The sequence below is a fragment of the Bradyrhizobium sp. genome (assembly GCF_035652035.1).
Classification (GTDB): Bacteria; Pseudomonadota; Alphaproteobacteria; order Rhizobiales; family Xanthobacteraceae; genus Bradyrhizobium.
Genome location: NZ_DASREO010000054.1, coordinates 1 through 41,601, shown reverse-complemented (window position 1 = coordinate 41,601; position 41,601 = coordinate 1). Strand labels below are relative to the sequence as shown.

Here is a 41,601-nt window from a genome sequence, read left to right as displayed (position 1 = left end):
CGATCAGCTGCTCGCATTCCAGGACGAGGTCGGCACCTTCGGCACGCTGCTCTATGCCGGCAAGGACTGGAAGGACCGCGAGCTCGGCCGCCAGTCGATGATCCTGATGGCGGAAAAAGTGATGCCGCGGGTCAATGCGGGAAAGTAGCGAGGACCCTCCACGCGTCCCGCAGAGCAGCGCTACACCAGCGCCTTCACCGCAATCTTGCGCGCATCTTCCTTTTCGCCAAACACATGCGCAAAACCGGCGAGGAACGCATCGACCGCGTCGCTGATCATCTGCTCCTTGCTCTCCAGCACCGGAGCGTCATAGACGAACTTGCGGACGCCGTAATAGAAAATGCCGGAGTGAAACACCCAGGCCATCTCGAGCTCGGCGGCGCTCGCCTTCGATTGCGCCGGCAAGGCGGCGTGGTGCCGGCATTCCCGGACGATGCGCGTCAGGATCTTGTCGCGGACGATGCCGACATAAGAGCGGTTGAGCTCGAGTCCCTTGAGGCCGGAATAGAAATAGATGCGCAGCCATTTGCGGCTGAAGATTACGCCGGTATAGGCGTCGTAAAATTCCTTGAGCCGTTCGGGAAGCGGCCGCGTGCGATCGCCGAGCAGCTTTTCCCAGCCGTCACCGAACGGCTCGAGATAGACGGTGCGATAGACTTCCTTGATCAGGTCGTCCTTGCTCGGGAAATAGCGATAGAGCAGCGGCTGCGTCACCCCCAGCCGGCGCGCCAGCGCGCGCGTCCCGCCGCCGAAGCCCTCTTCGGCGAAAAACTCCGTGGCCTTTGCGACGAATTCCTTGCGCCGGTCATCCGGCGACAAACGCCGTTGCTTGGTGCGCGCTCGCTTGGTTGGGGTCTTCTTGCTCATGAGCCAGCGGCGACCTGTGGCGTGAAGCGCCCATAACCGCCGCTGGCGAATAGCAACGGCTCTTTCCTGGCATAGCTATAGGCCTCGACGGCGCCGAGAAAGATCACATGGTCGCCGCCATAATAGCGGTTGGCGGCGCGGCACTGAAAATAGGCGACGCAGTCGGCGAGCAGCGGCGCGTTGCCGAGCCCCGGCTTCCACGTCACGCCGGCGAAGCGATCGACCGTGGATTTCGCGAAAGTCGACGCCAGCGCCTGCTGCGAGACCCCGAGCACGTTGACCGCGAAGTGGCTCGCGTTCTGGAAAATCGGCAAGCCTTGCGAATACAACCCGAGACTCCAGAGCACGAGCGGCGGATTGATCGAGACCGAGGCAAAGGAATTGCAGGTCAGCCCGTAAGGCTTGCCGTCGTCCGCCATTGCGGTGACGATGGTGACGCCGGTGGCGAAAGTGCCGAGCGCATTGCGGAAATCCCGGGCATCGAGCGGCGAGCTTCCGCTCGCCAGCTCATTGGCGGTCTCCGGCTCCGGCACATGGGTTGGCTTATCGTTCATTCCGGCTCACAGCGTCAGGTTTTCGGAAGGCAGGCCCAGCGCGACCCGCCCGTAATTAGTGCCCGCCGCATCGAAATTGAAGGCGATATGCGCATTGATGGCATGCGCGTCGCGGAACTGGCGCTGCAGCGCGCTCGCCATGTAAAGGCCGCGCGCGCCGCTCGCGGCGAACAGCAACGAGACCGCATCGGTGCAGAGGTTGACCGAAAAAGCACCGTCGCGCCGCATCTTTGTCTTTGTGGCCATATCGGGAATGCGCCCGCGCCGCGCGTCGGCGAGCGCCTCGATGCAGGCTTGGCGCATGATCAGGCGCGCCGCATCGATCTTGGAAGCGGCCTCCGCTATCTTGATTTGCGTGGTCTGGAAATCGCTGAGCTTGGCGCGGTTATAGGTGGAAGCGCGGTGACGCGCGAGATTGACGTAGTCGTCGAGGCAGGCTTGCGCATTGCCGAGCGCGACGCCCGAGAGCACATAAGGAAACAGCGAGAACACCGGCAGCTTGTAGAGCGCGTTCGGATTGACGGCGCTGCCGGGCGTTGGCCCGCCCGCCAGTTCGTGCACGCCGACTGTCATCGATTGCGGCACGAAGGCATCGCTGACCTCGACGTCGTTGGATCCGGTGCCGCGCAGGCCTGTCGCATCCCAGGTATCCTTGATGCGATAGTCGCTCTTGGGCAGCAGGAAGATGCGATATTCGATTCCGTCGGCTTCATCCTCGGAAGACACCACGCTCGCCAGCATGTTCCATTCGCTGCAATTCACGCCGGACGAAAACGGCCAGCTGCCGCGCAGCACATAGCCACCATCGACCTTGCGGGCGCGGCCGGCGGGAAAAATGAAGGACGAGGCGATCAGCGTGTTCGGATCCTTGCCCCAGACCAGATCCTGGGCGCGGGAATCGAACATCGCGAGCATCCAGTGATGGCTCGCAAGATTGGCGAAGGTCCAGGCCACCGAGGCATCGCCCTGCCCGAGCGCGTCAGCGCAATCGATCAGCGCGACGTAATCGAGCTCGGAGCCGCCGACGCGCTTCGGCTGCACGATGCGAAACAGCCCGCTTTCATGCAGTTCGCGCTCGGCCTCCTCCGGGAGGCAGCGCAGTTGTTCCGAGCGCAGCGCGCCCTCGCGCAAGCGCGGCGCCAGCGCCGCGGCGCGCGCGACCATCCCCGCATAGGCGCGCTCTTCGGTATCCGCACCCGAGGAAACATTCGTTTTCAGACCGGTAGCTGTCATCTCGCGGTCCTCCCGATCGCGCCCGCCATGCCCTGTTTTCTTATACGCTCGATTCTTGCTATAGGCTTGTATCAAGACGGCGATGAATGCCGCTTTACCCTTGTTTATCGCCCGATCACTTATTAAGGCGCGGCGGACCCACCCCGTCAATCGAATTCGGTGAAAGACGAGCCGGCCGGAGGGGCGGATTGTGCAGCGTTGTTAATGGACGCTTGCGCGATCACTGGACCCTGGAGACGTCGCGCCGGCGGCCTTGTCCGGCCCGTCATGCCGGAACGCACGATCGAGACGCATCTCGCTGTCGTGCAGCGCCGCAAGATCCAGCTCGCGTCGCTTCAGCGCCTCCGACGCGCAGTCGAAAGCGCGATAGAATTGCGAACCGTCATAGGCGAAAAGCAGCAGGTCCGCGCCGGCATTCAGCGCCTCGACAACCGCGGTGCAAAGATGGGTATAGACCGCGCCCATCACCAGATCGTCGGTGATGACGACGCCTTGATACTTCCACTGCTGCCGAAGAATTCCGTCGATGACCTTTTTCGAGTGCGAGGCCGGACGATCCGGATCGGCCGCGGTCAATGTCACGTGGCCCACCATCAGCAGCGCGTTCGACGCCGCAAGCACCTCACGAAATGGCCGCCAATCAGTTTGTTCGAGCTCAGCGAGCGCTGTATCGAGGCTGGCAGCGAAATGATGGGTGTCGGAACCGACCCGGCCCAGTCCCGGGAAATGTTTCAACGTCGCCTGGACGCCGGCCGCGTTGAGCCCTTGCACGTAAGCGAGCCCCACTTGCGCGGCTTTTTCAGGATCGTCCGAAATCGCGCGCTTGTTGATCAGCGTGTTGAAGTCGAACTTGTGCCCGGTCGCAGGCTTTAAGTCCAGCACCGGCGCAAAATCGACGGTGACGCCGATCGACGCCAGCTCCTCGCCTTGCGCGCGGCCAATCTGCTCGGCGCTCATCTTTCGTACCTCGGGCGACAAATCGGCGAAGCTTGCGAGCGCCGGCTGCGCGACGAGCGGCGGCGACAGGTGCGAGACGATGCCGCCCTCCTGATCGGCGGCGACGATCAGCGGGGATAAACCCCTCGCGCGCCGACGCGCCTGCAATTCCGATATTTCGGATTTGACCGCCTCAGTGCTGCGGCCCGCGACATTGTGGCGGGTGATATAGACGCCCGCGATCAATCCTTTCTCGGCAAGCGCTGCGACCTCGGCGAACGAGGAATAGCCGACGATGAAGTGTCGTCCGAGGATTTTGGCCTCATCGGCCTTGGTCGTTCGAACCTCGTGCCTCGACAGCCAGAACGAGGCTTGCGCGACCAGCATCGAGGTTGCCGGCAGGCACCACAGCAGGATCAACAATCTTCCGTGGATTCCGCGCCAGTTCCGGTTCCAGACGAGAAGCGCAAGCATGGCCAGGCTTGCGGCGAGCATCGCGGCAGCACCGGTGCGGCCCAGGAAAAACAGATAGGGGTCATGAATCCTGAAACTGGCAAAGGTGAATAGCAGTCCAAGGATCCAGAGCGCGACAGTGACGATTGATTTTTTCATCTTGGGTGCGTTGCGTGATCGTTGCTTCGACACGCGCGCATCTATCACGCCACGCGGCCTCGTTTGATGTCGAAACCCCGCGCGTCTGCGCAATTGCACAATATCTGCAAAAGAATCCCGGAATTCTTCAAAGCCGCACGGCGATCGTCGCGTTGCCGATTGTCTCCTCGCCGATCAATCGCTATTGAAGACAGCTTGCGCCATTTGGGCGCGCATTCTCGGCGGGAACGGTTCATGGACAAAACGGTTGGGATTGTCGGGCTCGGCATCATGGGCGGCGCGATCGCGCGTAACCTCGTCGAGCGCAAGTGGCATGTGGTTGGCTTCGATACCGATCCCGCCAAATGCGCTGAACTCGCGGAAGCCGGCGTTGCCATCGTCGAAAGCGTGGCGCTCGTCGTCCGCAGCGCACCCATCATCATGACCAGCCTGCCGACGCCTGCGGCGGTCGAGAGCGTTGCCAGGCAGATCGCGGAGTCCGGGCAGCCCCAGCGCATCGTGATCGAGCTTTCGACGTTGACGCTCGCCGACAAGCTGCGCTTCGAGACGATCCTGAAAGCGGCCGGCCATATCCCGCTCGATTGTCCTCTGTCGGGCACCGGCGCGCAGGCGAAGATGCGCGACCTCATCGTCTATGCCAGCGGCGACAGCACGGCGATCGCGCGCTGCCTGCCGTTGTTCGCCGATTTCGCCAAGCAAAGCGCCGACCTTGGCGCTTACGGCAATGGCAGCCGGATGAAGTTCGTCGCCAATCACCTGGTTGCGATCCACAATGTCGCAACGGCAGAAGCCATGATCCTGGCCGAGCGCGCCGGACTTGATCCCAAACTGGTCGTCGAGATGGTCGGCCCCGGCGCTGGCGGCTCGCGCATGTTCCAGATGCGGGCGCCGATGATGGTCGAAGGCAAATATGAGCCCGCGACCATGAAGGTCTCGACCTGGAAAAAGGACATGGCGATCATTGCCGAATTCGCCGATGACGTCGGCGTCGAGACCCCACTGTTTACGCTGACGCAGCCGGTCTACAGCCAGGCCATGACCATGGGGCTCGGCGACCAGGACACCGCGTCGGTCTTTGAAGTCCTGAAGAAGACGATCGTTGCCGCCCGCAAAGGCGACGCAAAAAGCTAAGGCCAATCGTCGCACCGCCCTTCCCGTTATCGCACCGCGTCAAAACACGGCAAAAGCGCGCCTTTTCGACTTTAGTGCGTGGAAGATCCTGCCCGGGCCCCGTGGTTATCACTTGATCATTTAGGACTTCCGTCGGATAAATCATCCAACCAATAAAAGATGCGGATAGTCTTGGCTGTTGCCTCGGGAGGGACCATGACGATTTCACGAAGACAGTTTGTATCGACCCTTGCCGGCGCGGGCGCCGCGACCCTGGCCGGCCCGAACCTTTCATTCGCGCAAGGCAGCGGCCCGGTTCGCGTCGGCCTGCTGGCGGCCAAAACCGGCCCGCTCGCTTCCGGCGGCATCGACATGGAACTGGCGCTGACCATGTTCCTCAGGGATCGCGACTACACGCTTGCGGGCCGCAAGGTCGAACTGATCGTCGCCGACACCGCCGGCGTCCCGGCAACCGCCCGCACCAAGACGCAGGAGCTGGTGGAGAAGAATAACGTCCACTGCATCATCGGCCCGCTCGCAGCCTTCGAGGCGCTCGCGATCATCGACTATCTCACCGAAAAGCAGATCCCGACGCTCGGCGTCTCGGCCGCCGAAGACATGACGCAGCGCCACCCCTCGCCCTGGTACGTGCGGCTGACCTCGACCTCGGCGCAATGCACTTATCCGTTGGCCGACTACTCGCTCAAGGAACTGAAGTACAAGAAGATCGTCACCATCGCCGACGACTTCGCCTACGGCCACGAAATGTGCGCCGGCTTCCAGCGCGGCTTCGAGGACGGCGGCGGCAAGATCATCCAGAAGATCTTCACGCCGCTGGCGACGCCGGATTACGGCAGCTATGTCGCGCAGGTGAAGACCGACGCAGATGCGCTGTTCCTCGGCACCGCCGGCTCGAACGGCTTCCGCTTCCTGCGCCAATTCATCGAATACGGTCTGAAGGACAAGATCGCCGTGATCGGCGGCATGACCGCGCTCGACGAATCCGTGCTGCGCAACATGGGCGACGAGGCGCTCGGCATTGTGACCACCAGCTGGTATTCGGCGGAGCTCGACAATCCGCTCAACAAGGCGTTCGCGCCCGCCTTCCGCAAGCAGTTCAAATACGACCCGGGCTACTACGCCGGCAGCACCTACGTCTCGGGCGAAGTGCTGGAGGGCGTGCTGAAGATCATCAAGGGTAACGCCGAAGACAAGAAGGCGTTCATGGCGGCCGTTCGCGGCAACACCTTCGACACCATCCGCGGCAACCTCAAATTCGACGAGTTCGGCAACGCGGTCGGCAACGTCTATATCCGCAAGGTCACGCGCAGCGACGGCCGGCTGGTCAACTCGGTGATCAAGACTTATCCGGATGTCAGCCAGTTCTGGACCTACGACCAGAAGGAGTTTCTGAAGAACCCAGTCTATTCGCGCGACTATCCACCGGCCAAGAATCTGGAGCTCTGATCACAGGGGCAACGTCGCTTCGCAGGCTACCGAACGAGACGGCTGAAGGACCACTCGATGCAGTTTTGGATCATCCAGGGTCTCAACAGCCTGTCGCTCGGTGGCCTGCTGTTCCTGCTGTCGTCCGGCTTCTCGCTGATCTTCGGTCTGATGCGGCTTGCGAACCTCACGCATGGCGCGTTCTTCATGCTCGGCACCTATTTCGGCGCCGTGGCGATGCGTGACTATAGCGGCCTCGATCTCTGGCTGACTGCGATCGGCGCCGGCATCATCGTCGCCGCGCTTGGCGGGTTGTTCGAACGGCTGGTGTTGACACGACTGAAAACCAATCCGCTCGGCCAGGTGCTGGTCACGCTCGGCATGGCCTTCATCATTTCGGATGCGTGCCTTGTGTTGTGGGGCGGCGATTCGATTCCGGTGCCGACGCCGCACAATCTGCAGGCGCCGACACGGATGTTCGGCTTCGTGTTCCCGACCTATCGGCTGGTGCTGGTCGGCATCGCGGTCGCCGCGGCAATCGCGCTCCATATCCTGATCGATCGCACGCGGCTTGGCGCCATGATCCGCGCCGGCGTCGACGACCGCCAGATGGCGCGCGCGGTCGGCATTCCCGTCTCGCGCCTTTTCACCATCGTGTTCTGCCTCGGCGCCGGCATTGCCGGCGCGGCCGGCGTGCTCGGCGGCCCCATTCTGTCCGCCTATCCCGGCCTTGACGCCGACATGTTGCCGCTCGCGCTGATCGTCGTCATTCTCGGCGGCATCGGCAGTCTCTTTGGCGCCTTCGTCGGCAGCTTCATCATCGGCTTCATCTACACCTTCGGCACCGCGCTGTTTCCCGAACTTGCCTACATCATCCTGTTCCTGCCGATGATCTTCGTCATTGCGTTCCGCCCGCAGGGCCTGTTCGGGCGTGTTTCCGCATGAAGTGGATCGGAGGAGCCCTCATCGCCGCGGCATTGCTGCTGCCGCCGTTCGTAGCCGGTGATTTCTACATCAATCTCGCCAGCCAGATCTTCATCGCCGCGATCTTCGCGATGAGCCTTAATCTCCTGGTCGGCTTCGGCGGCATGACCTCGCTCGGTCACGCCTCTTACCTCGGCGTTGCCGCCTATCTCGCTGCATTGCTGACCACCCGCTACGGCTTCGACCACGGCGCGGCCGCCGCGCTCTCGATCCTCGGAACTGTCGCAATGGCGGCATTCTTCGGCGTGATTGCGCTGCGCGCCTCCGGGCTCGGCTTTCTGATGATCACGCTTGCGCTGTCGCAGGTGCTCTGGGGTCTCGCCTACCGGATGTCCGGTATCACCAATGGTGACAACGGCATCACCGGCATGACGCGTCCCGAGCCGTTCGGCATCTCGCTCGAAAGCCCGGTCGCGTTCTACTGGTTTTCGCTGACCGTCACGGTGATCGCGTTTGTGCTGATGGCGGTCTTCGTGTCGTCCTCGTTCGGCTCGTCCCTGAAGGGTGTGCGCGATCAGCCGCGCAGGATGGCTGCGCTCGGTTTCAATCCCTGGATGATCCGATGGATCACCTTCGTCTATGCCGGCTTCTGGGGCGCTGTCTCCGGCCTGCTCTACGTCTATTACAACAAGTACATTCACCCGACCTCGCTCTCGACCACGAGTTCGGCCGAAGCCTTGCTTGGCGTGATCGCCGGCGGCTCCGGCACGCTCGCAGGACCCGCCGTCGGCGCGGCGCTGGTGCTGCTGCTCAAGAACTATGCGTCCGCCTATATCGAGCGCTGGAACATGCTGCTCGGTCTCGTGTTCCTGTTCATCGTGCTGGTGATGCCGACCGGGATCGTTCCCGGCGTGCAGAAGCTGACCTCGCGGTTTCGGGGGCGCTCGTCATGAACGCAGCCTCGCCCGACCTTGCTCTTGAAGTGACCGCGCTGAACAAGGCGTTCGGCGGCCTGAAGGTCACGCAAGGCGTGTCGCTTGCCGTCAGGCCCGGCGAGCGGCGGCTGATCATCGGCCCCAACGGCGCCGGCAAGACCACGCTGTTCAACCAGATCAGCGGCGATCTGCGGCCGAACTCCGGACAGATCAAGCTGTTCGGCGAGGACGTCACCACGCTGGCGCCGCATCGGCGCGCGCATCGCGGCCTCTCGCGCACTTACCAGATCATCACGCTGTTTGCAGGCGACACGCTCGAACACAACGTCACGCTCGGCTTGCTCGGCCTGTTGCCCTCGCGCTGGCAGATGTGGCGGCCGCTGGCGTCCTATCGGCATCTCGCGGAAGAGGCACGGCGTACGCTCGACAGCGTCGGTCTGTTGCATCTGGCGGGTCATCCCGTCTCCGAACTCGCCTATGGCGAGAAGCGCCGGGTCGAACTCGCGATGGCACTGTCGCAAAAGCCGCGCGTGTTGCTGCTTGACGAGCCGCTGGCCGGCCTCTCCGATGGCGAGCGCAAGACGGTGAAGGCACTGATCGCCTCGATCTCGAAGGAGGTGACCGTGGTCATGATCGAGCATGACATGGACACGGCGCTCGACCTCGCCGAAACGGTGACGCTGCTCAACTACGGCCGTGTGATCGTCGACGGCGAGCGCGACCAGGTGATTGCGGACGAGCGAACGCGTGAGGTGTATCTTGGCGCGTGAAGCCCTCAACCTCTCGAATGTGAACGCCTTCTATGGCGACAGCCATATTCTGCACGGCGTCGGGTTTTCGCTTGAAGAGGGCCACGTACTCGCCTTGCTCGGGCGGAACGGCGCCGGCAAGACCACCTGCATTTCGACCATCGTCGGCTTTCTGACGCCGAAAGAAGGCGACATCCGCCTGTTTGGCGAAACAATCGGCGGCCTCAGTCCCGAGCGTATTTCGCGCCTTGGCATCGGCCTCGTGCCGCAGGGCCGCCGGATCTTTCCCTCGCTGACGGTGCGCGAAAATCTCGTCGTCGCCCGGCAACGCGAACGCGACGCGGCAAAGCCGTGGAACGTGAAACGCATCTTCGAGCTGTTCCCGCGCCTTGAGGAACGGCATGCGCAATTTGCCGGCACACTCTCCGGCGGCGAGCAGCAGATGCTGGCAATCGGCCGCGCATTGATGGGTAACCCGCGCGTGTTGCTGCTCGACGAGCCCTCGGAAGGGCTCGCGCCCCTCATCGTGGCCGAGGTCGGCCGCACCATCAAAAAACTGAAGGACGAAGGCCAGTCCATCGTGCTGGTCGAACAGAACCGGCAACTCGCGCTCGACGTCGCGGACGAGGCCGTCATTCTCAACACCGGCCGCTGCGTCTTTGCCGGCGAGGCGCGTGACGTCTTGAACAACGAGGAGCTGATCTCGCAGCACCTTGGCGTCTATCATGCGCATTAACCAAGAAGGAATAAGAACATGAAAGTCGGCGTTTGTGGAACAGGAAGAATGGGCGGATCGATCGCGCAGCGGTTGATCGCGGTCGGACATGACGTGGCGGTGTGGAATCGCGACACGGCCAAGACCAAGCCGCTGGTCGATGCCGGCGCGAAAGCCTATCCCTCGCCGGCTGCGCTCGCCGAAGGATGCGACGTCACCATCGTGATGCTGCTCAATGATGCGGCGACCGAAGCCGTCTATCGCGGCGCGAACGGCCTGCTCTCGGCGAAGCTCAACGGCAAACTCGTGATCGACATGAGCACGATCCAGCCGCAGACGATGAAGTCGGTCGGTGAGGCCGCGACGAAAGCTGGCGCAGCCTTCGTCGAAGCCCCGGTCGGCGGCAGCAAAGTGCCGGCGAAGGAAGGCAAGCTGTTTGGCCTCGTCGGCGGTTCTGACGATGATGTCGCCCGCGCAAAGCCGCTGCTTGAACAGCTCTGCCGCAGGATCGAGCATGTCGGGCCGGTTGGCGCCGGCTCAATGCTCAAGCTCGCGATCAACTTGCCGCTGCTCGTCTACTGGCAGGCGCTCGGCGAGTCCCTGACCATCTGTAAGCCGCTCAATCTGCCGCCCGAACGGCTGATCGATATCCTCGCCGACACCAATGGCGCGACGGCCGCCATGAAAGCCCGCGGTCCCAATATCGCAAAGGTGCTGGGCGGCGCGCCGCTTGGCGAAACCGCTTTCGGCATTACCGCCGCAAAAAAAGACCTCGCCACCGCCGTGCAATTTGCCGCCTCCATCCATGCCGAACTGCCGGTTGCGAAAAGCGCGCTTGCCTGCTTTGAGGAGGCGGAAAAGGACGGGCTTGGCGAGGCCGATGCGACCACCGTTTCCGTCCACTGGACCCGGCGCAAGCCAAAAGCCTGATCGAGAAATAGCCAACGAGTCGTTGCCCAACCCAACAGCAGAGTTTTTCCATGATCGACACCAAAAACCGCTATGGCCGCACCGCCGCACGCAACAACGACGCCGACGGCCTCGCACGGCGTCCATCGTCCGTCACGGTCGACATTCACGCTCATATCGTGGTGCCGCAGGCCGCCAAAATCGCGCAGCCGCATGTCGATCTGAAACGCGTGCCGCTGGCGCATTTTGCCGACGACATCACGAAGGAAATCAACGCGCAGCAGGAAAAGGATGTCGCCGAGGTCATGACGACCATCGACCGCCGCCTGCACGATCTCGACAAGATGGGCATCGATGTCCAGCTCGTCGCGCCCGCGCCGCCGCAGTGCTACTACTCGATCGATCCCAAGATCGCTGAAAAAGCCCATCGCGCCGCCAATGACGGTGTCGCCGAATATTGCGCGCGCAAGCCGGACCGCTTCGTCGGCCTTGGCGTCGTTACCTTGCAGGAGCCGGAGCTTGCGGTGCGCGAGCTCGACTACATCATGAACGAACTGAAACTGAAGGGCGTCGAGATCCTGACCAATGTCGACGGCCAGGAATTATCCGATCCGAAATTCCGTCCCTTCTTCGCGCGCGCCGAGGAACGCGGCGCCTTCATCATGATGCATCCGAACGGCTTCACCCACGGCGAGCGGCTGACGCATTTCTATCTCAACAACGTGCTCGGCAATCCGCTCGACACGGCGCTCGCGCTGCATAACCTGATCTTTTCGGGCACGCTGGCGCGGTTCCCCGACCTGAAGCTCATGGCTGTGCATGGCGGCGGTTATCTGCCGTCCTATTCGGGGCGCATCGATCACGCCTGGGGCGCGCGCAAGGATTCGCATGACGAACTGCCGCTGCCGCCGACGACCTACTTGAGGCAAGTCTATCTCGACACCGTCGTCTTCAGCTATCACCAGCTCGCTTATCTGATCGACGTGTTCGGGCCCGATCGCATCCTGATGGGCACGGACTATCCCTTCGACATGGGCGAATATAATCCCGTCGGCCATGTTGCTGGCGTGGCCGGCATGGACGAAGCGACGCTGGCCCAGATTGCGGGCGGCAACGCCGCGCGCATCCTCGGGCTGGATGTTTAGAGCACAGGCAAGCCAACGCCATTTCACCGTCATCGCGAGGAACGCAAGCGACGAAGCGATCCGGAGTAAGAAGGGACTGGATCGCTTCGCTATCGCTCGCGATGACGGGTGAACTAAACCTTCAATGCTTCCCGCCCGACGCCTTGTAATCAGGCTGCTCGAACGGATGCGAGCTCAAAAATTCCGGCATCGCAAAGCAGCGATCTGAAAGCTCCTTCACAATCGGAAACGCCTCGAGTCCGATCTTGAGATATTGCGCGCCGACCACCTGGCCGGCGATGCAGATATCGGCAAGACCGGCATCCTTGCCAAGCGCAAATGGCGCGGGCTTGCGGCGCGCGAGAAAGCGCTCGTAGGTCGAAAGCCCTTCGATGGTCCAGTGCGCGCCCCATTCCTCGACCGCCTTCGCATCGGCGCCAAAGGTCTTGGCCAGATGCTTGCGCACGCGCGGCACTGTCAGCGGATGGGCATCCGCAATCGTCATCAGCGCCAGCGAGCGGGCATAGGCGCGCTTCTTGATGTCTTCCGGCAGCAGCCGCGGGCTCGGCTTGATGTCGTCGAGGTATTCCATGATCGCCAGCGACTGGTACAGCGAATGGCCGTCATGAATGAAGGTCGGCACCACATGCTCGGGATTCACGGCGTCGTAGCCGGGTTCGAACTGCTTTCCCTGGAGGATGTCGATCGAGACCTCCTCGAAGGCGAGCTGCTTCAGCTTGAGCGCGACACGAATGCGAAAGGAGGCAATCGACCGCCAGAACCCGTAGACCTTGATGCTCATCGAAAATCCTCGTTCAACCAGGCTCGCGCACTCTTAGCATTCGCACTCGAATAGACAAGCGCCTCAATCCGCACGGTTGTGTTGCTGCCAGCGCAACAAATAGCGCTGCAGCCGCTGGATGCCCGCTGCCAGCACGACACCGACCAGCATCAGGACTGTGACCGCCACCATCATGCCGGAAGCTTCTCCACGCGCTTCGGATTCGATGATCAGGCGGCCGATGCCTTGTTCGGCACCGATGAATTCGCCGACGATGACACCGATCAGTGCAAAGGAGACCGCGGGTGTCAGCGAGGCGAACACCCAGGCCATGGTGGATGGAATCACGACCGTGCGCGTGATCTGCCACTCGCTCGCGCCGAGTAGGCGCGCGGAATTGATAAAGCCCTCGTCGATCGAACGGGCGCCTTCGAAGGTGTTGTAGAACACCAGGAACACCACGACGATCCATGACGTCACGATCTTCGAAGTGCCGCCGATGCCGAACGCCAGCACGATGATCGGCGCAAGTGCGATGCGCGGGATCGAGTTCACCGCAGTGATGAACGGCTGAAAGATCGCGCTCAAGCGGTCCGAGCGGCCAAGGATGAGTCCCGCGGCAAAGCCCGATGTGACGCCGGTGACAAAGCCGAAGAACGTATTCTTCAAGGTAACGGCGGTCGCGACCCAGAGATTGTTCTCCGAGTGCGCCATGCATTTGGCGAACTCCCCGTTGAACCAGCCGTTGAAGACGCCGAGCTTGGATTTGAGGCAGCTCAGGATCAGGAATTGCTCGACGATTTCCGAAGGTTTCGAGATGAAATAGGGATCGAGCATATCCGGTACGAGCCAGGGGAAACGGGCGTGGAATTGATAGCCCCATTGCCACACCGACAGCACGACGACGCAGATCGCGACCTGCCAGGCACGGGTACCGAGCGTGCCACTCCGCACCGCCTTCATCGCTCGCGCCCCTTGACGAATTCCTCGCCGAGCGAGTGCCAGATGTGCTGGAACAGCTCAGCGTAACGCGGCGTCTCGCGCACTTTCACAGCGTCGCGCGGCCGCGGGAAATCAACTTCAAACATGTCCTTGATCCGGCCGGGACGGGCCGAGAACAGGATGATGCGGTCGGCGAGCGTCAGTGCCTCGCCAAGATCGTGCGTTACGAACAGCACGGTCTGCTGTTCGCGTTCCCAGATGCGCAGCAGCACCTCATGCATGTCGATCTTGGTGTGGGTATCGAGCGCGCCGAACGGCTCGTCCATCAGCAGGATTTGCGGCTCGACCACCAGCGTCCGCATCAGCGCGGCACGCTGGCGCATGCCCCCCGACAATGCCGAGGGATAGGCATGATCAAAGCCCTTCAAACCAGCCTGGGCGATGCAGGCGGCGACACGCTCCTTGCGTTCGGCCTCGCTCTTTCCGGCGAGCTGCAGGCCATAGCCGATATTGTCGGCGACCGTGCGCCAGGGAAACAGCGTATCGCGCTGGAAAACATAACCGACGTTTGGAGTTGCTTTGCCGGGCGTAATTGGTGTGCCATCGATCAGGATCTGTCCGCTCGAAGGCCTGATCAGGGTCGCGATCATGTTGAGCACAGTGCTCTTGCCGGAGCCTGATGGACCGAGCAGGGCGACGAACTCGCCGCGGCGGACGCGGAAGGACACACCGCGAACGGCCTCGATCGCGGTCCCTGCGAGCTGAAACGTCTTGTTCAGATCGCGGACGTCGATGCGGCTCACATCCTGCGATCGATCAAGCGGCATGGCGTCCCCTGGCTGGTGCGGATTTTAGCGACGCGCCGTCAACCCGGATACGCCTTTTTGGCCGCTTCCACGAAATCGGGAACGACGACTTCGGCAATGGTCAAGGGCTTGATGCCGGTCATCTCCCGGAACCAGACTTTTTCGCCGCGCGCAAAGCTCGCCGCGTCCACGGTCCCGTCGTAATCGGCGACTTTCTTCAGCGCCGTGATCTCGAGGATATTTGCCTTGCGCGAGGTGCTGCCGACATAAGGCTCGATCACGTCGTAGATCTCTTCCGCCGAATGCGCCTTGATCCATTGCGCCGCGCGCCACAGTGCCGTGACGAAGGCCTGCATCTTCAGCCGGTCCTTGTCGATGGTCGATTGCACTGTGAAGTGGCCGGTCACCGGCACCTTCCCGCCGATATATTTGTTCCAGATCGCTTCATCCGTGCCGTCGAACAACAGCGTCCCCCAGCCCTGCTCCTGCGAGTCATCGAGCAGCGAGAGAGAGCTTATGAGCACATCGGCCTGCTTGCTCTTGAGCGTGCCCAGCATGGTGTCGACGTTACCTGTGCCGATCCATCTCACTTTCTCGGCGAGTCCCATCGTCTCCATATAATAAGACGACCAGACGTGATTGGTGCCGCCAAGCGAGGAGACCGAGACGATCGGCTTGCCGCCATCGGGCCGTTTCCACTCGGTCAGCTTTTCCAGCGTCGTAATGCCCTGGTCCCAGAGGTCCTTGCGGATGATGAACATCACCGCGCTGGAGCGGGTATCGGTCGGCATCAGGATGCGTCCAGCACGGCCGTGATTGGCGAGCTGCATCGGATGGGTGACGTCACCGATGCCGACATCGCCTTGCGAGGACGCGATGATCTCGCGCGTCTTCACGCCGCTGCCGCCCTGGATGAGCTTGCAGTCGAGGCCGACGTCCTTGAAGTAACCGAGGCGGTCGGCGACGAATTGCGACTGATAGATCGGCGTCGCGACCGGATAGATAGCCCGGCCGCTCATGCTTTCGGCACGAGCGCGAGACGTCGCGAGGCTGGCGCCGCCAGCAATAACGGTGAGCGCCGAGCGGCGGGTGAAACGCATCACCATCAGACTTTCTCCTTCAGCTCGCTCGCGACCTTGTCGAGCGCCGCCAGCACCGCATCTCCCATTTCCTTGGTCGAAAGCTTGCGCGCGCCGGCCTCCGCGATATCGGCGGTGCGGGCGCCGCTGGCCAGCGCTAGATCGACGGCTTTCTCCAGCAGGTCGGCATCCTCGGAGCGGTTCAGCGTCATGCGCAGCATCATGATCACGCTCTGGATCGAACCGAGCGGATTGGCGATGCCGCGCCCGGCGATATCGGGCGCGCTGCCGTGCACCGGCTCGTAAAGCGCCTTGCGGCGGCCTTTGGCATCGACCGGGCCGAGCGAGGCCGACGGCAGCATGCCGAGCGAGCCCGACGCCATCGCCGCGCAATCAGACAGAATGTCGCCGAAAATATTGCCGGTCACCATCACGTCGAACTGCGCGGGATCGCGCACGATCTGCATCGCGGCATTGTCGACATACATGTGGCTAAGCTCGAGGTCGCGGAATTCTTCCGCATGCAAGGCCGTGACCTCCTCGCGCCACAACACGCTGGTCTCGAGCACATTCGCCTTGTCGACCGAACAGACTTTGCCCCTCCGCGTGCGCGCAAGCTCAAACGCCGATCGGGCGACGCGCCGCACCTGGTTCGTCGTATATTGCTCGGTGTTGAAGCCGCGCCGCTGACCGTCCGGCAATTTCACGATGCCGCGCGGCTCGCCGAAATAGATGCCGCTGGTGAGCTCGCGGATGATGACGAAGTCGACGCCCTTCAGCACGCGCGCCTTCAGCGGCGATGATTCCGACAGCGCCGGATTGGCGCGGATCGGCCGCAAATTGGCGTAGAGATCGTATTTGTGGCGCAGCGACAATAGACCGCCGGCCTTGCGCGCTTCCGCCGGCACCTCCTTGGTCTCAGGTCCGCCGGTGGCGCCCCACAGGATCGCATCGGCCTCGTCCATGGCCTCGGCCGTATCCGGCGGCAAAACCTTTCCGGTCGCAAGATATGGAATGAGACCATACTGCGCTTCGCGCAACACCATGGGTACGTTATGTTTGGCGGTGAACCAGTCGAGAATGCGCCGGGACTGCGCGGTCACCTCGGGCCCGATGCCTTCGCCGCCGACGACGGCGACATTGATCATGTTGGATGAAGCGCTCATGCGTGATCCCTGGCAAAGTCCGTCGCAAAATGAATCCACGGCCGCTCGACTCGATCGGCGGCCTGGAAGGCGCGAATCTCGTTGTCGCGCTGTAGCGTCAGTTCGATTTCATCGAGACCCTTCAGAAGACCAGCGCGGCGGCGCGGGTCGATCTCGAAGCGATGCACCTTTCCGGACGGCGAGGTGATGGTCTGCTCTTCCAGATCGATGCCGACGCGCCCTGCGCCCTGGCTATGTTCGACTTCCATGGCGAGGGTATCGACGATCTCCTTGTCGACGATGATGGGCAGGATGCCGTTCTGGAAGCAGTTGGCGAAAAAGATATCGCCGAAGCCCGAACCTATGATGGCGCGGATGCCCGCCTCCTGAAGCGACCACACCGCACCTTCACGCGACGAGCCGCAGCCGAAATTCGGCCCGGTGATGAGTACCTCCGCATTGCGATAGGGCTCGCGATTAAGAATGAACTCAGGGTTTTCCGATCCGTCCGGCAAATAACGCAGCGAGCCGAACGCCCATTTGCCCAGTGTGCCGCGAATGGAGGTGCCGACCAGACGCTCGATGCGGATGATCACGTCGGTGTCGATATTGCTGCGCATGATCGGCGCGGCAATGGAGCTCAGCTTCGTAAATGGCTTTGGCATCTATCGCTCCAGGGTTCTGACGTCGGCGATCGCGCCCGAGATCGCGGCGGCCGCCGCCATCGCCGGGCTCGCCAGATGCGTGCGGGCGCGCGGTCCCTGCCGGCCGATGAAATTGCGGTTGGACGTCGAGACCGAACGCTGCCCCGGCGCGACCACCTCGCCATTGGCGGCGAGGCACATCGAGCAACCGGGCTCGCGCCATTCGAAGCCGGCCTCGGTGAACAGTCTGTCGAGCCCTTCGGCGACCGCTTCGCGTTTCACCGTCTCCGAGCCCGGCACCACCCACGCCCGCACGTGAGGGGCAACCTTGCGACCACGCGCGATCGCAGCCGCCGCGCGCAAATCGCTCAAGCGGCTGTTGGTGCAGGAACCGATGAAGACCCAATCGACCGGCGTGCCCGCAATCGGCGCGCCGGCTTTAAGGCCCATATAGTCGATCGCGGTTTCGATCGCTGTTCGGCGTCCGGGGTCGGCGATCTCGGCGGGGTCCGGCACGTGCCCGTCGACGCCGACGACATGTTCAGGACTGATGCCCCAGGTGATTTGCGGGATGATCCTGTTGACGTCGATCGTGACTTCGCGGTCGAACACCGCATCTGCATCGCTCGGAAGCTTCCGCCACGCCGCGACCGCGCGGTCCCACATCTCAACCTTCGGCGCATAGCGCCGGCCGCGAATGAACTCGTACGTCTTCTCGTCCGGCGCGATCATGCCCATCTTGGCGCCGAGCTCGATCGACAGATTGCAGATGGTGAGCCGGCCTTCGATCGCCATGTCGCGGATGGCGCTGCCGGCATATTCGACCGCGTAGCCGGTACCGCCCGCAGCACCGACGTGCCCAATCAGCGTGAGAATGAGATCCTTCGGCGTCACGCCCGCGGACATCTTGCCTTCGAATTTTACGCGCATGGTCTTCGGCCTGCGCTGGATCAGCGCTTGCGTCGCGAGCACATGCGCGAGCTCGCTCGAGCCGATGCCGAAGGCGAGCGCACCCAGGCCGCCATGGGTGCAGGTATGGCTGTCACCGCACACGATCAGCGCGCCCGGCAGGCTCAAACCCAGTTCGGGACCGATGACGTGCACGATGCCCTGGCCAGGCTGGTCGACATCGAACATCGTGATGCCGCTTGCCGAGGTTTCGGCGCGCAATCCTTGCAGCAATTCCAGCCCGACTTTCGTTGTCCCTGCCCGGCCGTGCGCGGAGGAAATCGCGTGGTCCGGCGTGGCAAAGGTCAGCTCGGGATTATGGACGGAAAGATTGCGGTTCTTGAGATCGAGCAGGCCGCGCGAACCGCCGAGGTCGTGCAGCAAATGACGATCGATATGGAGAAGGTCTGTATCATCGCTGATGCGCGCGATGACATGCTGGTCCCAGATCTTGGCCAGCATGGTGCGACCAGGCGTAGAGTGACCTCGCGTTTCCAAGTGCGCCTCCCTTTTTGGCCACGGAGTATCACCGTCGTCCGCCGTTATCGGCTTGGTACTGAGGGCCTCTTTGGGCCCCGGCCTTGGAGCGCATCAAAGCACAGGAGGCCGCGCTTCGGCTAGGGTTTGAAATGATGACAGCTAGGACTTCGCCGCCCCATTACATCAGGCTGGCAAAGGCTTTTGCGAAGGTATGGACATCGCCCGGCCACCGCGCCGAAACATAATTGCGGTCCTGCACGACAAAGGCCGGTCGCGCGTCGTCCATCGTGTCGCGCTGCAGGCCGGAGGTCTTCCGACGAAAGTCAGGATCGGTTTTGGGAACATCGAGAAAGTCGCCAGGACTCGCCAGCGCGCGCGTGACCTCCTGCTGCACCGACATGTAGCCATCGGATTCGCCGGCCTTCTCCAGGTACGTACGATAGTAATTCGGATCCCAGAAACGCGTGATGCGAGCGACCTTCCAGGCGCTGTTCTCGAGCGCCCAGGTCAGCGCGGTGGTCTTGTATCCATAAAGCACCGAACGGCCGGTCTTTGCCGAGATGCTGCGCGCGGCGAGCAAGACGCCGTGGCAGATCGCGGCGACAGGCTTTTGCGCCTCGAAGAAATCAGCCACGCAGCGCTGAAGCATCTCACTCTCGAGATACTCGCGCATGCCCCGCGCGCGATGGCCGCCGGGCAATAACAATGCATCGAAAGCGCTGGGGTCGACCGCATCCCAGCGCAGCGGCGCCGCATAGTTACGATCTGTGATCATCGCTGCATAGGCATTGCGCGCGTCGCTATTGGCCCGCATCAGCAGGCCAATCAGCGGCAGCTTCTTGAGGAGCGGAATGCCGCCCCAGAGATCGAGGCCTTCCCCCGAAAGCATCATGTCGTCGGCCGCCGCAGAGCGGCCGTCCGGCGTTGCAAAAGTGACGGTGTGGCCCGCCTTCGACAGCACCTGCCAGCTCACGGCGGCTTCGCTCGGATCGAAGTCCCGCGCCGGCAGGGGAATGAGAACGCGGGCCAAACGCGCCTCACACCAGGAAGACGGTGGAACCGGTGGTCTTGCGCGCCGCCAGATCCGCATGCGCCTTGGCGGCGTCCTTGAGCGGATAGGTCTGGTTGACGTTGATCTTCACTGCGCCCGAACCCACGACCTCGAACAGCTCCTTCGCCATGGCACGAAGGTTTTCAGCCTTGGCGGCGTAGGTGTTGAGCGTCGGACGCGTCACGAAGAGCGAGCCCTTCTGGGCAAGAAGTCCGAGATTCAGCGGTTCGACACTGCCCGAAGATTGACCGAACAGTGCGACGACGCCGAGAGGCGCGAGGCAATCGAGCGACTTCAGGAACGTGTCCTTGCCGACGGAGTCGTAAACGACAGGCACTTTCTTGCCGCCGGTGATTTCCTCGACGCGCTTCACGAAGTCTTCGCGCGAATAGACAATGGTGTGCGCGCAGCCATGGGCCTTGGCGAGCGCGGCCTTCTCGTCGTTACCGACCGTGCCGATGACAGTGGCGCCGAGATGCTTGGCCCATTGCGAGAGAATGAGACCAACGCCGCCGGCCGCGGCATGCAGCAGGATCGTGTCACCCGATTTGACGCGGTAGGTCTGACGGATGAGATATTGCACGGTGAGACCTTTCAGCATCATCGCGGCCGCGGTCTTGTCGTCGATGCTGTCGGGCAATTTGAGCAACCGCTCGGCCGGAATGAGCCGCGCCTCGGCGTAGGCGCCGAGCGGCGCGGCGCCATAGGCGACACGATCGCCCACCTTCAGCTCAGTGACGCCAGGCCCGACCTCCTCGACGACGCCGGCGCCCTCGCCACCCAGCCCGCTCGGCAGTTGCTGCGGCGGATAGACGCCGGAGCGGTTGTAGATGTCGACGAAATTGAGCCCCACGGCGGTGTGGCGAATACGCGCTTCCCCGGCGCCCGGTTTGCCGACATTGACCTCCTCCCAAACGAGAACTTCGGGGCCGCCGGTCTTGTGAAAGCGGATAGCATGCGTCATGGGGATACTCCTTGGGGTGGTGGGGCCACGCGGGGAACGCTAGTGAAGCGATCCTGACGTTCCTTTCAGTTTTGCAGCGATCTCTTCGAAGGAACGTCAGGGTCAAAGCTTCACTAGAATGATATATTTACTAGTGTCCCTTTGGTTCTGACATTCGTAAACGAACCCGCCGCGACATAATACGAATGTCAGAACCGGGACACTAGCGCGACACATTATTATAGTGGTTGATTATGGCGGTTGTCGTGAATGCCAAAATACACACCCCCGCGATCTCCCGAAAGTAAGGCCGATTCAGCAATAGGTCTCAAAACGACAAAAAACCCGGCGGCCGAACGGCCACCGGGTTTTTTCATGCTCAACGATGTATTGCAGCAATCAGCCGGCTGCGGCCAGGACCTTGCCGAAGACACCTGCCTCGGCCAGCGCCGCAATCTTTGCCTCGTCATAACCTAACGTGTCGCGCAACACTTCTTTTGTGTGCTGGCCTAACAGCGGAGCGGCAACCGGATCGATGGCGGGCGTCAGCGACATATTGAGCGGGGATTCGATATTCGGGACACTCCCCGCCTTGGGGTGCGGAATCTCGCTGACGCGATGGCGCTCGCGCGCTTCCGGCGAGTTGAAGGCTTCCTCGACGGTCCGCAGATAGCCGACAGGGATATTGGCGGCTTTCATCTTCGCGACCCAGCTCTCGCGGCTGTCGGTCGCGAAAACTTCTGACAGGATCGCCCGCAGCTTATCTTTGTTGGCGCTGCGTGAGCGGCGGTCGCCGAATTCGCCGCTGACGAGATCGGGACGGTTGAGCACGTCCACCACGAGGCGGCGATAGAGGCGATCGTTGGCGCAGGCGATATAGAACGGCCCGTCAGAGCCATGGTAGATGCCGACCGAGGGTGAGCCGTTCGGTGAATTGCCCTGGCGGCTCGGATTCACGCCGCTCATCAGATAGGCCATACCGTAGAACTGCGTCATCGCCAGCGCCATGTCGAACAGCGCCACCTCGACATGCTGGCCGCGCCCCAGTCTGTCGCGCGCCAGCAGCGCCAGAAGGATCGCGTTGACCGCCGACATGCCCGTCAGCATGTCGACCGCGGGCGGGCCAGTGCGCACCGGCGGGCCATCGGGAAAACCATTGAGCGACATGAAGCCGCTTTCGGCTTGCGTGATCGGATCGAAGCCCGGGCGGGATGCGAACGGACCCTTACGGCCGTAGGCGGAGATCGAACAATAAACGAGCCGCGGATGGCGAGGCGCCACCGACGCATAATCGAGGCCGTATTTCTTCATGACGCCGGACGAAAAATTCTCAACGACCACGTCCGCTTTCGCGATCAACTCGTGCGCCACGGCACAAGCCTCAGGCTTGGTGAGATCGAGCGCAATGCCGCGCTTGTTGCGGTTCAGGCTGACGAAGGCCGCGCTCTCGCCGGCAAGATCGGCATGCTCATAATGGCGCGAGTCGTCGCCGCCTTCGGGGTTTTCGATCTTGATGATCGTGGCGCCGAAATCGGCAAGGGTCTGCGTGCAGGCGGGACCGGCGACAACGCGCGTGAAATCGACGACCAGTAGACCGTCAAGAGCGGTCGGCGCCCCCTTCTCTCGCGGCAGCCGTCCCGGCAGTTTCGGTCTCGCACTCATGATCGGCCCGTTCCTTCCCTTATTGTTTGAGGGAGATTGTATACGGGCCTTTGCCGTCATTCCAAGCGACCTGAGCGGCGCGGACGCGCCGTTATCTCCTTTTCGAATGGGTGCTATGAGAAGAAGGAGCGCGAACGAGGTCCTTGCGCCAGTAGAGCGTGTCCGGAAATGCCCACGGCAGCGGCGGCCGATAGAGCCGGTAGCCGCCCCGGATAAAGTTGTTAGCTGACACGATATTGCCGGTCGTATCGGACACCACGCTAGTCCAACCGTTGCGCCGCGCCCGTGCTTCCATCGCGCACATCAGACGCAACTGAAGCCCGTGGCCCCAGTGGCGCTGCAAGACGCCGACCCGGCAGAAATATCCGGCGTTGCGGACATGCGTCGATGGTATGACGCCGGCAAACGCGACCGGCGTCGCCTCGGAAAAGGCCAGCCACCAATGGCCTCCGTCAAACGGCGGAACAGATGCGCCGCCAAAGAAAGTCAGGCGATGCAGCTCGGTCAGGATATCGGCGATCTCATCGTCGCGGGCGTCCACCTCGCGGATGCGATAGGCGGGGCTCACGACTTGAGACATCGCCTCGCCCGCTCGATATCCTTCGACGAGAAGCCTTTTGAGCGCGCCCAGGATTCGGCCGCCGCCTCGCCATATTGCGCCACCGCGCGCTTGACGACCCAGCAGGGAATGGCATCCGCCGGCGATGATGCCAGCAGACCCGTCAGCAGCAATGCGACCGCAATCATTTGCCGAGCATCGCCTTGATGCCGAGCCACACCGCGCCGAGAATTCCCGCGACGATGATGCTGATCACGGCCTTGAAAGTAAAACCCTGAGCCTGCTCGACGCTCTTGCGCCACTTTCGCAAATGCTGGAAATCGGCGCGCAGCTCTCGCTTGTCCTCCTCTTCGATGCCGAAGGACGCGAGCACCGTGGTGATCGCACGATCGACCACGGCGTCGATATCGCCTGTGTGCAGCCGCTGTTGCTCACTAAGCGTCTCCGCAACGACGGCGCGGATGGCATCATCGCTGATTTCGGTCATGCGGTCATCGCTTGATGATGTCGGATCATCGCTTGATGATCCTCGCGACGTTCTCGAAGCCGCGCTTGGCGAAATACGACGCGACAATGAGATTTGCCGTTGTCGAGGCAAAGCCTGCGAGCGCGTCGGTCGTGCCGAGCCCGAAGACCTTGTCCCAGATCAGGAGCTTGAAAAAATAGGTGGCGACGCAATAGCCCATCAGGCGATCCGGCTCGAAGGGATGGCCTATTTCCGCGATGCGCAGTTGCGTTCGCAATTCCAGCTCGCGTTGCTGCACAGCCAGTTCCTTGGCGGCGAGATCGGCGGCGATGTTTTCCGACGTGTTGCCGGCGGCGAGCTTGGCCTGGTACCCCTTCAGGAGGTCGTCGAACACCGGGCCCGTAACAAAGCCGGCCAGCCATTTGGCGAGCGCAAGCCACATCTGATGCGCCCTCCTACTTGTTGAGCGTGCGCAGGCGGGCCCAGACGTTGACGGCCATCACTCCCATCATGACGTAACTGACGACCTGGGGCGTGAGATATTGCTGGATCTGCGCGGCGAGCGACGGATCACCGGCAAGCGTCGCGATCTTGTCGAGCACGGCGACAAGGCCGCCGGCGACGAGCACCACTTTGGCCCAGACGATGGTCGCGGAATCCTTGCCAGCCTTCAATGTGCGCTGCCAGAACGATCCGGCCTCGGAGATCCACGCATGGACAAAGGTGAAGACGATCCAACCGATCATGAGTGCGGTAAGCAGAAGAAGTCCGATGGAGAGCGCGTAAAACATCTATTTTCCTTTCGGTTTGAAAACGGCGACGAGCGCGACGAGGACTGAGGCGATGAAGGCGCCGATCGAGCCGGGCGCCGGGGATTTGAGTGACGGCGTTTTTGGCGGCGGCGCAGGCGCGGCTTTCTTCGGCGCGGTCGGTTCGGATGTGCTCGCATGACTGGATGACTGAGCGGCGCCGGCGAAGGCGATGGAGGGATCGAGCGCCTTCATCGCCATCAAGAGCCCGGCACAACCAGCCTGGCTGTCGATCACGTTTGGATCGTAGACGCCGTCGCGGACATACTTTCCGGATCGATATTGATCGGTGCCGGCCCACACATAGGGCGAGGGCACGCCGCGGGCGGCATAGCCGAGCCCGTTGTACTCCTCGAGCTTGGTCAGCAGCGCGCCGATTGACCAATCCTTGTTGCGGCCGGCGTAAGGCGCGCAATTGTTCAAGGCATCGATCGCCGCATCCTCCCAGGACTTGAAGGGTCCCCTGCCCGCCGGCACATGGACCGAAATGCGGTCCCATGGATCGCCTTGCGCGAGCGAACGCGTCCAATCCTGCGAACATTCCCGCTCGTGGACGACGGCGATCATCGGCCAGGGCACGCCGGTCCTGGCGGCGACCGCCTGATAGCGCGACCGGGCGTCCGAGGCGGTAAGCCTCCTGGCGATGGAAGCGAAATTTCGCGTCGGCTTGGCATGGCTCCAGCGCTGCAGATTGATGCGCTGGAGCGCAGCTAAATCAGTCATGACGATACCTCGCCAAAAGACGATGAGGGAATGGGTGGACCTGTTGCGGGTGGTTGGAGTGTCGGGAGCAGCCTGCGCCAGCTTTTGTCGGCAGCGCTATTTTGAGGCCGGGAATTCTCGATTGCCTTTGAGTCTCGCGTACGGCTAGTGCGCCGCCGTCATCAGCGTCCGCGGTCTCCGTAGAATTGCTCGGTTGATTTGGATTGCATAGGCGGGCTACCTTCCCCTCGGGAAACGAGGGGCTGGTAGTGCGCAACGCAGATCCAACTGTAACGTCGGGGTTTGGGCACGAATGGTCGACATTTACGCAAGGCGCCGACGATCTCGAAGTTGCCGAGCGTGAGCGGCTGTTTGATCAATATTTTCGGCTTTTCCCGTGGTCCGACCTTCCGCCAGGCTCGGTTGGTCTCGACGCCGGTTGTGGCAGCGGCCGATGGGCCATGCAGGTCGCGGCTCGCGTAGGGAGCCTTCACCTTCTCGATGCGAGTCATGAAGCGTTAGCGACTGCGAAGGGCAACCTTGCCGGCGCAACGAATGTCACCTTTCATTTTGCCAGTGTCGGCGACATTCCTCTTCCTGATAATTCGCTGGACTTCGCCTATTCACTCGGCGTTCTTCATCACGTCCCTGATACGGTCGGTGCGCTGAGACAGATCTGTTCCAAGCTCAAACCGGACGCACCGTTCCTGATCTACCTGTACTACGCTCTCGACAATCGGCCGCGCTGGTTTCGCGCGATCTGGAAAATAACCGACTTGGCACGCCTGGCGATCTCCAGCCTTCCTCGTTGGGCGAGGCTCGTCATCAGCCAGATGATAGCTATCGGCGTTTATTGGCCTATCGCGCGGCTATGTGCGATCTTGAGTTGGCTCGGCCTTTCCACGGAATCTGTTCCGCTGGATGCCTACAAAGACCGAAGCTTCTACACGATGAGAACGGATGCCTACGATCGCTTCTGCACTTCACTGGAGAAGCGATTCACAAAAGCTCAGATCCAGGAAATGCTTCACGACGCCGGATTCGATCGCATTTCTTTTTCCGATCAGGTTCCCTTCTGGTGTGCGATCGCGAGGAGGAAATCTGCGACCGACCGGCCCTAGCCAGATGGGGCGCACGATCGCGGTCCGGCAGGAATATTCTGGCCGATCGCCTTGGACTTGCACAGTCCTGCGATTGCAGAACAATTTTAGATAGCGAAGGTTCGCGGAGTGAATAAGCGATTTTCGTATATAGATGCGCTGCGCGGCTACGCTGTGCTAGGCGTCGTACTGGTTCACACTGGCCAATACACCGAATTCGGAACTGGAGTATCGGCAGCTGGCGCGCGCGGCGTCCAATTGTTTTTCGTTGTTTCTGCGATTACGCTGTTTATGAGTTGGCGCGATCGCCGGGACGGCGCCGCTGCCTTCTTTACTCGCCGAGCCTTCAGAATCGTGCCGATGTTTTGGCTGGCGATCCCGCTCTACTTCTCAACCGGCGATAATATTAGCCAGGCCATTGGGGCGGCCTTCTTCCTGCAGGCAACGCGCCCCGATTGGATATTTGGCCTTGTCCCGGGTGGTTGGTCTGTATGTGCGGAGGTCGGTTTCTACTGCCTGTTTCCGCTGCTCGCCACGCGCATCACATCGCTACCGCGCGCGCTCTATTTCGTCGCTATATCGGTAATTGTTTCAAAACTCTGGCGTTCGGCTGGCCTGGAGGCGATGGCTTGGATCTTCCCAAACGCTCCTAACCTCGGCAGCTTCATGGCGTTCACCCTACCGACCCAACTCCCAATTTTCGCTGCCGGGATAGCCAGCTACTTTGTGGCAAGCCGATTCGCCAACCTGCGGAGCCTCGTTCTGGAGGGCATTTTGCTAGCCGCCATCGCGGGCGTTGGTTGGTACGCATTCCATCGCTCAGAGGATTATGCCGCGTTTGGAGGACTATTCGCCGTCGGAGTAGCGTGCATGGCGAACGGCGCAGGTCGCTATCTACTTAATCCCATCATTGAGCACATCGGTCGTTGCAGCTTTTCCATTTACCTGCTGCACTTTAAGTGTGCCGCCTGGATCGGTGCGTTGGTCAAAGAAATGACGCCGACCGCAGAATTTGCGACGCTATTTTTCGGAACCGCCGTAGCAACTACTGCAATTGCAACCCTGACATACTACGTGATTGAACGCCCCATGATCAAATTCGGCAACCACCTTTTACGGTCCGACGCTGAAGCGCGAGCCGCTCAAATTATACGGACCAGATAGGGTACCGCTATTGAGGGAGGCATCATTTTCATTACGGTTTGCACAACGCCGCCGTTGAGGTTTTGTACTGTCCCTTGTGGCGTGAACGTTCCGGAGGCGCCCCGCATCAGATGATTCGCAGCAGATACGGCACGACGATTGCCGGCGGCAGCGCCTTCATGGCCGTTTGCGTAACGTTGCCGTTGATGCTGGCGACAGAACCTTGCGGCGTGAACGAGCCAGACGAAGCCAACAGGCCGAACGAGCCGTTGCTAGCCTCAAAGCCGCCGCTAGACGACGCGATGCCGCCCGCAACGCTTCCGCCGTTGATCGTGTCTGCTTGACCTGTGACGTTGACGGTCCCAGGCGTGCCAGTGAAGGCAGGCTTGATGTTCGGCATGTCGCTTTGCGCCATGGTGTAGGGACCGCCGCCGGTCGCGCCGATAGTGGTCCCATCCAGCGCGAAATTCGCTGTTGTGACGCGGCCGGAGGCCGTTCCGCCCATGGTGTCCAGGGCCACAGAAATTCGGCCGCGCTTGTCGGGTAGATTGAATGTCGTCGATCCGTCGCCGCTGCCATAGGTCGTCCCGAGAATAGCGAACAAGGCGGCGTAGGCCGTGCGCGAAATCGCCTGGCCATACGGAAACGCGAACGAGCTGTTCGGCGCCGCCGTCCCCCAGAAGTCGATCCCCGCCCCGATCGGAATATTATAGGGATTGCCGAAAAAGCCTTGCAGATAGAACGCTCCATCCGTGCTGTTGTAGGTCGCCGTGTAGGGCGTCCCCTGGATGATTACGCCGGCGGGCAGCTCGACATTCGGCGCCGTGCGCAACGGCTTCGCGCCGAGCGAATCCACGTTCAGCGTCACAGTTGCGCCGTTCGTCGCATGCGGCGTGAACGCGATCATCTGACCGCTGAGATCGCCGAGCGTGTCGAACACCTGAAAGCTCGACACCGTGTAGGCCGTAGGCGTGCCTGATGTCACGATCGCGCCGGCGATATCGTCGCGGTATTTGGCGGTCGCCGCCATCATGGCGCGCGCGGAATCGTTGATGCTCGAGGGCGCCTGCCCTTCGGCCCAGTTGATCGTCGGATCGGCATTGCCCGACGTGTCAAATGGAGCTCGGTGCACGGAAAGCCACCCTCACAGCCACCCCTGCTCCTTGTACGGGATCGCGCGGTGGAAGTGATCGCGTTTATGCGGCCATGGCTTTCCGCGCGGATTGCGCGAGAAATCCGGAGCGCGTAAAGCCTTCCGCCTCTGCCCTGGCGTCGATCTGCTCGAGCAGATCAGACGGCAGGGTGATGTTGACGCGGACGGACTTGGCTGCACTGGCAGCGGGTGCCGGGATCAATGCCGCAACGGCGTCCTTATTTTCCTTGTTCGCCATTATCTCTTCGAGAGACGAAGGCTCCGGAATCGCGTCGCCATCCTCAGCCAGGCCCTCAAGATGAAGAGAGAGGGCTTCCGCAGCCATATCGCGCGCTTCGTCCAAGGTCGATCCCGCAGTCACAACGCCGGGAAGATCGGGAAACGAAACGCCGTAATCGCTATCGGCGTCCTTATGGATGAGGGCGATATAGTTGCGCATTTGATATTCTCCCAATTCTGGGTGAGCCCTGGTGGCTCTATTTTCTATTCTGTATTTGATCGTCACTTCAGTTTCAGAGACGCCCGCTTTTCGATGCTGCGAAGCGTCCCTATCGGGATGTCCTTTTTCGGGTGAGGGACCGTCACGCGGCCCGGCTTGATCTTGTGTTTGAACTGGACGTGGCTTCCCTTCTGAGCAACCTGAAACCAACCGTCTTTCTTAAGTGCCGATATGATGTCCGTTGACTTCATGGTGTGTATAAGTACGTATTATTATCCTCTTGTCAAGAGTATAAATACACACTGATCTGAGTGCGACAAGGGAAATACCCCTTATTTTATAATGTGTTATAGTTTCCGCTTAGCGCAGCGCTTTTTCGGGGACGCGTTTGAGAAGGCCTTCGATCGCCGGTGCCCTCTCACACCCACCCTTGCTCTCTACTGGATCACGCGGTTGAAGTTCGCCGTTCGCGTGGGCGCCGCCCAGTCACTGGATGACACACCAAAAATAGCAGCCGAATCGGCTGAACTACTCATGGTAGCCGGTTCCGTATGGGTACGGCAGTATAATATCGTCCACCTTCCCTCTCACACCCACCCCTGCTCCTTATACTGGATCACGCGATTAAAACTCGCCGTCTTGCCCGGCGCCTCGTAGCAGACCGCCATCAGGCCGAGCGCATCGGCAGCGTGTGACGACCAGTCGTGCTCGGGGCCAAGGCCGACCTGGCGCTGATCGTCACGCTTCTCGTGATAGAAGCCGAGCGCCTCACGGCCGCTTTCCGTCGTCGCCTCGTTGAACCAGAGCTGAGGCGCAAGCCGGCGCAGCGCCTCGATCCTCATCATGGCCGCGCCCCTGCCCTGGTTCTTCACCGGCGGCTCGACTGCAAAGCCGGCCTCTCGCCAGTGCTCGGCATAGGTCTTGCCGGTGATGGCGCTCGCATTGACGCCGTCATGCGGCAGGGTGTTGATCGCCTTCTCGTAGCCACGCTCGCGCATCCAATTGACGTGAAAGGCGAGCACCTGGCCTGAGGACTCGTAATAATCGAGCACGCGGATTTCCTGCCCCACCCACTGCACGATCCAGATCGTGTAGGCATCGGCCTGCGCGCCCGCGCCGCCGATGTCGTGAAAGGCGCGAAGTGGCAAGAGCGGATCGGCGGCGACATTGCCGATGCGGCCCTGCGCGCGCGCCTCGCTGAGCAATGTTGCGAAGTAAGCGCCCTCGAATGCCCTGATGTAATCGCCCTCCCAGATATGCGCGTAACGATCCGGATAGAGGGCAAGATCGGTCCTGCGCTCGTCGTCGAGCACTTTTGGAAACCAGGGATTGTCGCGCCAGTTGGCGTGAACGAGGACCGCGCCATCCGGCTTCCTTGCGCGGAAGAAGTCGTCGATGGCGTCGCTCTTGCGGCGCGGATTCCACGACGCCCACAGCTCGGAATTCTCAGCGCGGATGGTCGGTCGCAGCAGCGCCAGCGACCGCGCGCTCAGACTTTGCGCCTCGTCGATCCAGGCGATACGAAAGCCTTCGAGGCTCTTGATCGAGTCCGCCGTGTGATCCTGCATGCCGCGAAAAATAATGAGGCCGTCGCCGGGCGTCGCAATGCGGTCGCTGTAGACCTTGAAGCGATGCGCGAGACCAAGTTTTTCGATCTTGCTTTCGAGCAGCCGCTTGGAGGATTGCGCCAGCGTCTTCTGCGATTCACGGATGCAGACGGCCGATAGGCCGCGCTCGGCTTCGCACAGCTCGATCAGCAGCTCGCCGAAGAAATGCGACTTTCCCGAACCGCGGCCGCCAAAGATCGCCTTGTAGCGGCTAGGGGCGAGCAGCGGCTCAAAGATTTTCGCTGTCAGAATCTTCAGCGTCGACATTGTCTGGCTGCACGATCACGCGTTCACCCATCGCATCCAGCGCTGGGATAGCTCGTTGTCCTCGGGCGAGGGTTGATCCTTGGTCTGGAAGATCGGCGGCTGTACTGGCCAGCCCGGCATCGGCTTGCCGCTATAGACGCCGAGCAAGGGCTGCGGCGCGGCTTGTGCGTCCGGCGCAAGCGGCGGCGCGCCGGTTGAAGGCGTGGAAAGATTGACGACGCGCCCGACCAGACGCCGCTCCGGCACATTGTCGCCGTCAATTATTCCGGGCACTGGGAATGGAAGCGCGTTCGGATCGGTCGGCGGCAACGGCGCGAGCGGCGAATTTGCTCCGACTGCATTCGGCCAGGCATCCACATACTTTCCGAGGACTGGATCGGCGGCGAGCAACGGCCATGCCGTCGGTGTCGCTTGTGCCGTAATCGGAGCCACATCGCCGGGGATGTCAGAGCGCTTGCCTCGATTTGGCGCGAGCTGCGGAAGCACCAGAGTCGCCGGACCCTCGGGACCGCCAAGTGAGGTTGGCCCCTTGGCACCGGGAACTGGCAAGCTGGGAGAAGATTGTTGCGGCGCGCGGGCAGGTCGATTGCCGGATTGCGGAGCGGACGAAGTGTCCGGGATAACGTTGGAGCGCGGGGCTTTAATGTCATACTGGCGCTGTATGTTTTGAATCGCCTCCGGTTCCATCAGCATGTTTCCAGCACCCGGAATCAGTCTGGGGAGACCGGGTATAGGTGCATCATCTAAGCCCATGGCAGCGATCAATGTGCTTGCCACCGAGTTGCTATTATTTCCAAATCCCAAACTAGGGTACGGTAGATTCAAGCGATTTATCTGTTCCTGCGCCGCTCTTGCGGCATTCCAGAAATTCGTGATCGTCTTCTGGTCGCCCGAAGCGATCGTCGTTTTTTCCAGATCAGGACGATAGTAGCCGCCTATTCCCCCGTTGTGCTCTTTCACCATCAGCCTGTCCCACGGCAAATACCCGATGGACTTTGAGGCACCGTTTGCGTCCGTCGCTTCGCCATCCAATTCGGCAACGACATTACCATCAGGATCCAGCAGCACGAGCAAATTATGACCGCCGAGGCCAAGGGCCAACGGAAGTTGTGCTTTTATAATTCTATAGTCCCCCATCTCTAGTCTCTTTCGTCATCAGGGATTAGTCGTTCTTGTTTCCGCACAACCAGTTCGTACGGCTTCAAATAGGAAAAGCTCACCTCGATATTCACAATGACTTTTTTTCCGAAAGACGGTGAAGTCTCCGGAAGACCATGTGACCGATACCAAGCCTCACCAACGTATTTGCATTCTGTGCTGGGCGCGGAGGCGCAATGCGCGCCGAGTGACTCCGCGTCCTGGCGCGTGAAACCCTTCCCAGGCGTCTGCTTTAGAAGCTTTATGATGTTCTCCTTAACCCGATCATCAAAATGGCTGTCCCAGACGGGACGCATGTAATTGCCGATGACGCTGTCGCCGAGTCCATCTGTATTCTCTGTCCGGCCCGGCCAAGGCCAACTCGAACGCCAATGGCATCCGGAAACGATGCCCGAAAGCGCCAATAACAACGCGATGCGTACAACTGAGAGAGTTTTCATTGAGCGTTCTTTTTTGACGTCTGCGAGCGCATTCGGCGCGGCTATCGAAAAACACAGCAAGAGTAATGACCACACACGACGGCAGTCGAAATGAAAACGCGATTGCCTGATGCAAATCTCATTCGACATCCCCAGAAGAAGGCTTCGAGAGATTAAAGAGTTCGAAAGAACAAATCAAGAACAACCATTGCTCAACCTGTGGGCGATCGGGCACCATTCGTTGTGTTCGCGACGCGCGTCGGATGCTTTTCGAACAGGAGAGTAGTGTTGGACACAAACACAAACATCGCGTGGCCTGACGATCGCCACATTACTAAGACTCTTATTTAACCCAGAATAGACCACGACGCCGGACGCAGCGTTTGGAATCGGTGTCCCCTCCACAGCCGGAAAATCCTGTCCCGAATGGAATTCGGGCTTTCGCTTCTGCCGGACTCGTTTGTTCGGCCGAACGGGATCGCGATTCACATATCGCCAAGCGAACGACAGGCATAGCTAGACCTACAAGATCATGAGATCGCGACGCTCATGAACGATGAGCAGGCTGTCCACAGAAAGTGAAGTATGTCGCTCCGGCGGCAGACCAAACGCAGGTTGTGTCTGTCACTTCCGCACATGACCCATTAGACCTGCCGCCGCCTATAACTACCTAAACCGGCAATCAAACCGTACCGCACGTCGCGTACGCATCAGCATTCTTTGAGAGAGCAGCGGCTCAAAGATCTTCGCTGTCGGGATTTTCAGCGTCGACATGGTCTGGCTGCACGATCACGCGTTCGATGCGATGGATGAGTTCAAGCGCGTTCTCGTCGTTGGCGAGCGACTGCGTCGGCTTGCCCCAGCCGCGATCGAGGATGGCGTTTGCGGCCGCGACCCGCGCCGGCGGCGTCGCCTTGGTGTTGCGCATCACGCCAACGAGCACATTCAGCGCGGTGCGCGTATGCGCGCGCGCCAGGGAGCGGATTTCAGTGACGGCTTTGGGCATGGGGGGTTGTCGGTCTCCTCGATATTGTCAGGTTGGCCGTTCGGAAATCGGGTGGCGCGGCGCGATATCTCGTCGGACAAGTGCGGATTCGAAGGATCGCGCATAATGACCGACATCATCGTGAACCGGAGGATGGACCAGCGCGAGTGGCTGGCGCTCGTGCTGTTGTCGGCGCTATGGGGCGGCTCGTTTCTTTTCGCAGGCCTTCAGGTCAAGTGGCTTCCGCCCTTCACCATCGTCTTCCTGCGCGTCGCCCTTGCCGCCGTCATTCTCAACGTCCTGATCAGGACGCTCGGCAGGACCATGCTCGGTGACGCCGCCACCTGGCGCGCCTTCTTCGGCATGGGCATTCTGAACAACGCGATCCCCTTTTGCCTCATCGTGTGGGGTCAGGGTCACATTGCCTCGGGTCTGGCCGCGATCCTCAACGCCACGACGCCGATCTTCACCGTGATCGTGGCGCATTTCACGACCAGCGACGAGAAGATGACCACAAATCGTCTTGTTGGAGTCATCGTTGGATTTGCGGGCGTCGCGGTGCTGACGGGCGCCGATGCCTTGAAGGGGCTCGGGGTCGATGTACTGGCCGAGCTTGCCGTGCTGCTCGCCGCCATCTCCTATGCCTTCGCCGGCGTCTTTGGCCGACGCTTCAAGCGACTTGGCATCGACCCCATTGTGACGGCGACCGGTCAAGCCAGCGCGTCAGCGCTGATGCTTTTGCCCGTCGTCATGCTGGCCGATACCCCGTGGATACTTCCCGTGCCGCCAATGGTCGTGTGGTTAGCTGCGATCGGCAGCGCCGTGTTCTCAACGGTGCTCGCCTATGTGCTTTACTTCCGCATTCTCTCTACAGCGGGTGCGACCAATCTCTCGCTCGTCACCTTCCTCATCCCCGTCAGCGCCATCGTCATGGGCGCGGTCGCCTTAGGCGAGCATCTCGCGCCTCGGCATTTTCTCGGCCTCGCCTTTATCGGCGCGGGCCTTGCCGCGATCGATGGGCGGCTGCTGAGCCGACGCAAGAATGCAGGCGAGACGCACGCGGGGTAGTCGCGCTGGTTGCCGGAATGCCGCTTCGCGCCTCAGCCGCGGACATATCTCATCCAGCGCTGGAACAACTCGTCATCGTCACGCGACGATGGGTCCTTTGGCTGGAAGATCGACGGCGGCACGGGTAGTCCCGCATCGGCTGGCCCGAGACAATCCCGAGCAAGGGCGTTGAAGCCGACGGCGCGAGCGGCGGCGCGCTGGTCGCGACTGGAGATGACAAATTGGCCAGGCGCCGAACTGGTGGAGTTTGGTCGTCGGCCGGCGTCGGCGTCACGTCGTCCGGGATCTCCGAGCGTTGGCCCGGCTTTGGTGGCGTTGCATTCGGCGGAGCGATATTGTCGGGCACGCCTGAAATGACCGACGCCCGGTTGCCGAAACGATCGGCGAAATTGGCCGGAGCATCGGATGCAGCCGGCGCGTTCGGAAGCGGGACGGTGCCCCATGCCGGATAGCGGTCGGCGAACACATTCGAGCTAGCGGGAGTAGACGGCGGAGCGGCTTTCGCGGGAGCGGGTGTTGGCTGGTTGAAGGGACTGAAGAATGGCTGGCCCGGACGATCGGGAGGAGAGCCGCCGTTGCGCGAAGACGTCTCGTCCAGGCCGGACAGGATTTTGGAGGCGCGCCTGGACTGGTCGAGATATGGCGGTGGAGGTAGAACATAATTCCCGTATGTCGCGGGATCGTAAGTGTTGGTCTGATCCGGATGGAGCCCGATTGGACCGCCATCCCTCGGATGAGCAGCGTCGTATATCCTTCCCGCTTCTTTCGTGATTACGGAATAATGCACATGGGGGCCGGTGGACTCGCCCGTATTTCCGACGACGCCGACCGTGTCCCCTTTCCAGAGGCCCTGACCTGGTTTGACCTGATTGTCACCGCGCATGTGGGCGTACAGGCTGTAATCACCGGTATCGTTCTTGACGATGACGGTGTTTCCATATCCCCCTTCGTTCTTACCGGAATAGACGACGACACCGGACGCAGCGCTCGGAATCGTGGTCCCCTCGGGTGCGCCAAAATCGGACCCCGGATGAAACTCCGGCTGATTGGTCTTTGGGTGGATACGCCAACCGTAACCCGAACTTGCCCTTTTGCGGCCGTCACTGAGTTTATATGGATCGCTAAATCGAGCCTCCTCTTGTTTGATTCGCCTAATTGCGGGAATCTGATTTCTTGCACCACATGTAGGTGACACGTATTGTGAACGTTCGGATGGGATCACCGCCCCTCCCGTAAAAAAAGAACCGAAGCTCCGCCGGAGAACGCGATTGCGCCATAAATGTAGAGGCCGTTACGGCCTAATAGCTCTCGCGGCAGCCTTTTCCTGCGCGATCGGCGCACCAACCCCAGTCTTGGCGCAACAAGGCGCCACTGCAGCAACTGAAAATTGGCGCCCAAAGGATGGTCCTTACGGCTTGGACCCCGGCACAGACCCTAACGCATCGTGCGAAACTCTCACGCTCCACCGGGTCGAACTCGGCAAGCGTTTGATCGTCTCCGAAGAAATGTACAAATGCGAGATCATGAAAATAACTGAGGCGGCGCCAGCAACGCTACGTCTTAATGCGAAATGCGACGATGTTCATTCCGGAAAATCCAGAGATACTATCGTCATCCGTAGAATCGACGATCAATCTTTTTCCATGGGTTGGCGCGGTCAGCGGTCGTATCGGTATGTCTACTGCCCGGAGATCACAACGGAAGAGGCCAAGCGAAGAGAGCTGCAGAAACAATTAGAGCGCGCCGAATGGCATCCGCGCGACGGTGTCTACGCGAAACCCGGCGCAGACTTCAACGACCGTTGCAGCAAGTCGGGCGATGCGGTGATCGAACTTGGGCAGATTTCGATATCGACTGATGCCTCGCTTTGCGAGGTCGCTAGTATCGAGTCCGGAACTCAGGCATCGATCAAGATCGACGCGCGATGTGACCTGAAGCCTGGCCAGACCGGGACAGTGGCAAGATCGATCCGCGGCGAGATTGTTTTTGCGCCGGTCGGATCGGAAAAGATCATCATCACAGACAGCGGCAATCAAACTATCTCTATTCAGAAAAGCCGCAATGGTGAGTTTTCGGAGCTTGCGCAACCACTCGCCTATTGCCCCGAAGCCGCGCAGCGGGCTTACGCGGATTCAAAGAAGGCGAAGTAGACTCGCTCGCTCACACCCGGCCCTGCTCTCTACGCGTGATCATCGTCGCCTTCCGCGCACGTCGGCCAATGTTCGCATGGCGCGGTGTCGGCGTGATCCATCACGAGATCGTCGGCTCCCACCGGTGAGCGAAACGGAATCGGCGCGTCGTCGCCCTTGCGGCCGCTCGGGCGCGGCGCGAACTGAATAATGACCGCGCTCACGCAAAAATCTCCCAGAGCACGATGAGAACAAGTCCTGAGATCGCAAGAGCGATCAGGCACGCGGCAGCGGCCATGCGTGTCCTCCTTCTTTGAGGGACGAAAAGGGTCAGGCGGCGGCGCGCTTCGATGGCGCCTCGCATCACGCGTCGAAGAGATTACCGCGCCCTGCGGCCGCCGCCCGATTGGAGAAACAAAAAACCCGCGGCCGGATGTCCGGGCCGCGGGCGATATTTGGCAACGATGCACCTATGCCGGTGATTTGCCCGACGTGTCAAATCAGCAGCCGACAATAGCCTGAAAATAGCCAGGACGGCGTCTTGGCTTCATTGCGTGACAGGATTAACTATGGAGTCGTCGAAGCCGATAGCGCGCGAGGCTGCCCATGAACAACAGCACGATGATCAGACTGGTCCTGACAGCCGCGCTCGGCGTGGCCGTCGCCAGCGTTTCGTCAGCCTATGCACAGAGCACGCTTGGCGGCGCCAAGCAGCAGCAGAACAAGATCGGCGGCGTCGCAAAGCCTGCGCCGACACTCGGCGGCGCCGTGGTTCACACACCCTCGCCTTCTGCGCCAAAACCGCCCGCTCCGGCCGTCAACCTGGCCGGCAAGCCCGGTTCGACCGGCACGCCGGCGCCGACCACAACCGCCAACGCGCAGGGGCAGGCTCCGCAAGCAACCCCGCCCGTCACGACGTCGAAGAAGAGCGGCGCGGTCGTCACGAACAACATGAAATGCTCCGGCGGCGCGTGCACATCCGTGGTTCCGAAGCCGTAAGGTTGGTGTAAGGCGGTCCGGCTCTCTGCGTCATTGCGAGGAGCGTGGCGACGAAGCAATCCAGTCTTCCTTTTGCTCTGGATTGCTTCGCGGAGCCTGTTATCGGGCGCGCATTCGCGCGACCCGTTGGCTCGCAATGACTTTAAATCGCGACCTGCCGGCCGATCTCGACCACCTGGTCGTTGGGCAGGCTGAAGAAGTCGCTGACGTGGACCGCGTTGCGTTCCATCACCACGAAAAGCTTGGCCTGCCAGGCCGGCAGGCCCATCTTGTCCTCGCGGCCGATCACGGTTTCATGCCCGACATAATAGGTGACGTCGGAAAGGTCGACCGTGCAGCCGAGCGATTTTGAAGCAGCTAACAGCTCCGGAATGTTCGGCCGCTCCATGAAGCCGAACCGCGCTTCCGCGCGCCAGAAATTCGGCGCGACCTCCTCGATGGCGAGGCGCTGGCCGGAGAACGTCCACGGCACCGAGCGGATATCGACGCGCAGCACGAACAGATGCTCGTGCAGCGCGCGGTTATGCTTGACATGCCACTGCATCACCGGCGGCGTGTCGCGCTCGGCGCGGGTCAGGAACACCGCGGTGCCGGGCACGCGCGGCACGCCCGCGGCTTTGACGCGCGCCATGAACTCGTCGACCGGGATCAGTTGCTCGTGCATGCGCAGCGAGACCGCGGCTGCGCCGCGATGCCAGATCCACATCACGCTGTAGATCGCAAGCGCCAGCAGCAGCGGCACGTAGCCGCCTTCGGCGATCTTGGTGAGGTTGGCAAGAAAGAAGGCGCTGTCGACCACGAGGAAGCAGCCGGCGACAAAGCCCGCCGCGATCACGCTCCATCCCCAGATCTCGCGCATGGCGATGAACAAGAGCGCCGATGTCATCAGCATGGTGGCGGAGACGGCAATGCCGTAGGCGGCGGCGAGATTGTCGGACTTGCCGAACACGATGGTGAGGCCGACCGTGACGATCATCAGGAGCCAGTTGACGACGCCGACGTAGATCTGGCCGTAACCTTCCGACGATGTCTGCTTGACGTAAAGCCGCGGCAGCCAGCCGAGCTGGATCGCCTGCCGCGTCATCGAGAAGGCGCCGGTGATGATCGACTGGCTGGCGATGATGGTGGCAATCGTCGCGAGCACGATCAGCGGCAGCAGCAGCGGCTGCGGACACAGGCGGAAGAAGATATTGCCGTCGGTCGGCGCGCCCTCGAGCACCAGCGCCGCCTGCCCGGCATAGTTGAGGATCAGGCTCGGGAACACGGCCGCAAACCAGGCGAGCTTGATCGGCCTGCTGCCGAAGTGACCCATGTCGGCATAAAGCGCCTCCGCGCCGGTGACGCAGAGAAACACCGCGCCCAGCACCAGAAAGCCGGTCATGCCATGCGAGACGAGGTAGTGCAGTCCGTAAAGGGGATTGAGCGCGGCGAACACCTGCGGATGTTTCACGATGCCGGCTGCGCCCATCATTGCCATCGCGACGAACCAGACCAGCATCACCGGACCGAAGAAATGCCCGATCGCCGCGGTGCCGCGCGACTGGATCGCGAACAGCGCAAGCAGGATCGCAACCGCCGCCGGCACCACATAGGGCTGGAAGGCCGGCGTCGCCATGTTGAGGCCTTCCAGCGCCGACAGCACCGAGATCGCCGGCGTGATCGCACCGTCACCGTAGATGAGCGCCGCGCCGAACAGGCCGACCGCCACGATGGTCGGGCGATGCTGCTTCTTGACGCCGAGCAGCGCCATCAGCGCCAGGATGCCGCCCTCGCCGTCATTGTCGACGCGCATCGCAAAGGAGACGTATTTGACCGAGGTGATGATGAACAACGTCCACAGCACCAGCGACAATGCGCCGAGCACAGTGGTGGGATCAGTCGGCGTGTCGGTGGTGCCGAGCACGGTCTTGAACGTGTAAAGCGGACTGGTGCCGATATCGCCAAAGACGATGCCGAGCGCCGATAGCGCCAGCGCCGACATTTTGCCCTGCGGGCCCTGTCGCGTCTCGGAGGTTGGTATCGCCTGTTCGCTCACGGGTCCGTCGCTTTGAAGGAAAGAACGCTTCGTCCATTCCTACAAAGTATTGCTGCCGATTGCGACAGCCAAACGACCCGAAGCCGCCGTTCCCGCGGCCTTTAAGCAGGAAGCTGGAACGGTGTTCAGCCGTTGGCGGCCCGCTTCATGGGAGCGGCCTGCGGCAGGCTTGCGTCCACGTGGGTATATTGGCGGAAGCTTCCGATCGCGGCGGGGCGGCCGAGCAGATAGCCCTGCACCTCGTCGCAGCTTTCCTCCTGCAAAAAGCGCAGTTCGTCGTTGGTTTCCACGCCCTCGGCGATCACCGGCAGGCCGAGCCCTTTGCCCAAACCGAGCACGGCGCGAACGATCGTCGCCGCCTGCTGGTTGGAGTTCACCTGCTTGATGAAGGACCGGTCGATCTTGATCCGGTCGAACGGAAAGGCGCGCAGGTTGGACAGCGAGGAATAGCCGGTGCCGAAATCGTCCATCGCGATCTCGACGCCGAGCGCCTTGACCTGCCGCAGCGTCGCAAGCGTGCGGTTGAGGTCGCGCACCAGCGCCGTCTCGGTGATCTCGATTTCCAGCCGCTTGGCGGGCAGGCCGGTCTCGATCAGGACCTGATGCAGCTCCTGGGCGAACGAAGCGCTGTGCAGCTGCACCGCCGAAACGTTGACGGCAACTTTCAGGGGCGTCTTCCAGGTTGCGGCCTCGCGGCAGGCCTCCTTCAGCACCCAATCGCCGATCGTCAGGATGGCGCCCGCCTCTTCCGCGATCGGAATGAAGACACCCGGCGAGATCTCGCCGCGCGAGGGACTTTTCCAGCGCACCAGCGCCTCGAAGCCGACGACCTGGCCCCGCTTGATATCGAGCTGCGGCTGATAGGCGAGCCACAATTCGCCGCGGGAAATCGCGAGCCGCAGATCATGCTCGAGCAGGCGGCGGTCGCGAACCTCCGCGCCCATCTTCGCCTCGAAAAAGCGATAGGTGCCGCGGCCCTCCTGCTTGGCGCGGTAGAGCGCGACGTCGGCATGGCTCATCAGCGACTGACGATCGGCCGCATCGTCCGGGCTCAGTGCGATGCCGATCGAGGTCGCGATCGGCATCTCCGGCGCATCGCTGACCTCGCGCAGCGTTTCGAGAATGGTTTCGGCAAGCCGGCCCGCCGCGGCCGGGCTTGCCAGATCAGGCATCAGGATGGCGAACTCGTCGCCGCCGAGCCGCGCCATCATCTGCCGCTCGTCAAGCAAGGCGCTGACGCGCGCGGCAAAGGTCTGCAACGCGCGATCGCCGGCCGCGTGGCCAAACAGATCGTTGATCTCCTTGAAGCGATCGAGATCGAGGCAAAGGACGCCGAGGCTCTTGCCGGGGCTGAGGCCTGCGATTTCCTGATCGACGCGCACGTTGAAGAAGGCGCGGTTCGGAAGACGGGTCAGCGCATCGTGATGCGCCAGGAACTGGATGTGCTGCTCGGCGGCCTTGCGGGCCTTGAGGTCGCGAACCGCGACAACGTGATGCGGACGCTCCGCATAGACGATCGGCCGCATGATCAGTTCGACAGGCGTCATCGTGCCGTCGCGATGGCGCAGTTCGGTCTCGATGGCGTGGTTGGGCCGCGACATCAGCCTGGAGCGCGCCACCGAATCGGGAAAGCAGCTTTCCAGCGTGCGGCCGACGAGGCTCGCGGCAGGCGCGCCGACAAGCTGCGAGAAACTCTTGTTGGCCGAGACGATCGTTTGCCCGTCGCAGACGAGCAGCCCCTCGACGGACGCATCCGCGAGGTCGCGCATGCGGTCGGTCTCGAGCTCGGAACGGCGCTGATCGCGGATGTCGATGACCACAGCGGCGGACGCAAGGCCGAGAATGCCGAGGCTCGCGATCGTGACGCCAATCGCAAGCCATCCGGCCGGCAACGCGGTTTGCGAAACCTCGATGGTCGGATCCGGGATGATCGAGACCGCGCCCATGGCCGTGAAGTGATGGCTGACG

General features: G+C 61.6%; 44 protein-coding genes. 13 read left to right on the top strand and 31 right to left on the bottom strand.

All coding sequences use genetic code 11. The features are described from left to right. Window positions 1–180: 180 nt before the first annotated feature. From VFB05_RS15375 to VFB05_RS15360, 4 genes are all read right to left on the bottom strand, one after another. Window positions 181–867, bottom strand: coding sequence for a TetR/AcrR family transcriptional regulator (locus tag VFB05_RS15375; RefSeq protein WP_325013588.1), 687 nt, complete (start codon window positions 865–867; stop codon window positions 181–183). Continuing rightward, window positions 864–1,421, bottom strand: a complete 558-nt coding sequence (locus VFB05_RS15370; RefSeq protein WP_325013587.1) for a flavin reductase family protein — start codon at window positions 1,419–1,421, stop codon at window positions 864–866. The genes VFB05_RS15375 and VFB05_RS15370 overlap by 4 nt, the downstream gene beginning before the upstream one ends. Window positions 1,422–1,427: 6 nt before the next feature. Then, window positions 1,428–2,654 carry an acyl-CoA dehydrogenase family protein gene (locus VFB05_RS15365; RefSeq protein WP_325013586.1) on the bottom strand — a complete coding sequence of 409 codons (1,227 nt, stop codon included), beginning with the start codon at window positions 2,652–2,654 and terminating at the stop codon, window positions 1,428–1,430. 201 nt (window positions 2,655–2,855) lie between these two features. Then, on the bottom strand, window positions 2,856–4,202 hold the full coding sequence (locus VFB05_RS15360; protein WP_325013585.1) for a glycoside hydrolase family 3 N-terminal domain-containing protein: 1,347 nt from the start codon (window positions 4,200–4,202) through the stop codon (window positions 2,856–2,858). Window positions 4,203–4,268: 66 nt separating this feature from the next. Here VFB05_RS15360 and VFB05_RS15355 point away from each other — a divergent pair, with 66 nt between their 5' ends. The 8 genes from VFB05_RS15355 to VFB05_RS15320 all read left to right on the top strand — a co-directional run bounded on the left by VFB05_RS15355 (window position 4,269) and on the right by VFB05_RS15320 (window position 12,135). After that, a complete protein-coding gene (locus tag VFB05_RS15355; RefSeq protein WP_325013584.1) occupies window positions 4,269–5,333 on the top strand; it encodes an NAD(P)-dependent oxidoreductase in 1,065 nt (354 codons plus the stop codon). Between the two features lie 195 nt (window positions 5,334–5,528). Next, window positions 5,529–6,779, top strand: coding sequence for an ABC transporter substrate-binding protein (locus tag VFB05_RS15350; RefSeq protein ID WP_325013583.1), 1,251 nt, complete (start codon window positions 5,529–5,531; stop codon window positions 6,777–6,779). Between the two features lie 57 nt (window positions 6,780–6,836). Beyond that, window positions 6,837–7,703 carry a branched-chain amino acid ABC transporter permease gene (locus tag VFB05_RS15345; protein ID WP_325013582.1) on the top strand — a complete coding sequence of 289 codons (867 nt, stop codon included), beginning with the start codon at window positions 6,837–6,839 and terminating at the stop codon, window positions 7,701–7,703. Further along, window positions 7,700–8,635 (top strand): branched-chain amino acid ABC transporter permease, encoded by a 936-nt coding sequence (locus tag VFB05_RS15340; protein WP_325013581.1) that lies wholly within the window; start codon window positions 7,700–7,702, stop codon window positions 8,633–8,635. Before VFB05_RS15345 ends, VFB05_RS15340 begins: the two co-directional genes overlap by 4 nt. Next, the gene (locus tag VFB05_RS15335) at window positions 8,632–9,387 is read left to right on the top strand and encodes an ABC transporter ATP-binding protein (protein ID WP_325013580.1); all 756 of its coding nucleotides are present in this window, start codon (window positions 8,632–8,634) and stop codon (window positions 9,385–9,387) included. Before VFB05_RS15340 ends, VFB05_RS15335 begins: the two co-directional genes overlap by 4 nt. Beyond that, on the top strand, window positions 9,377–10,102 hold the full coding sequence (locus tag VFB05_RS15330; protein ID WP_325013579.1) for an ABC transporter ATP-binding protein: 726 nt from the start codon (window positions 9,377–9,379) through the stop codon (window positions 10,100–10,102). Before VFB05_RS15335 ends, VFB05_RS15330 begins: the two co-directional genes overlap by 11 nt. Before the next feature lie 18 nt (window positions 10,103–10,120). After that, a complete protein-coding gene (locus VFB05_RS15325; RefSeq protein ID WP_325013578.1) occupies window positions 10,121–11,011 on the top strand; it encodes an NAD(P)-dependent oxidoreductase in 891 nt (296 codons plus the stop codon). Window positions 11,012–11,061: 50 nt separating this feature from the next. Next, window positions 11,062–12,135, top strand: coding sequence for an amidohydrolase family protein (locus VFB05_RS15320; protein WP_325013577.1), 1,074 nt, complete (start codon window positions 11,062–11,064; stop codon window positions 12,133–12,135). Between the two features lie 121 nt (window positions 12,136–12,256). On the opposite strand, the gene maiA is transcribed toward VFB05_RS15320, so the two are convergent. The 16 genes from maiA to VFB05_RS15240 all read right to left on the bottom strand — a co-directional run bounded on the left by maiA (window position 12,257) and on the right by VFB05_RS15240 (window position 25,152). Then, window positions 12,257–12,916, bottom strand: coding sequence for a maleylacetoacetate isomerase (gene maiA, locus VFB05_RS15315; RefSeq protein ID WP_325013576.1), 660 nt, complete (start codon window positions 12,914–12,916; stop codon window positions 12,257–12,259). A 63-nt stretch (window positions 12,917–12,979) separates the two neighbouring features. Beyond that, window positions 12,980–13,858 carry an ABC transporter permease gene (locus tag VFB05_RS15310; protein ID WP_325013575.1) on the bottom strand — a complete coding sequence of 293 codons (879 nt, stop codon included), beginning with the start codon at window positions 13,856–13,858 and terminating at the stop codon, window positions 12,980–12,982. Further along, entirely contained in the window at window positions 13,855–14,664 is an 810-nt protein-coding gene (locus tag VFB05_RS15305) for an ABC transporter ATP-binding protein (RefSeq protein WP_325013574.1), read from the bottom strand. Before VFB05_RS15305 ends, VFB05_RS15310 begins: the two co-directional genes overlap by 4 nt. Before the next feature lie 38 nt (window positions 14,665–14,702). Continuing rightward, window positions 14,703–15,749, bottom strand: coding sequence for an ABC transporter substrate-binding protein (locus tag VFB05_RS15300; RefSeq protein WP_325013573.1), 1,047 nt, complete (start codon window positions 15,747–15,749; stop codon window positions 14,703–14,705). After that, window positions 15,749–16,888, bottom strand: coding sequence for a 3-isopropylmalate dehydrogenase (leuB, locus tag VFB05_RS15295; protein ID WP_325013572.1), 1,140 nt, complete (start codon window positions 16,886–16,888; stop codon window positions 15,749–15,751). Before leuB ends, VFB05_RS15300 begins: the two co-directional genes overlap by 1 nt. Continuing rightward, window positions 16,885–17,532: a 3-isopropylmalate dehydratase small subunit gene (leuD, locus tag VFB05_RS15290; RefSeq protein ID WP_325013571.1), complete on the bottom strand. Its 648-nt coding sequence runs from the start codon at window positions 17,530–17,532 to the stop codon at window positions 16,885–16,887. The genes leuB and leuD overlap by 4 nt, the downstream gene beginning before the upstream one ends. After that, window positions 17,533–18,921, bottom strand: coding sequence for a 3-isopropylmalate dehydratase large subunit (gene leuC / locus VFB05_RS15285; RefSeq protein WP_325013570.1), 1,389 nt, complete (start codon window positions 18,919–18,921; stop codon window positions 17,533–17,535). A gap of 196 nt (window positions 18,922–19,117) precedes the next feature. After that, complete coding sequence (locus VFB05_RS15280; RefSeq protein WP_325013569.1) at window positions 19,118–19,969, bottom strand: type 1 glutamine amidotransferase domain-containing protein; 852 nt, start codon at window positions 19,967–19,969, stop codon at window positions 19,118–19,120. 7 nt (window positions 19,970–19,976) lie between these two features. Beyond that, on the bottom strand, window positions 19,977–20,954 hold the full coding sequence (locus VFB05_RS15275) for a quinone oxidoreductase (RefSeq protein WP_325013568.1): 978 nt from the start codon (window positions 20,952–20,954) through the stop codon (window positions 19,977–19,979). 378 nt (window positions 20,955–21,332) lie between these two features. Then, window positions 21,333–22,595: a CoA transferase gene (locus tag VFB05_RS15270; RefSeq protein WP_325013567.1), complete on the bottom strand. Its 1,263-nt coding sequence runs from the start codon at window positions 22,593–22,595 to the stop codon at window positions 21,333–21,335. Window positions 22,596–22,686: 91 nt separating this feature from the next. Continuing rightward, the gene (locus tag VFB05_RS15265; RefSeq protein WP_325013566.1) at window positions 22,687–23,175 is read right to left on the bottom strand and encodes a GNAT family N-acetyltransferase; all 489 of its coding nucleotides are present in this window, start codon (window positions 23,173–23,175) and stop codon (window positions 22,687–22,689) included. Continuing rightward, complete coding sequence (locus tag VFB05_RS15260) at window positions 23,160–23,342, bottom strand: hypothetical protein (RefSeq protein WP_325013565.1); 183 nt, start codon at window positions 23,340–23,342, stop codon at window positions 23,160–23,162. Before VFB05_RS15260 ends, VFB05_RS15265 begins: the two co-directional genes overlap by 16 nt. Beyond that, window positions 23,339–23,641 (bottom strand): hypothetical protein, encoded by a 303-nt coding sequence (locus VFB05_RS15255; protein WP_325013564.1) that lies wholly within the window; start codon window positions 23,639–23,641, stop codon window positions 23,339–23,341. Before VFB05_RS15255 ends, VFB05_RS15260 begins: the two co-directional genes overlap by 4 nt. Window positions 23,642–23,666: 25 nt before the next feature. Continuing rightward, on the bottom strand, window positions 23,667–24,062 hold the full coding sequence (locus VFB05_RS15250; RefSeq protein ID WP_325013563.1) for a hypothetical protein: 396 nt from the start codon (window positions 24,060–24,062) through the stop codon (window positions 23,667–23,669). 13 nt (window positions 24,063–24,075) lie between these two features. Beyond that, the gene (locus VFB05_RS15245; protein ID WP_325013562.1) at window positions 24,076–24,411 is read right to left on the bottom strand and encodes a hypothetical protein; all 336 of its coding nucleotides are present in this window, start codon (window positions 24,409–24,411) and stop codon (window positions 24,076–24,078) included. Next, a complete protein-coding gene (locus tag VFB05_RS15240; RefSeq protein ID WP_325013561.1) occupies window positions 24,412–25,152 on the bottom strand; it encodes a hypothetical protein in 741 nt (246 codons plus the stop codon). A 248-nt stretch (window positions 25,153–25,400) separates the two neighbouring features. On the opposite strand from VFB05_RS15240, the gene VFB05_RS15235 reads away from it, so the two are divergent. Beyond that, a complete protein-coding gene (locus VFB05_RS15235) occupies window positions 25,401–26,252 on the top strand; it encodes a class I SAM-dependent methyltransferase (protein ID WP_325013560.1) in 852 nt (283 codons plus the stop codon). Between the two features lie 108 nt (window positions 26,253–26,360). Beyond that, window positions 26,361–27,395, top strand: coding sequence for an acyltransferase (locus tag VFB05_RS15230; protein ID WP_325013559.1), 1,035 nt, complete (start codon window positions 26,361–26,363; stop codon window positions 27,393–27,395). 106 nt (window positions 27,396–27,501) lie between these two features. On the opposite strand, the gene VFB05_RS15225 is transcribed toward VFB05_RS15230, so the two are convergent. The 7 genes from VFB05_RS15225 to VFB05_RS15195 form a co-directional block, all read right to left on the bottom strand. Continuing rightward, the gene (locus VFB05_RS15225) at window positions 27,502–28,506 is read right to left on the bottom strand and encodes a phage tail protein (RefSeq protein WP_325013558.1); all 1,005 of its coding nucleotides are present in this window, start codon (window positions 28,504–28,506) and stop codon (window positions 27,502–27,504) included. Window positions 28,507–28,570: 64 nt separating this feature from the next. Then, complete coding sequence (locus VFB05_RS15220) at window positions 28,571–28,966, bottom strand: type II toxin-antitoxin system HicB family antitoxin (RefSeq protein ID WP_325013590.1); 396 nt, start codon at window positions 28,964–28,966, stop codon at window positions 28,571–28,573. Window positions 28,967–29,028: 62 nt separating this feature from the next. Continuing rightward, on the bottom strand, window positions 29,029–29,217 hold the full coding sequence (locus VFB05_RS15215) for a type II toxin-antitoxin system HicA family toxin (protein ID WP_325013557.1): 189 nt from the start codon (window positions 29,215–29,217) through the stop codon (window positions 29,029–29,031). A gap of 336 nt (window positions 29,218–29,553) precedes the next feature. Further along, on the bottom strand, window positions 29,554–30,840 hold the full coding sequence (locus VFB05_RS15210) for a PBSX family phage terminase large subunit (RefSeq protein WP_325013556.1): 1,287 nt from the start codon (window positions 30,838–30,840) through the stop codon (window positions 29,554–29,556). A gap of 15 nt (window positions 30,841–30,855) precedes the next feature. After that, window positions 30,856–31,977, bottom strand: a complete 1,122-nt coding sequence (locus VFB05_RS15205; protein WP_325013555.1) for a hypothetical protein — start codon at window positions 31,975–31,977, stop codon at window positions 30,856–30,858. A 2-nt stretch (window positions 31,978–31,979) separates the two neighbouring features. Beyond that, entirely contained in the window at window positions 31,980–32,438 is a 459-nt protein-coding gene (locus tag VFB05_RS15200; RefSeq protein ID WP_325013554.1) for a hypothetical protein, read from the bottom strand. Between the two features lie 715 nt (window positions 32,439–33,153). Continuing rightward, window positions 33,154–33,423, bottom strand: a complete 270-nt coding sequence (locus VFB05_RS15195) for a hypothetical protein (RefSeq protein WP_325013553.1) — start codon at window positions 33,421–33,423, stop codon at window positions 33,154–33,156. A 105-nt stretch (window positions 33,424–33,528) separates the two neighbouring features. Between VFB05_RS15195 and VFB05_RS15190 the strand changes: the two genes are divergently transcribed. Beyond that, window positions 33,529–34,470 (top strand): DMT family transporter, encoded by a 942-nt coding sequence (locus VFB05_RS15190; protein WP_325013552.1) that lies wholly within the window; start codon window positions 33,529–33,531, stop codon window positions 34,468–34,470. A gap of 49 nt (window positions 34,471–34,519) precedes the next feature. Here the strand turns inward: VFB05_RS15190 and VFB05_RS15185 are convergent, their stop codons facing one another. Beyond that, on the bottom strand, window positions 34,520–35,692 hold the full coding sequence (locus VFB05_RS15185; RefSeq protein ID WP_325013551.1) for a M23 family metallopeptidase: 1,173 nt from the start codon (window positions 35,690–35,692) through the stop codon (window positions 34,520–34,522). A 193-nt stretch (window positions 35,693–35,885) separates the two neighbouring features. Here VFB05_RS15185 and VFB05_RS15180 point away from each other — a divergent pair, with 193 nt between their 5' ends. Beyond that, a complete protein-coding gene (locus VFB05_RS15180; RefSeq protein ID WP_325013550.1) occupies window positions 35,886–36,620 on the top strand; it encodes a hypothetical protein in 735 nt (244 codons plus the stop codon). A gap of 29 nt (window positions 36,621–36,649) precedes the next feature. Here the strand turns inward: VFB05_RS15180 and VFB05_RS15175 are convergent, their stop codons facing one another. Beyond that, window positions 36,650–36,823 (bottom strand): hypothetical protein, encoded by a 174-nt coding sequence (locus tag VFB05_RS15175; RefSeq protein WP_325013549.1) that lies wholly within the window; start codon window positions 36,821–36,823, stop codon window positions 36,650–36,652. Window positions 36,824–37,205: 382 nt separating this feature from the next. Between VFB05_RS15175 and VFB05_RS15170 the strand changes: the two genes are divergently transcribed. After that, window positions 37,206–37,598 carry a hypothetical protein gene (locus VFB05_RS15170; protein ID WP_325013548.1) on the top strand — a complete coding sequence of 131 codons (393 nt, stop codon included), beginning with the start codon at window positions 37,206–37,208 and terminating at the stop codon, window positions 37,596–37,598. 142 nt (window positions 37,599–37,740) lie between these two features. On the opposite strand, the gene VFB05_RS15165 is transcribed toward VFB05_RS15170, so the two are convergent. Next, window positions 37,741–39,579 (bottom strand): potassium transporter Kup, encoded by a 1,839-nt coding sequence (locus VFB05_RS15165; RefSeq protein WP_325013589.1) that lies wholly within the window; start codon window positions 39,577–39,579, stop codon window positions 37,741–37,743. Between the two features lie 179 nt (window positions 39,580–39,758). Beyond that, window positions 39,759–41,601, bottom strand: a 1,843-nt coding sequence (locus VFB05_RS15160) for a putative bifunctional diguanylate cyclase/phosphodiesterase (protein WP_325013547.1), incomplete at its 5' end; no start/stop codon positions are given.

Bases quoted from the DNA above. Each gene is read 5' to 3' on its own strand.
- VFB05_RS15200 (WP_325013554.1), bottom strand. From the start codon at position 32,438: ATGAAAACTCTCTCAGTTGTACGCATCGCGTTGTTATTGGCGCTTTCG.
- VFB05_RS15215 (WP_325013557.1), bottom strand. From the start codon at position 29,217: ATGAAGTCAACGGACATCATATCGGCACTTAAGAAAGACGGTTGGTTT.
- VFB05_RS15365 (WP_325013586.1), bottom strand. From the start codon at position 2,654: ATGACAGCTACCGGTCTGAAAACGAATGTTTCCTCGGGTGCGGATACC.
- VFB05_RS15195 (WP_325013553.1), bottom strand. From the start codon at position 33,423: ATGCCCAAAGCCGTCACTGAAATCCGCTCCCTGGCGCGCGCGCATACG.
- VFB05_RS15370 (WP_325013587.1), bottom strand. From the start codon at position 1,421: ATGAACGATAAGCCAACCCATGTGCCGGAGCCGGAGACCGCCAATGAG.
- maiA (WP_325013576.1), bottom strand. From the start codon at position 12,916: ATGAGCATCAAGGTCTACGGGTTCTGGCGGTCGATTGCCTCCTTTCGC.
- VFB05_RS15275 (WP_325013568.1), bottom strand. From the start codon at position 20,954: ATGACGCATGCTATCCGCTTTCACAAGACCGGCGGCCCCGAAGTTCTC.
- VFB05_RS15300 (WP_325013573.1), bottom strand. From the start codon at position 15,749: ATGGTGATGCGTTTCACCCGCCGCTCGGCGCTCACCGTTATTGCTGGC.
- VFB05_RS15265 (WP_325013566.1), bottom strand. From the start codon at position 23,175: ATGTCTCAAGTCGTGAGCCCCGCCTATCGCATCCGCGAGGTGGACGCC.
- VFB05_RS15375 (WP_325013588.1), bottom strand. From the start codon at position 867: ATGAGCAAGAAGACCCCAACCAAGCGAGCGCGCACCAAGCAACGGCGT.
- VFB05_RS15245 (WP_325013562.1), bottom strand. From the start codon at position 24,411: ATGTTTTACGCGCTCTCCATCGGACTTCTTCTGCTTACCGCACTCATG.
- VFB05_RS15210 (WP_325013556.1), bottom strand. From the start codon at position 30,840: ATGTCGACGCTGAAGATTCTGACAGCGAAAATCTTTGAGCCGCTGCTC.
- VFB05_RS15310 (WP_325013575.1), bottom strand. From the start codon at position 13,858: ATGAAGGCGGTGCGGAGTGGCACGCTCGGTACCCGTGCCTGGCAGGTC.
- VFB05_RS15355 (WP_325013584.1), top strand. From the start codon at position 4,269: ATGTCGAAACCCCGCGCGTCTGCGCAATTGCACAATATCTGCAAAAGA.
- VFB05_RS15360 (WP_325013585.1), bottom strand. From the start codon at position 4,202: ATGAAAAAATCAATCGTCACTGTCGCGCTCTGGATCCTTGGACTGCTA.
- leuB (WP_325013572.1), bottom strand. From the start codon at position 16,888: ATGAGCGCTTCATCCAACATGATCAATGTCGCCGTCGTCGGCGGCGAA.
- VFB05_RS15190 (WP_325013552.1), top strand. From the start codon at position 33,529: ATGACCGACATCATCGTGAACCGGAGGATGGACCAGCGCGAGTGGCTG.
- VFB05_RS15260 (WP_325013565.1), bottom strand. From the start codon at position 23,342: ATGATTGCGGTCGCATTGCTGCTGACGGGTCTGCTGGCATCATCGCCG.
- VFB05_RS15270 (WP_325013567.1), bottom strand. From the start codon at position 22,595: ATGAGTGCGAGACCGAAACTGCCGGGACGGCTGCCGCGAGAGAAGGGG.
- VFB05_RS15240 (WP_325013561.1), bottom strand. From the start codon at position 25,152: ATGACTGATTTAGCTGCGCTCCAGCGCATCAATCTGCAGCGCTGGAGC.
- VFB05_RS15335 (WP_325013580.1), top strand. From the start codon at position 8,632: ATGAACGCAGCCTCGCCCGACCTTGCTCTTGAAGTGACCGCGCTGAAC.
- VFB05_RS15305 (WP_325013574.1), bottom strand. From the start codon at position 14,664: ATGCCGCTTGATCGATCGCAGGATGTGAGCCGCATCGACGTCCGCGAT.
- VFB05_RS15220 (WP_325013590.1), bottom strand. From the start codon at position 28,966: ATGCGCAACTATATCGCCCTCATCCATAAGGACGCCGATAGCGATTAC.
- VFB05_RS15255 (WP_325013564.1), bottom strand. From the start codon at position 23,641: ATGACCGAAATCAGCGATGATGCCATCCGCGCCGTCGTTGCGGAGACG.
- VFB05_RS15340 (WP_325013581.1), top strand. From the start codon at position 7,700: ATGAAGTGGATCGGAGGAGCCCTCATCGCCGCGGCATTGCTGCTGCCG.
- leuD (WP_325013571.1), bottom strand. From the start codon at position 17,532: ATGCCAAAGCCATTTACGAAGCTGAGCTCCATTGCCGCGCCGATCATG.
- VFB05_RS15325 (WP_325013578.1), top strand. From the start codon at position 10,121: ATGAAAGTCGGCGTTTGTGGAACAGGAAGAATGGGCGGATCGATCGCG.
- VFB05_RS15350 (WP_325013583.1), top strand. From the start codon at position 5,529: ATGACGATTTCACGAAGACAGTTTGTATCGACCCTTGCCGGCGCGGGC.
- VFB05_RS15320 (WP_325013577.1), top strand. From the start codon at position 11,062: ATGATCGACACCAAAAACCGCTATGGCCGCACCGCCGCACGCAACAAC.
- VFB05_RS15250 (WP_325013563.1), bottom strand. From the start codon at position 24,062: ATGTGGCTTGCGCTCGCCAAATGGCTGGCCGGCTTTGTTACGGGCCCG.
- VFB05_RS15165 (WP_325013589.1), bottom strand. From the start codon at position 39,579: ATGTCGGCGCTGGCGCTATCGGCGCTCGGCATCGTCTTTGGCGATATC.
- VFB05_RS15345 (WP_325013582.1), top strand. From the start codon at position 6,837: ATGCAGTTTTGGATCATCCAGGGTCTCAACAGCCTGTCGCTCGGTGGC.
- VFB05_RS15205 (WP_325013555.1), bottom strand. From the start codon at position 31,977: ATGGGGGACTATAGAATTATAAAAGCACAACTTCCGTTGGCCCTTGGC.
- leuC (WP_325013570.1), bottom strand. From the start codon at position 18,921: ATGCTGGCCAAGATCTGGGACCAGCATGTCATCGCGCGCATCAGCGAT.
- VFB05_RS15170 (WP_325013548.1), top strand. From the start codon at position 37,206: ATGAACAACAGCACGATGATCAGACTGGTCCTGACAGCCGCGCTCGGC.